Genomic DNA, 45553 nt, shown 5'->3' on the forward strand with positions numbered 1-45553 from the left:
GCCCCGCGAACGCTTCAGATAGGCCCGTGGCTCCGCTCCGAGGTCGGCTGCCCGCAAGAGCCCTCCTGTTCACGTATGGGTATGCTTTCGCTATCCTCCCAGCCTGCCTCATGCCGCGCAATACACACGGAATGTTCGAAAACCAACATCAGGAAATTCCGGATATAGTGGATGGGGAGCTGCTCACACCCCTCGGAAGGAGGGTGAGCGTTCGGACGGTATGGATCGTGGAAGGGGAAGAGGAAATCCCCCGGTTCGTAACCGCCTATCCTCAAACAGGAGAGTAAGCCATGATTCGAGAATTGGACAGCATGGTGCTGGCGCGAGATATACCGGAGCACGGTCTTAAAGCCGGAGACGTAGGAGTTGTGGTTCACATCTCTGGCCTCTCCACAAACGCTTTCCCCGCATAACGCCACGCTGGACCGGGAAAACTTGACGAACCCCCCGGCTCCCTCTATGCTGAGTGAGCGCTCACTTCATGGGAGGCTCCGATGGCATCCCGGATGGCCGGGGAAGCGCGGCGAGCGCAGATCCTGGAAGCAGCGGCGCAGGTCTTCGCCCAGCATGGGTTCCGGGGGGCCACCACCCGGGCCATCGCCCGGGCTGCCGGAGTGGCCGAGGGGACGATTTTCCGATACTTTCCGACCAAACGACATCTGCTCCTGGCCCTGTTCGAGGCCTTTGTCATCCGGCCGATCCAGCAGCAGCTCCAGACGCTGGAGACCATGGAACCCCGGGAGTGGCTGGAGGCGTTCCTCGTGGAACGCCTGACGGCGATGCGCGCCCGCCTTCCCCTGATGCAGGCCCTGTATCAGGAAATCCGAACGGACGAGGCCGTGCGTCAGATGTTTGTGGAACAGATCGCCCGGCCTTTCCTGGAACAGGTGCAGGCGCTGCTGGCCGCCGCGCTGCAGCGACGGCAGCGCCCATTCCATCCCGCTCTGATCCTGTGGGCGATCTGGGGAGCCCTTCATGGGGTGACCGTCTTTGGCATGGAAATGGACCCTGGCCTGGCGGCCCTTCCCCCCGAGCAGATCGCCCGGGAGCTGACGGCGCTGTTCCTGTGGGGGCTGGAGGGCCATCCCGATGAACCCGCCAGGAGGTGAACGACCGATGCGAAGCCGCCGATGGTTGTGGTTCATCCTGCTCATCCCGCTGTTCCTGATCGGCGCCTGGGCGCTCTTCCAGCGCGCCCAGGCGCAACCGCCCGCCTTCCCGGAGACGGCGACGATCCGGCGAGGAACGCTCCGGATCACCCTGAGCGCAGCGGGCAAGATCCGCCCCCGCGCCCAGGCCGCCCTGAACTTCGCAACGGCTGGCACGGTGGCGGAGATCTTCGTCCGGGAAGGAGAGGCCGTTCGCAAAGGGCAGCCCCTGGCCCGTCTGGATACGACAGATCTGGAGCTGGCGGTGCGCCAGGCGGAGATCGCCTACCTCACCCAGCAGGTGATCTACAGTCAGACCGTTCAGGGTCCCAAAGCGGAGGAACTGGCCGCCGCGCGAGCGGCCGTGCGCAGCGCCCAGGCGGCTTTGCAGGCCCTGGAGAAAGGGCCCGATCCCATCGATCTGGAGATCGCCCGGTTGAACGTGGAGATCGCCAAGAACGCCATCTGGCAGGCGCAGCTGACCCGGGATAAAACCGCAGGCACGCCGCTCGCCGCGCCGGTCGATCTGGATCTGGCCAAAGCCCGGGTGGGGCAGGCGGAGCTCCAGGCGGAGGTCGCCCGGCTCCAGTACGAGAAGCTGAAGGCGGGGGCCCGACCCGAACAGCTGGAAGCCGCCCGGGCCCAGCTGGCCCAGGCCCAGGCCAACCTGACCCGGATGCAGCCCGATGCGCTGACCATCGAGCGCGCGCGCCTGCAGCTGGAACAGGCCCGTTTGCAGCTGGAGCAGGCCCGGCGCCGCCTGGAACAGGCCACCCTGGTGGCGCCCTTCGACGGCACGGTCGTCGCCCTGAACATCGAGGTCGGCCAGGTCGTCGGCGCAGGCATCCCCGGAGGGGCCGTCCTCCTCGCGGATCTGAGCGATCTCTACCTGGATCTGACCGTGGATGAGGTGGACGTTGTCCGCCTGAAGGAGAAAATGCCCGTGGAGATCACCCTGGATGCCCTGCCCGGGCGCACGTTCCGGGGCCATATCGAATCCATCGCCCCGGTGGCCATGGAAGCCGGGAGCGCAGCCACTTACCGGGTCCGGGTGGTGCTGGATGAGCGGGATCCCGCCCTGCGGTCAGGCATGAGCGCCACCGTGGAGATCGAAGTGGATCGCCGGGAAAACGTGCTGCTGGTGCCCAACGCCGCGGTCCGCCGCGATCGGAGCACCGGGCGAGCATTCGTCAACCGTGTGGTGGGCGATCGGGTGGAGGAAGTGGAGATCCGTCTGGGCGCTCAGGGTGAAACCGAAAGCGAGGTGCTGGAAGGATTGCGCGAAGGCGATATCGTGGCCCTCGGCGACCTCCGGCCGCCTACCGTTTTCCGCCTCTTCGGACCCAGGCGGTAGCTCTGCCACTGCCGGTTCGCATCAACCCTCTGGTTGGTATCAACGTTCCACTTTCGCAGGGCGATCCTCCAGGCCAATAGGCCGCGAGAAAGGCGTTCTTGACAAGCAGGGAAATCCAGGGTATATTTAGGGCCAAACTTGGAAGATCAAGCGTCATGATGCCCCATCAGCCATTCTGGATGACGTGGATCAAAAAAGCCGCTGCGCCTCCAGGCCCGGACGGTAGTCCGGTCCTGACGTAGCGGCTTTTTGTATCCGTCAGGATCCCAACCCCCAGGCTACCGTCCGGCGGCCTGGGGGTTTCTTTTTTCACAGGACCCAGGATGTTCGGATCGAAGGGAAGTCGGGAATCGGATGGGCGGGGAAATCGCCTGCCCGGTTCCTCTTAACTTCATCCTTTGCGATGGAGGTGGATCATGCCCAGCGGGATCTGTCCGGAGTGCGCGGCCCATGTGCCGCTGCGAGAGGATGTGGTGCTCCATGAATTCCTGACCTGCCCCGAATGTGGCACGGCTCTGGAGGTGGTTTCTCTTTCCCCTCTGACCCTGGATCGCGCGCCCCAGGTGGAAGAGGACTGGGGGGAGTAGGAGGCGATGCCGATGCGGATCGCCCTGTTCTGCACGCTGGTGCGTACAGAGGAGAAGTGGCTGCTGGAGGCGTTCCGGCGTCGGGGCGTGGAGGCAGAAGTCATCCGCGATCGCTCAACGATCCTGGAGGTCGGCGCCCCGGACGGCTGGAACCGCTTCGATGCGGTGCTGATGCGCTCCCTCAGCCACTGGCAGGCGCTCCACGCCGCGCAACTGCTGGAGGATATGGGCCTGCCGGTCATCAACCCGGCGGCGGTGATCCATACCTGCGCCGATAAGCTCCTCACCACCGCGGCCCTGGTTCGAGCCGGCGTCCCAACCCCGCGCGTCCGGGTCGCCTTCTCTCCAGAGGGGGCGCTGCAGGCCATCGAGGAATGGGGCTATCCGGTCGTCCTCAAGCCGGTGCTCGGCTCGTGGGGACGGCTGCTGGCCCGGGTGAACGATCGGGATGCCGCGGAAGCCCTGCTGGAGCACAAGGAGACGCTCGGGGGCTTCGCCCACGGTGTCTATTACATCCAGGAATACATCCCCAAGCCCGGGCGGGACATCCGGGCCTTCGTTGTGGGCGGCGAGACCATCGCGGCCATCTACCGGTCTTCGGAACACTGGATCACCAACACGGCCCGGGGCGGCCGCGCCTCCAAGTGCCCAATCACTTCCGAGCTGGCCGACCTCTGCGCGCGGGCGGCCGCCGCCGTGGGCGGCGGGGTCCTCGCCATCGACCTTTTCGAGGATCCCCAGCGAGGACTTCTGGTCAACGAAATCAACCATTCCATGGAGTTTCGTAATTCGGTGGAGCCTACCGGCGTGGACATCCCCGGAGCGATCGTGGAGTTTGTGATCCGGGTGGCCCGCGATGGGTGGGCCGCCGCTCACTCCCACCCTCATCCTCGGGAGGTCCAGCGATGGAACGGGTCCGCGTGAGCATCGTGGGGGCCTCCGGCTACGTGGGCGGGGAGCTTCTCCGCCTGCTCCTGCGCCATCCGCGGGTGGAGATCGCCCAGATCACCTCCGAATCCCACGCCGGGGAGCCGGTCCACCGCGTGCATCCTCACCTGCGCCGGGCTGCCGTGCTCACCTTCTGCCGGATGGGAGATCTTCGCCCATGCGATGTGCTCTTCGTCGCCCTGCCTCACGGCGAGGTCGCCCCCCGCATCGAATCCTTCGCCGCCCTGGCGCCTGTGGTGGTCGATCTCTCAGCGGACTTTCGGCTCCGCGATCCGGAAGCCTACCGCCGCTGGTATGATCGCCCACATCCCCATCCGGAGTGGCTCTCCCGCTTCGTTTACGGCCTGCCCGAGTGCTACCGGGAGGATCTGCGCGGAGCTCGTTATATCAGCGGGGTCGGCTGCAACGCCGCCGCCGCCATCCTGGCCCTTTGGCCACTGGTTCGGGCCGACATCCTGGATCCAGACCGCCCCATCCTGGTGGATGTCAAGGCCAGCTCCTCGGAGGCGGGCCGTGAACCGAACCCCGGATCCCACCATCCAGAGCGCCACGGCGCCATCCGACCGTATGCCCCCGTCAGCCACCGTCACACCGCCGAGGTCCGCCAGGCCCTGGGCCGTGACACCATCGCCCTCTCTGTGACCGCCGTGGACGCGGTGCGAGGGGTGCTGGCCACGGCGCACGCATGGCCTCGCGCGCCTCTGGCTGAATCCGATCTCTGGCGGATCTACCGCACAGCCTATGGGGAGGAGCCCTTTATCCGGATGGTGAAGGACCGGCAGGGCCTCCACCGGCTGCCGGACCCCAAGGCCGTAATCGGAAGCAACTTCGCGGATGTGGGCTTCGCTGTGGAGGAGGAAACGGGGCGGATCGTCGCTCTGTGCGCCCTGGACAACCTGATGAAAGGCGCAGCAGGATCGGCGGTTCAGTCCCTGAACATCGCCATGGGCTGGCCGGAGACCGCCGGGCTCGACCTGATCCCAGTATATCCGGCATAGCGCGTATTCATGAAGAACCGCGCTGTAGGTCTTCCGGTGTGGAGCGAACCATTTCCTGCAACCTGCATATCCCCACCGCTCGGGAGGCACACCATGTGGGTGATCAAGATCGGCGGGAACGCCGCCGTGAACGCGGAGGCCGTCCTGGAGGAGCTGGCCGCATGGGCCCGGGAAGGCCGGCGCTGGGTGCTGGTCCACGGGATCTCCGCGGAAGCAGATGCGCTGGGGGAGGCCCTGGGGCATCCGCCCCGCTACGTGACGTCGGCCTCCGGGTTCACCAGCCGCTACACCGATGAGCGCACGCGGGACATCCTGCTGATGGCCTATGGCCGGGTCAACGCCCACCTGGTGGCCGGCCTGCGCCGCCGTGGAGTCCACGCCATCGGCCTGAGAGGGATCGACGGGGGGCTGCTGCTGGCTCGCCGGAAGGAAGCGCTGCGGATCCGCGAGGGGGATCGCTTCCTGATCCTGCGGGGGGATTATTCGGGGACGCCCATGGGGGTGAACGCGGCGCTGCTCCGCGCGCTTCTGGAACAGGGGCTCTACCCGGTGATCGCCCCGATGGGGATCACGCCGGAAGGGGAGGTCGTGAACGTCGACGGGGATCGAGCGGCCGCGGCCATCGCCACGGCCCTTCGAGCGGAGGGGCTGATTTTCCTCACGGGCGCCCCCGGCTTGCTCCGGTCGTTCCCGGATGAGCAAACACGGGTGGCGGAGCTGCGCCTCGAGGAGCTGGAGGAAGCGATGGCCTGGGCGCAGGGGCGCATGCGCCATAAGCTCCTGGCGGCGCGGGAGGCCCTTCAGAACGGCCTTCGCTGCGTCTGGCTGGCCGATGGTCGCCGCCCCACGCCCCTGACCGCTGCCCTCCAGGGGGAAGGAACCCGTATCCTCGCCACGCCTTCCGGGATCCCCCTGCAGGTGGAAGCCATGGGCTCCGAACAGCCCCTGTCCGCTTCCGGGCGAAAAAAAGGATAAGGGTCCGCCTGCGACTTCCGACGAAACACCATCCGAGCTCATTCGGGGGCCAATCCTCCGCTATCTCCATCAGGAGGTTTGTCGGATGGATGTCCGGGCGATCGAAAGCCGCTACACCAGCGGCGTCTACCCCAAGCGAGACCTGGTGCTGATCCGGGGGGAAGGCGTGTATGTGTGGGACGCGGAAGGACATCGCTACCTGGACGCCACCGGCGGCCAGGGGGTTGCCCTCCTGGGCCACAATCCTGCGGCGGTCCGGGCGGCCCTCCGGGAACAGATGGACCGCCTGATGATTTGCCCGGAGATCTTTTACAACGACCGGCGCGCGGAGCTGCTGGAGGCGCTTCAGAGCATCCTCCCCGGTGGCCGGGCATGGCGGATCTTCCTGTGCAATTCCGGAGCGGAAGCGGTGGAGGCGGCCATCAAGTTCGCCCGCTGGCGCACCGGACGCAGGGAAATCATCGCCGCCCGCCGCGCCTTCCACGGGCGCACGATGGGCGCCCTTTCCGCCACCTGGAACCCGGCCTATCGTCAGCCCTTTGAGCCGCTGGTTCCGGGTTTCCGCCATATCCCCTTCAACGACGTCGACGCCCTGGAGGCCGCCATCGGCCCGGAAACCGCCGCCGTGATCCTGGAGCCCGTTCAGGGGGAGGGAGGCGTATGGCCGGCGGATCCGGCGTTCCTGCAGGCGGCGCGGAAGCTGTGTGACGATCGCGGCGCCCTGTTGATCTTCGATGAAGTGCAAACCGGCTTCGGGCGCACCGGGCGCTGGTTTGCGGCGGAGCATTACGAGGTGCTTCCCGACCTGTTCGCCATGGGCAAGGGAATGGGAGGGGGATTCCCCATCGGCGCCGTCGCCTTCCCCGCTGATTGGGGCCCCCTGCCCCCGGGCGCCCACGGCTCCACCTTTGGGGGGAACCCGATGGCCTGCGCCGCGGCTCTTGCGGTGATCGAAACCCTCCGGCGAGAACAGCTGGTCGAACGGGCAGCCCGTCTGGGCGCACAGTTCCAGGAACGCCTGCGTCAGATCCGCTCCTCCCTCGTGCGGGAGATCCGGGGCCTCGGCCTGATGATCGGCGTGGCCCTGCGGGCGCGCGCCACGCCGATCCTCCGCCGCATGATGGAAGAAGGCGTGCTGGCCCTTCCCGCCGGCCCCGATGTGGTGCGGTTTCTCCCCCCTCTGATCGTGGAAACCCATCACCTGGAGCAAATCGCCAGCGCCCTGGAACGCGCCCTTCACGAATCCGCCACGCCCGTTCCTTCCGCCGTCGAAGGAGGGGAAGGATGATCCGGGTGGATGATCCGGAAGCCCTCGCTCTTCTGGAAGCCCTGGTTCGCTTTCCCAGTCCCTCGGGGGCCGAAGGGGAGGCGGCCGCGTTCCTCACCCGCTGGATGATGGCGCACGGATTCGAGGCCTGGGTGGATGAGGCCGGCAACGCCGTGGGAAGCATGGGGGAAGGCCCCCGGACCCTCCTGCTTCTGGGGCACCTGGACACGGCCCCGGGGGAGATCCCGGTGCGGGTGGAGAACGGTCGCCTGTATGGCCGGGGAGCGGTCGATGCGAAGGGTCCGCTGGCGGCGGCGGCCGTCGCGGTCGCCCGGGTGGGCGCTCGACCGGGGTGGCGATGGGTGGTGGTCGGCGCGGTGGAAGAGGAAGCCGCCACCTCTCGCGGCGCGCGCCATCTCTTGCAAACATGGTCCCCTCCCGATATGGTCCTGATCCTCGAGCCCAGCGGGGCCGACGCCATCACCCTGGGCTACAAAGGTCGGATGCTCCTTCATCTCCGCCTCGAAGCGCCCAACCGCCACACGGCTATCCCGGAGCCGAACCCGGCGGAACGGCTGGTGGATCTGTGGATCACCCTTCGGGAGCGCGCCCGGGCCGCTTCCTCCGGGAACCGCATCTTTGAGCAGATCACCCCTTCTCTTCGCCGGATCCAGGCGGATGGGGACGGCCTCCGGGAATGGGCGGAGATGACCGTGGGGTTCCGACTGCCGGAGGCCTGGCCGCCGGAGCGATGGCGGGAGGCGATCCGACCGATCCTGGATACGGCAGGGGCAACCTGGCGGACCGAGGGGGAAGAGCCCGCGTGGCGGGCTTCCGCCGACACCCCACTGGTGCGGGCGTTGCTCGCCGGGATCCGGGGGGAAGGGCTCCACCCCCGCTTTCTCTTAAAATCCGGGACCTCGGACATGAACGTCGTGGGGCCAGCCTGGCGCTGCCCGATCGCCGCCTATGGGCCGGGCGATGCCCGACTGGATCACACCCCGGAGGAGCACATGGAGCTGACCGAATACGTAACCGGAATTCGCGTGCTGACGCGGGCGCTGGAATGGATCGCTGCGCAAGCGTAGAGGCGCAAAGGGGATCCGCCCCATCGGGGAGGGCGTGAAGCGATCTCCCCAACCTCCAAACCCCAGGAAGGGAGGCAACCACCATGCCGCTGGATCACTTTTATATCATCGAATCCACCCTTCGCGAAGGGGAGCAATTCGTAGGAGCCCATTTTTCTACCGAGGACAAGATCCGCATCGCCCACGCCCTGGACGAGTTCGGGGTGGAATATATTGAGCTGACCAACCCCTCGGCCTCACCGAAGAGCTTTGAAGATTGCCGCGTCATCGCCCGTCTGGGGTTGCGTTGCAAAGTGCTGACGCATATCCGCTGCCACCTGGAGGACGCCAGGCGGGCGCTGGAGACCGGCGTGGACGGGATCGATGTGGTCATTGGGGTCTCCTCGTATCTGCGGGCCTTCAGCCACGGCATGAGCGTGGAGGAGATCATCGACCGGGCTGCGGAGGTGCTGACGTTCATCCGGGAGCAGGCTCCCCATATCGAGCTTCGCTTCTCCACCGAGGATACTTTCCGCAGCGATCCGGCAGATCTCCTGCGCGTATATCTGGCGATCGATCGGCTGGGAGTGGTGAACCGGCTGGGGATCGCCGACACGGTGGGCATCGCGACCCCCAGCCAGGTGGCCTGGCTGGTCGGCACCCTGCGACGGCTGACCCGGGCGGACATCGAATTCCATGGCCACAACGATACGGGGTGCGCCATCGCCAACGCCTTCGCCGCTCTCGAGGCCGGCGCGACCCACATCGATACCACCGTCCTGGGCATTGGGGAGCGCAACGGCATCACCCCGCTGGGAGGCTTCATCGCGCGGATGTATACCATTAACCGGGATCTGGTGCGGCGCAAGTATAACCTGAGGAAGCTGCGCGAGATCGAACAGATGGTGGCCGAGATGGTGGGGGTGGAGATCCCTTTCAACAATTACATCACCGGGATGGCCGCTTTCACCCACAAGGCCGGCATCCACGCCAAGGCCATCCTGAACAACCCGGAGACCTATGAGGCGCTGGACCCCCAGGACTTCGGGATGACCCGTTACATCTCCATTGCGCACCGGCTGACCGGATGGAACGCCGTGAAGGCGCGGGCCGAGCAGCTGGGGCTGAACCTGAGCGATGAACAGATCCGGGAGGTCACCGCTCACATCAAGGCCCTGGCGGATGAGAAGCGGATCACCCTGGAGGATGTGGACGAGATGCTGCGGCGCTGGGCCGGAGGGGAGGCGGCTTCCATGTCGCCCCCGCTGCATGCTCCGGCGCCTTCGCGATCCGACTGATGGACGAAGGCAAAGGGAGGGAGAGGACAATGGGACCGCAGACCTTCGCGCAGAAAGCGATCGCCCGGGCAGCCGGCCGCCCGGAGGTCACCGTCGGCGAGATCGTGGATGTGCGGCCGGACTGGATCCTGAGCCATGATAACACGGCCGCCATCGCCCAGATGTTCTACCGCCTCGGGTTGAGGCGCGTGAAGGATCCCGATCGGCTGGTCATCACCCTGGACCACGCGGTCCCGCCCCCGACTCCGCGCCACGCCCAGAACCACGCCGAGATCCGGCGCTTTGTGGCGGAGCAGGGCATCCGCCATTTCTTCGAGGCCGGGCGAGGGATCTGCCATCAGGTGCTCAGCGAGGAGGCCCTGGTGCTACCCGGCCAGATGATCCTGGGGGCCGACAGCCACACCACCCATTTCGGCTGGATGGGGGCCTTCGGAGCTGGCGTGGGGCGCAGCGAGGTGCTGGCCCTCTGGGCCACCGGCGAGCTCTGGCTTCGAGTGCCCGAAAGCATCCGGATCACCCTGGAGGGCCGTCTGCCCTTCGGCGTGACGGCCAAGGATCTCTGCCTGCGGATCTTCCGGGATCTGGGGGCCGATGGCGGGTTGTATCGTTCCGTGGAATTCGCTGGCAACATCTCCGCCCTCTCCATCGAGAGCCGCATGGTGATCGCCAACTTCATGGCCGAGTTCGGGGCCAAGAACGCATACCTCCCCCCAGATGATTCCGTCTTCGAGTGGCTGGCCCTCCGCCGGGCCCGGCGCACCGGCGAGCCCGTGGAGGCGGTCCGTGAAGGCATCGCGGCGAACGCCCTGTATCCGGATCGGGATGCGGTCTATGAGGCCGAGTATCACTACCGGCTGGACGAGCTGGAGCCTATGGTGGCATGTCCCCATTCGGTGGACCATGTGAAGCCGCTGCGAGAGGTGGCCGGCGTCCGGGTGGATCTGGCCTTCATCGGCACCTGCACCAACGGGCGGCTGGAGGACATCGCCGCCGCGGCGGCGATCCTGCGCGGGCGACGGATCGCCCCGAACGTGCGGCTGCTGGTGATCCCCGCCTCCAGCGAGGTGCTCCAGGAGGCCCTCCGACGGGGCTACCTCGAGGTCCTGATCCAGGCGGGAGCCATGATCGGGGTCCCCGGTTGCGGCCCATGCATGGGCAACCATATGGGCATCCCGGCTCCCGGGGAGGTGGTGATCTCATCGGGAAGCCGGAACTTCCGGGGACGGATGGGGACGCCGGACGCGGAGATCTACCTGGCCAGCCCGGCGGTCGTCGCCGCCAGCGCCCTGCGGGGAAGGATCACCGATCCCCGGGAGGTGCTGGAAGGCGAGGCCGTCGGCCACTGTTCTCCGCTCTGATCGCTCAACCCGACCCGAAATCCCCCGGGGGAGACCCAGACCGATGGGCTTGTTGGGCCAGCCAGTCCCGAATTCGTGTCTGCACCCAGGCGGCATCCGCGGGCGGGAGGGGCGGGGGCGGGATCGGACCCGTGTAATCGATCTGGTCTGCGTATCGGGCCCGATCGTAGACTTCATCCAGCACCTGTTGCAGGTCGAGGGGGGCATCGGGGAATGGCGGCCGCAGGGGCACCGCCACCACCGGCAATCGATCCCGCAGATCGATGAACCAGACCAGCACACCCGGCTGATGGGGCCGATAGAGGATCACCGCATAATCGCTACGCCCTGCCACAGGCTCCGCCCGATCCCCGCCCCGCAACAGATCGATCTCCAGCCAGTTCGCGCCGCCCTGCAACAACAGACGGCGCTTCTCCAGCATCGCCTGTTGCCCCCGGGATCCCTTCACCTTGTTCGCTGGCGACAACACTTCGATCGCCGTTACGACCTGATGGGAGCGCGCGTCCCGGATTTCCAGGTAATAATCCCGGATTTCAGGCTCGATCCATGTTTCCACCACCGCAGGTGTAGCAATCGCCGGTCGACCGGGCCATCCAGCAGGGATCTCCCGCTCCTGTGGAGCTCGCGTCACAATTACATCGGGAATCAGAGCCCGATAGCCCGGATCCTCTATCGGCGAGGTCACATAAACGCGTTGTTCCACACGAACATAGAAATGAGGGGCAAGCAACGGCGCGAGATAAGCCCGTATCCCCTCGATCAAGCCATGATGGACATCCGGCCACAGCGTCGGGTCTTCCAGATATGGATCCATTCCCGGGAAGGGCGAAGGCATGCCTCACCTCCACAAAAAACCGGGGCCGCCGTATGCCATTCCAGGATCCAGGCAGCCTGTATCCCAGATTGTATCACCAGCGTTGAGATCTAGCCGCCGGGTTCAGTTTATGATAGCCAGATCGAAGAGCTGCAAGTCGGAAAACGAACGATCCAGCCTGCGGAGGTCCCCATGCGTTTGCGCGGACGCGTCTGGAAGTATGGAGATCACATCAACACCGATGTCATCTTCCCCGGCAAATACACTTACACGATCACCGATCCGGCGGAGATGGCTCGCCATGCGCTGGAGGATCTGGACCCGGCGTTCGCCCGGGAAGTTCGGCCGGGAGACATCATCGTGGCCGGCCGCAACTGGGGGTGTGGGTCCTCCCGGGAGCAGGCGGTGATCGCCCTGAAAGCCGCCGGGGTGCGAGCGATCATCGCCAAATCCTTCGCCCGCATCTACTTCCGCAACGCCATCAACAACGGCCTGTTGCCGATCGTGTGTCCAGAGGCCGTCGACGCTATCGAGCCGGGCGAGGAGATCGAGATCGACTTGGAGACCGGCACTATCCATTGCCGGACCGGCGTCTTTCCCTTCCCGCCCCTTTCCCCAACCGTCCGGGCGATCCTGGAAGCCGGAGGCCTGATCCCGATGCTCTGCCGCCGCCTGGGCCTGCCCATCCCTTCCGGGCTCTTCCCCTCCCAGGAAGGTTAGCGCGGGGGATCCGGCCAGCTCCCACCCGCGTGGGCGGGGGTCTCATCACAGCCGACACTTGCCAGATCCGGGAGCGGGATCCCGACGGCCGTGGCGGGCGAGGTGGGCCAGCAGGACGCCCCCCAGGGCGGCCATCGCCAGCATCAGGCCCAGCGTTAGAGAGGCCGGCTGAAAGCGAAACACCAGATCGTGCGCTCCCGGGGGGACGAAGACCCCACGGAACGCGAAATTGGTCCGATAGATCGGGATAGGGCGCCCGTCCAGAAAGGCCTGCCATCCCGGATAGAAGACCTCGCTGAGCATGAGCAACGCCGGCGCATCCGTTTCCACATGGAGCTCCAGCCGGTTGGGCTCGATGCGCAACAGCTCGATGCGGCCCTTCCCTTCCCCATGGAGAAGCGGGCCGTTTTCCACCACCGCCACCCGCTCGGGAGCGAAATCCGGGGCCAGCACACGGGGCAGCGCTTCCGCCTGAGCGCCCACGACCTCCGTCCGGTAGACCAGCCAGGCCCGGGGGAGCGCACCGGTATGCAGGTGCACATCCACCTGGGGATCTCCCACAAACACCGGCCAGATCCCCTCCCCGCCCGGCGGATGCCCCTTTGGCACCACGATGTATTTCACCCCCAGCATTCGATAGGCCGGCGCCGTTCGATGCGGGATCATCCAGTATAGGCTGGGGAACGCTCGCAGGTTCATCGGGTTCCCGCTTCCCAAAGGGGTATCGAACCCGGCGACCTGGAGGGCGTTCGGGGGCCACAGGCCCCACGCGGACGGATCGACATCCACCCGGAACCATCCGGGATCGGACCGCAGGAAGGCGAGGGCCTGGGGATGAACGAAGCCTTCCAGCGGGGAGCGCCCCTCGATCTCAGCGGGGGCGCTCACCATCAGATGCTCCCCCAGGAGAAGCGCCAGGGCGATCCAGCGACCCCGTCGGGACGGCATTCGATACACTCCGATCAGGCCCAGCGCCCATGCGGTGGCGAGGGCCAGCCCCATGAGCGCCCGTTCCCGGGGGATCCCGGGCGGGGCGATCCGAGCGAGCAGCGGGATCGCTCCGATCAGCCCTCCGGCGATGAGGAGAACACACGTCAGATTCCAGAACCGCCGGCGATGCTCCAGGCCCCAGGCCGCCAGAACGGCAAGGGCGAAGCTCAGCAGGAACACCGCACGCGCCGTTTTCCATGCCAGACCGAAGACAGGCAGGGAAGACAGCAGCACATAGAGGGGGGAAGCACGACCGAGCGCCAGCCCCAGCCCCAGCAGCCCGATGGATAGAAGCATCCCTACGGCTCGCCCCTTTGGAGGGCGAAAGGCCCCGAAGACCGCCAGGGCCAGCGCCCCAGCTCCGATATATCCCGTCTCAACCCGCCCCCGATGGGCAGACCACCATTCCGACGCGTTCCGGCCATGGATGAGGGGGGAAAGCAGATCCAGGAGATCCTCCCAGGCCATCTCGTAGCCATGTCGCTGTTCCAGCGGCACGACCGCTCGTTCCGTCATGGGCAGGCGCTCGATCGCCGGAACCAGCATCGGGGCGGCGAGGAGGATCCCCAGCGCCATCGCCGCCATTCCCCGCAGCCAACGTCGGAAAAGGGATCCCGGCCCCGGCATCAGCAGCATCCCCACCGCGGCTCCCATCAGCGCGTAGGAAACGGCCTGCCCGTGCCCGCTGAAGACCATCATGGCGATCGCGACGCCGCCCCGAAGCAAGCGCACCGGCGCCCCGGGCCGCATGCTCTGCTCCAGCCCCAGCAGCGCCCACGGGAACCCGGCCATCGCCTCGCTGATCTGGGGATGACCCACATGGACTACAAAGGGGGAGGAGAACATATACGCCAGGCTGCCGGCCAGCGCCGACGGCGGCGAGACCCGAATCCATCGAGATCGGGAAAGCAGGTGAAGCATGCCGAGGCCCGCCCAGAGGGTCGGCAGCATGGCACGCCAGAGCACCGCCTCGATGGGGAGGGGATCCAGAGCGAACAGCGGGCCGTTCCAGGGGTTGAAGAGACCGAACTGCCCTTCCGCAAAGATCGGATCGCCGCCCAGCAAACGGGGGTTCCAGAGGGGAAAACGCCCGCGGCGCACCTCGGCAGCCACGAACGCCCAGATCGGATATAGCTGACCCCAGAGATCGCCCCCTCCCCGCGGCAAATAAATGCCCGCCCCGACCACCGGCCAGAAGAACAGAAGATGGGCCAGCGCTACCAGGGCGCTCATCCGCGCCCGGGATCGGGTTTCCGACCGCCGGGCCCAGCGGGCCTGGATCCAAAAAAGGAGGGCGATGTAAAGATCAAAGGCGAGAAGGGCGACCCGCATGGAATTCAATGAGCAGCCTGAAAAGATCCTGAAGGATCAGCCCCCGGCCTGTCCCGGAGCTTCTTCCAACCCGATAGAGAAAAAACCACACCCTCGGCGTCCTCAGGCTGCCAGGAAGAGGCCCACCGCATGATGACCAGAATCTTCCATCCTCAGGAGCCAGGCTGGGCCCGGAAGCCTCCGCGAGGGGGCCAGCGACGCCCGCTCGCGCAGCTATCCTTTCACCCGGCGGATGAACTCCTCAATGGGGATGGCCGGCAGCGTCATGATCTTCACGCTGCCCCGGGAGGCCAGCTCCACCGAGACCCGGGCCACCGTCTCGTTGTCCGGCGCCTCCACAATGTTGACGAAATCATAGGGTCCCAGCACCGCATACTGAGCCAGGACCTTCACTCCCATCGCCTCGACTTCGCGATTCACCTCCAGGATGCGCTCGGGGCGCTCCTTAATGGTCTCCGCGCCCTCATCGGTCAGGGTGCTGAGCATAATATAGATCGCCATGGCCGCCTCCCCTTTTTTGAGCCTATGCTCGAGTGGGAAATCGGATCGCCTTCCCTCTTCAGCTCAGCGGATCTGAAAGCGCTCCTTTCCGATCCGCAGAACGACCGGGCCCGGGGTGGATAAGGCGAACCGCAATTCGAATCCCAGGTTTCGGCCCGCCGGGATCATCCAGGGAAGCGCCGGGGAAGCCTCCATCAGCGGCACCGGCTGGCCCTCCGGCCCGATCAGTTCCACCTCCGTTGCCTCCAGTGTCACCGGTTGATCGCCTGGATTCCCGATCCCTCCCCGGATGACCAGCGCCTGCTCCTCGGGCATCCACTGGGCGCTCTGGATCTGGATCTGGAGCAGGGCTTCCGGCTCCGGCGTCGGGGTGGGGCGAGGGAGCTCAAACTCCACCTCCACCGGAGCGGTTCGCCCCGGAAATGGATTGAACTGCCAGACCAGAACTCCCTCTGCGCTGTTGCGAGGAACGAGATAGGCGACCTGCCCGCTCACCGTTCCGCCCGGGGCGATCCGGCCGGATGGAACCGGGACGCCCTCCAGCGGGGTGGGCTGATATCGTCGCCCGGCGACATCGACCAGATTCATCTCAAAGCGCTCGAGCGCCAGAGGCTCTCCCCCCGTATGGACGATCTCGAACCGGAGCACCACCCCCACAAAATCCGCAGGGATCCCGGGCCCGTTCCAGCGCGGATCCGCGCTTTCCAGCGTCAAACGGATCGATCCCACCTGCACCGGGAGGCCGATCGGAACCCGCCCAGCGGTTAGGAGCTCAGAGGACCCTTCCGGAAGCGGGGAGGCCGTCACCGCCCATCGCGGCTCCCCACCCACCAGCAACAGCGTAAGCCCTGGGCGGTGCTGGGAGAGGATTGCCGTATCCTCAGGCCGCACCTGTTGCCGGCCGGAGACCTGAAATCGAAGCGCCGGTCCCGCGCTCATCTCCACCTCCACGATATCGCCCTCCCGCAATCCCTCGATCAGACGCCGGGTTTCCAGACGATCGGGCAGGCCGAACACCAGATTCGCGAACGTTCCTTCCATCCAGTAAGCCGTATCGCTCCGCCCGCGTGGAACCGGCCAGCTTCCCCCTCGCACGGCGAGGGGAGCCACCCGGAAGGTTACCTCCTTCACCCGAATCCGAAGCGGAAATGGGAAGGAAGGAGTCCCCATCCCTCCGACCGGCGATGGCAAAGCCGGTTGCGCGGCGCGAACCAGCAGAACAAGGCCGGCGATGAACAGAACCAGCCCTATCCCCCCCATGCTCGCGCTGGCCAGCAGCACCGGGCGAAGGGTCGGAGGGATCTGCTCCCAGCGCCCTCGCGCCTGTTCCCGCCAGCGGGAGAGGAGGATCCGAACCCTCCTCTCGAACTCCGACGGCTTTCCCTCCGGCTCAATCATCCCACCCTCCAGCAAATCCGGGGATCAGGGCAGGCGCGTCGGCATAGAGATCGGGTTCAACCGAACAGTCACCACCCCGCCGTTCTCCACCGAACGAACAATGCCCAGATAAGGGATCACCAGACGCACGCGGCCTTCCGCGAATCCGTGGAGGATCACCCGCCCTGCTTCATCGGTGGTCCCACGAGCGATCACCTGTCCTCCCCGGAGGCTGATCAGCCATGCCGGCAGATCCACGACTCCCTCCCCGGGATCCGGCGCGCCGTTGCCATTGGCATCGTAATAGACCTCCACCGTCACCTCGATTCGTTGCCCGGCCGGCGTGGGAGCAGGCGTTAACGCCTGGACCCGCAGGCGTATGGGCGTGGGAGTGGCGGTCGGGATCGGGGTGAACGTAGGGAACGGCGTGGCGGTGGGCGGCGGGGGAATTTCTATGATCGGCCGCGGGGTGCGGGTCGGCGTGGGGGTGGGGGTCGGCGGCAAGCCGACCGTGCATTGCAAGCTGTAACCGGAGCCATAGACGATCCCCCGCCCCCCCTGCCCGACCAGCACATACATCCAGCCCTCCCATGTCACCGTGACCGTCACCCGGCTCCGGAGCTCCCCGGCCCGCGGATCCACATCGTCGTTGCCCGCGATCCCGTTCCGGTTCGCATCGTAGATGATCATGTTCGTGTCCGTCCCCGGGGTGAGATCCAGGGTCTCGCAGGTCACCACCATCCCCGGCTTCACCCAGAGCTTGAAGAAATCATTGTCCTCCGTCCCGGGAACCAGCGGGACGAAGTTCAGGCCCGTATATTTCACCCCGAGGCCGATCAGCGTGGCGTGATCGAAATCATAGTTCGGCTCGAACGCATCGGGGGTCCCCGCCGGGGTCGCCGTGGGCAGCGGCGTGGGCGTGGCGGTCGGGGGTGGTGTGCCGGTCGGTGTCGGCGTCAACGTGGGGGTAGGAGTCGCTGTCCCCAGCGTTTGCGCTGTCAAAGTATAAGTGTCCGTGACAGAGGATAAGTTCTGAACTTGTAAGTAAACAATCGCATTTGAAGACTGAAACCATCGAAGATGCGCCGTTGGGCCACTGCTCCAGCAAGGCACATTGCGAATCCCTTCTTCCTCACAAACGAAAAGCTGATTCCCATTAAAATCTTGTAAAGAGATTCCTACCCTCAACATGGAAGTCGAAGGGACAGTAACAGTGATCAAATATACATTCCCACCCACATACGCAATTTTGAAATAATCTATATCTCCAGGCGTCAGCGTTTCATTACAATTCGCGGGATTAGCTAAAGTCCCAACGTTGATAGATTGGGTTGTCGTGATATAATTATTGTCCGGTTCACCGACACAGGCGGATTGAGCATACACGGAAGGATTTGGAGAGAGGCTCGGATAAACCCCCAGAAGAAGGATCAGGATACCTGCCCCTGCAGCGCCGATCAGCCATCGAGTTCTCATCCCGGACCTCCACTCCATGGATTCCTGGGAGATGCGGAGCCCCCCGCGAAGCCGCGGCTTTCCAGCGGCCTGTTGGATTCTTGAACCCTCCCGGTTCGCTCAGCCCAGCTTCCGGATGCGCTGGATCAATTCTTCCATGGGAAACGGCTTTAATAAAAACGCATCCGCCCCTGCGGCCCGCGCAGCCGTTTCCTGATCATCCCCGGAAACCACAATCACCCGCACCCCTCTGAGGTCTGGGTCTTCCCGCAACGAACGCAATAGCCCGGGCGCTCTCGTCTTCCCCAGATAGAAGTCCATCACGACCACGTTCGGCCGGGCTTCCCGGATGCAATCCAGGGCCTGTTCGGGGGATGGGCAGATTACCGCCGCATAGCCCTCGAATTCCAGCAGGGTGGCCAACATCCGGGCCATCTGAGGGTCATCCTCGATGATCATGACGGTCGCCATAGGCAGCGCATCCAACCAGGGCGGGAGAGATGTTCCCGGGGGCCGGGGGGTGAGGTCCAAGGACCCCTCCCCCGGCCCCTCCCCGAAACGGGGAGGGGGGATTTTTAGGCTCCCCCTTCCCTCCGTGGGTCCGGATTATCGGGAGGAGCGCCCCGTTTTCGCTTTCGCCGGCGCGCGGGAGCGCCGCGCTCCGTCTTTGGAGACGGCCCGGGCGCTTTCCCGACGGTCTTGCAAGGCCACCTGCAGGGCCTCCTCGATGGTCTCCACCAGCACGAACTGCATCGCCTGGCGGACGTCCTCGGGGACGTCCTCCAGATCCTTCTCGTTCCGCTTCGGAAGGATCACGGTGCGCAAACCCACCCGGTGGGCGGCCAGCACCTTCTCCTTGATCCCTCCCACGGGCAGCACCTTCCCCCGCAGGGTGATCTCCCCGGTCATCCCCACATCCGGCCGCACCGGGCGCTCGGTGAGCAGGGAGACGAGGGCGGTGACGATGGTGATGCCCGCCGAGGGGCCATCCTTGGGCACGGCGCCCGCCGGCACGTGAATGTGGATATCGCTCTGCTCGAAGAACCGTTCCGGGATCCCGTAATCCTTCGCGTGGGCCCGCACGTAGCTCAAGGCCGCCTGGGCGGACTCCCGCATGACCTCCCCCAGGGAGCCGGTGAGGACAAACCCCTTGCTCCCCGGCATCCGCGTCGCTTCAATAAAGAGCACATCGCCCCCCGTCGGCGTCCACGCCAGCCCGATGGCTACCCCCGGGACCTCCACCCGCTGGGTGATCTCCTCCTCGGTGAACAGCGGCTTGCCCAGATAGCGGGGGACATCCTCCGCGTCCACCAGGGCGGCTTCTGTGGCGCCTTCAGCGATGCGGGTGGCCACCTTGCGGCAGACCCGTCCGATGGCCCGCTCCAGGTTCCGGACTCCCGCCTCGCGGGTGTATTCCCGGATGATGCGGCGCACCGCCGCTTCGGTGAAGGTGATCTCCCCGGGCAACAGGCCGTTCTCCCGCAGCTGCCGCGGGATCAGATAGCCCATCGCGATGTGGAACTTCTCTGTCTCCGTGTAGCCCGGGATGAAGATGATCTCCATTCGATCCCGAAGGGGCGCGGGGATGGTGTCCAGCTGGTTGGCGGTGCAGATGAAGAGCACCTGGGAGAGATCAAAAGGCACATCGAGATAATGATCCCGGAACTCTCGGTTCTGCTCGGGATCCAGCACCTCCAGCAACGCCGAAGCGGGATCGCCCCGCCAGTCCGCCCCGATCTTATCCACCTCGTCCAGCATGAAGACCGGGTTGCGGGATTCCACCCGGCGCAGCGCCTGGATGATGCGCCCGGGCATGGCCCCCACGTAGGTCCGGCGGAAGCCGCGGATCTCCGCCTCGTCGCGGATGCCGCCCAGGGCGATGCGGGTGAACTTGCGCCCCATCGCGCGGGCGATCGATTGACCCAGGGAGGTTTTCCCTACCCCCGGCGGTCCCACGAAGCAGAGGATAGCCCCCTCGCGGGCCCGGCGGATGTAGTCCCGGGTTTCCAGCTCCTCCAGCTGCGCTGCCCGTTCCTGTTTCAACTTGCGCACCGCCAGATACTCCAGGATCCGCTCCTTGACATCCTGGAGGCCGTAGTGATCCTCATCCAGGACTTTACGGGCGTGGGCGACATCCAGGTTGTCGGGGGTCGTCTTGTTCCAGGGGAGGCTGACCATCCAGTCCAGATAAGTGCGAATTACGCCGTATTCGGCGGAGGCGGGGGGCAGCTTGGCCATGCGCTCCAGCTCCCGCAGAGCCTCCCGTCGGGCTTCCGGCGGCATCCCGGCTTCCTCGATCTTCCGCCGGAACTCCTCGACCTCCATCTGGTGCTCATCGGCCTCGCCCAGCTCCCGGCGGATCGCCTCCAGCTGCTGGCGGAGGAAGAACTCCCGCTGCATTTTCTCCACCTGGGCCTGGGCCTCCGACTGGATCTTGCGGCCCAGCTCCAGGACCTCGATCTCGCGGGTCAGGAGGGCGATGAGCTTATGCAGCTTCGCGGCCACGTCGTCCAGCTCCAGGATCTCCTGAGCCTCCTGGAGGGACATCCGGAGATATGTGGCCACCGCATAGGCCAGCTGCTTCGGATCCTCCACCGCCATCGCCATCGACCCCAGCTGATCCGGGAGGCCGGGGATCAGCTCCACCATGCGGGCGAAGAGCTCGGCGGTCTTGCGGCGAAGGGCTTCCAGCTCTGGACCCGGGGTCATGGTCTCCGGGTGGCGCTCCACGCGGGCCTTCAGGTAGGGCTGGGTGGCCGTGTATTCCGTGATGCGGATCCGCTCCAGGCCCAGGACCAGGATCCGCATCGTGCCGTCGGGCATCCGGAGCAGACGCTGGATGAGGGCCAGCGTGCCCACCGTGTAACAGTCCTCGGGCATGGGCTCTTCCAGCTCCGGCCGCTTACTGGCCACCAACCCGATCAGCTTCCTGCCCAGGACGGCATCATCGATCAGCCGGATGGACCGGGGCTGCCCGATGGCCAGAGGGACCACGGTCAGCGGGTAAACCACCACGCCCCGCAGGGGAAGGATGGGCAGCTCCTCCGGGATCTCCACCGCGGGCTCCGCCTGGCCCCGCCCGGCCTCCGGCTGGATCCCCATCGGGGGGATTTCTTCGCCTTCCTCGCCCAGGAAATAGCCTTCCCAATCGAGCCCAAACGGTCGCATCCCCATTGCGATCATCCTCATTCCGCTTCGAATGACCGGTTGAGCGCTCACGAGTTTGGCTCCGATCGGATCTGCAGACGCCGCGGCGTCCGCACCGTAATGGTCAGCGGCGGCTTCTTGGGAAGCGTCACAATCAGGAAGCCGTCGCGATAGGTCGCCTGGGCCGCCTCCGCATCCAGAGCCCAGGGGAGATAGACTTCCACATGGAATTCCCCGTAATGGATCTCCAGTTGATGATAGGCGACCTTGGGGGTGGGATCGTGCCGGTAGCCGCTGATCACCAGCCAGCGATCGTGCAGCGCCACCATCACGTCCTCAGGGCGCAACCCGGCGATCTCCACCCGCACCACCACGGCCTCATCGGTTTCATAGACATCCGTGGGGGGACGCCAGGCGTTCCCATGGCGCAACAGCCATCGCTGACGGGTCAGGATATCCTGAAGGAGGCGCTCCATCTGGGATTCGAACCGATCGAAGGCTCGCTCGAACTCATCCATGGAAAGCGCTCCGCTGCCGGCTCTCGGATCTTTTTAGGGGCCTTCCCGATCACTCTGATTGTAACACATTTCCCCGCCGCCTTTCGCATCGATGTCCCCTATCCCCCAGGGCTTTTCGAAGATCTTACCCATCCCGACAGGAGGTGGGGGGACACCCCCCACAGCCCCCCGGCAGGGGGCTTTTGCCCCCTGCACCCACTTATAGAACATTGTAAATCTCAAGTCAGACCAATGAACCCGGAGGCTCCCATGGCCCTCATCACCTTTGAGGACTTCCTGAAAGTCGACATGCGGGTGGGGCGCATCCTCCGCGCCGAGCCGCATCCGCGGGCGCGCAAGCCTTCGATCCGGCTCTGGATTGACTTCGGCCCCGAGATCGGCGTGCGGACCAGCAGCGCCGCGCTGGCGGATCGCTACCGGCCGGAGGAGCTGGTCGGGACGCTGGTGATCGCGGTGGTGAACTTCCCTCCCAAAAACGTGGCCGGCTTCAACTCCGAAGTGCTGGTCCTGGGCGTTCCCGACGAGGCCGGCCGGGTGGTTCTTCTGCGGCCCGATGCCGAGGTTCCCTTAGGCGGCCGCGTGTTCTAACATAGAGACCGGAGAGTGGGGATGGGGCGCCCCCGGTCCCCTACCCCGCCCTCGAGCTCTCCATCCGCCGGAGGTTCCCATGTCGGCCAAAGCCCATCTCTCCCCCGTATGGCTGCGCATCTTCGAGCTCGAAGTCGCCCATGGCGAAGGCGTCTATCTTTACGCGACCGACGGTCGGCGCTATCTGGATTTCACCAGCGGGATCGGGGTGACCAACACCGGCCACTGCCATCCGAAGGTGGTGGCCGCGATCCAGGAACAGGCAGCCCGCCTGCTCCACGGTCAGATCAACATCGTCATCCACCGTCCTGTGCTGGAGCTGGTGGAGGAGCTGCTCACCATTGTCCCCGCCCCGCTGGACACCTTCTTCTTCGCGAACAGCGGCGCGGAGGCGGTCGAGGCGGCGGTGAAGCTGGCCCGCTACGCCACCGGGAGGCCGAACATCATTGTCTTCCAGGGCAGCTTCCATGGGCGGACCCACATGGCCATGGCCCTGACCACCAGTAAGACGATCTATCGGGCCGGGTATCAGCCGTTGCCCGCCGGCGTCTACGTCGCGCCCTATCCATACGCCTATCGCTATGGCTGGGATGAGGAGACCACGCTTCGCTTCTGCCTTCGGGAGCTGGATCTCCTCCTCAAATCCCAGACGGCCCCGGAGGAGACAGCGGCCATCCTGGTGGAGCCCATCCTGGGCGAGGGCGGCTACGTGGTCCCCCCGCGGGGCTTTCTAACCGCCCTGCGGGAGCGGTGCGATCATTATGGGATCCTGCTGATCGCCGATGAGGTCCAGACCGGCTTCGGGCGGACCGGGCGCTTCTTCGCGGTGGAGCATGAGGGAGTGGCGCCGGACATCCTGATCATGGCCAAGGGGATCGCCTCCGGGCTTCCGCTGTCGGGGATCGCGGCGCGGGCGGATCTGATGGCCCGCTGGAAACCCGGCGCCCACGGCGGGACCTTCGGGGCCAACGCCGTCGCATGCGCGGCGGCCGTGGCGACGATCCGGGTGATGAAAGAGGAGAAGCTCCCGGAGAACGCGGCGGCCCGGGGAACGGAGCTGCTGGAAGGCCTGCGCCGGCTGGCCCCCCGCTTCCCCGCCATCGGGGATGTGCGCGGGCGCGGCCTGATGGTGGGCGTAGAGTTCACCCGCAATGGCGAGCCGGATACCGCACTGGCGAAGGCGGTCCAGGCCGCATGTTTCCGCCGCGGCCTGCTCCTGCTCACCTGCGGAACCTACGACAACGTCATCCGCTGGATCCCGCCCCTCATCGTGACCGCCGGGCAGATCCAGGAAGGGCTCCATATCTTTGAAGAGGCCCTGGGGGAAGCTATGGAAGCCGCTGTGTAACGGCAGGACAAGCTGCCGGGCTGGAAGGCTGTCTATATGAACCTGGATGTTCCCCCGGGAAGCTTCAGGGGGTCGGGCCGGTCGTTTTCAGCGACCCGCCCGACCCCCTGATAAAGCGCCACAGACCCTCACCTCCGGGGCTCCGGCGCCCCGGCTTCATCGATCAGGCGTCGAGCGAGGGCGAGGGCTTCCTCCCGCGTGGTGATCTCGCCCGCCGCCTGGGCCTCGCGGATCGCCTCCAGAATACGGCCGATCTGCGGGCCCTCCGGCACCCCCATGGCCAGAAGATCCTCCCCTCGAACCAGGGGAACCGGCCGGACGAACCGCTCCGGCGCCTCGAAAAAGGCCCGCCACAGAGCCCGCGCGGTCTCCAGTCGGGGGGTCCAGACCGCATCGGTCAGGGTCGGACCCCAGACCGCCAGGGTATCCGCCAGGGCCAGCAGGGCCAGATCCACACCTCGCTCCCCCACCTCCCGGAAAAACCGATAGATCGCCCGCGGCGTGAGCCGTCCCCGCGCCAGCCCGTGCGGCCACATGTGATGGCGGACCATCACCTCGACCTCCTCGATCTCATCATTGCTGAAGCGGAGGGCCTCCAGGCGATGGGCGGCCCATTCCGCCCCCACCCGTTCATGGCTGATGAACCGCACCCGCCCATCCGGCTCCACCGTCCGGGTCGCCGGTTTCCCGATATCGTGCAGCAACGCGGCCAGCAACAACAAGGCCCGGCGGGGGTGATCGATCGCCACTTCTTCCTCCCAGCGAGCGACAAAGCGCTCCCACCATGGAGCCATCGCGGCCTCGATCTCCGCCCATCGCGGCGGGAGATCATACCATTCGGGCGACGCCATCCGGCTTCCCAGCAACCGTTCCATCGCGGCAACCGTCCGCAGCGTGTGCTCATAGACGTCCCACACGTGGGGTGGGCTCTGACCCACACCGCGCAGATTCGCCACCTCGGGCAGCACCTCGGGGAGGATCCCCAGGGTTTCCATCCGCCGCAGGCTGCGGACGACGGGGGGGATCATCAGGATTTTGACCAGCTCCTCCCGCACCCGCTCCGGGGCGACCCGGGCCAGCCCGGGGAGCGCTTCCTGGAGCGCCTGCTCCGTCTCCGTCGTCATCCGCAGCCCGAACTCCGCTTCGAAGCGGACCGCCCGGAGGATCCGGACGGGGTCCTGATGGAAGGCATCCGGGGCGCAGAGGCGCAACCGCCCAGCCTGCAGGTCCTCCATCCCCCTCAAGGGATCGAAAGGAACAAACGGCCCCGCGCCGAGGAATGCATCGAGGTCGACCATCATGGCATTGATGGTGAAATCGCGGCGCCGGAGATCCTCCTCCCAGGAGGCACCCTCCCGTCGGGTGAGGTCGACATAGAACCGGCGGCCCTCGGGGCTTCGCCAGACCACCCGTCCGAACTCCCGCCGGGCGTCGAGGATGTAGAAGAACCCGCCGATCCGATCGGCCAGGGCGCGGGCCAGGCGCAAGGCCGGGCCGACCACCACCACATCGAAATCGTTCGGCTCCCGGCCGATCAGACGATCCCGCACCGCCCCACCGACCACCCGGGCCTCATAGAGGCTTTCGTCCAGCAGGCGCTTCAGCGGCTCCAGCAGCGCTCGGGGCATGCGCAACTCCGGCCATGGGAAGAGCTACGCTGTCGATTTTACCCCAGGGGGATAGGAAGACCGGGTGAAGCGCCTTCGATGCTCCGTCCACTCCCACGCCTCATGGGAAAACCGGCCGCTATCATCCTCATGGACACCCTTCAGCCCCAGCATCCGGAGGAGCCATGCCTCGAATCTCACGCCTGATCCTGACGGCGCTTCTGGGCCTCAGCGGGATGATCCTGCTCGCTCTGCTCCCCCCGGTCATCCAGCGCTCCCAGGCGGAAACCCCGGGGGTATGGATCACAGCGGTCCATCCCGATGGCGTATTTTCCGGCGAGCCGGATGAAGCCGTCCAGCTGACCGCCTTCGGACCCGGGCCTGTGGATCTGAGCGGATGGAGCCTGCGCGACCGCCTGACGGGGACCGGAGGGTTGCGGTTCCCCTCGGGGTTCACCATCGCCCCGGGGGCGTCGATCTGGGTGGCTCACCACGCGCTTTCCTTCACACTGGCCTTCGGGCATCCACCGGACGCCGCCGTCTTCACCGACGGCCTGGAGACCGTGCGCCCGGTGAGCGGGGTGTGGCCCGGCTTCGCCAATTCCGGCGATGAGGTGGCGCTTCGGGATTCCACCGGGGCGCTGGTCGACGCGGTGCTTTACGGCGAAGGATACACGGAAACCATCGGATGGCACGGTCCTCTGGTTCGAGCTTACAGCATCCCGGGAACCCGGAGTGAAGGCCGGATCCTGTTCCGTCGCTTCGATCCTTCTACAGGGCTTCCCATCGACACGGATACCGCGGACGACTGGGCCAGCGATGCCCGGGATCCATGGCAGGGGCGCCGGGTCCGCTTCCCGGGATGGGCGCCGGAACGCTATGAACGGCCGCTGCGGATCACCGGGACGATCCCGATGACGCTCATCGTGGCTCCCGATCACGCCTTCGAGGCCGTCGCCGCCTGGATCGACGGCGCCCGGGTTTCCATCCGCGGGGAGATGTTCACCTTTGAGCATCCTCGGCTGGCCGAGCGGCTGGCCGCGGCCGCGCGGCGGGGCGTCTCCGTCACCATGCTCCTGGAAGGGACGCCCCCTGGTGGGATCACGGACGATGAGCGCTACGCCTGCCGGCTTCTGCGCGAGGCGGGCGGCCAGTGCCTGATCATGCGGAACGCGCCGGCGGCGATCCCGCCCGCGATGCGCCGCTACGCTTACGCCCACGCCAAGTTCCTGGTCCGGGATGACCAGGGAGTGCTGATCGGGACAGAGAACCTGAGCCCCCGGGCCATGCCGGATGATCCGAAGGGGGATGGAACGGAGGGTCAGCGGGGCGTGCTGGTGGCGTTCGAATCCCCTGAGGCCGCCGCCTTTCTGAACGAACTGTTCCGCCGGGACACGGATCCGATCTTCCGGGATGTGGCGCCGCTGACGGAAAATCCCCCGCCGACCTACACTCCGCCCATCACCCTGGGCGGAAGCGCTTACCCGGTCCGTTTCCCGGAACCGATCCCGATCATCGCAACGGATCTCGCCCTCATCATCGGTCCGGAGGGGATGCTGAATCTGAATGTCGGCCTGTGGCCGCTGCTCCGGGAAGCGGGCGCGGGAGATCGAATCGAAGCCCAGCAGCTGACCATGCCGGCGTGGTGGGGGCCGGGCGCCGCCGATCCGGCCAGCGCGCCCATCATCTCCCCCAATCTCTACCTCACCGCGCTGATCGAGGCGGCGGATCGCGGCGCATCGGTGCGCCTGCTGCTGGATCGCTTTTACGATGATCCCACAGCGTCCCGCAACAACGCGGCGACGATCGCGTGGATCGAAACCCTGCGAACGCTTCGGCCGACCCTTTCCGATACCCTCCAGGCGCGCCTGGGGAACCCGGGCGGGCGAGGCCTGCATAACAAGATGACCCTCATCCGCCTTCGAGGGGAGCCCTATATCCTCCTGAGCTCGGCCAACGGCACCGAGACCTCTCACAAGCTGAACCGGGAGCTAACGCTTCTCTTCCGATCGGAGGAAGGGTTCGCCGCCCTGAGCGAGCTGTTCCGCTTCGACTGGGAGCTCGCCCGGCCCAAGGTGTATCTCCCCCTGGTCTTTCAGGGCTACCGGCCGCCCCACCTGCTGATCAGCGAGGTGCTGGTCAATGCCTTGGGGGTCGATCCGAACGAAGAGTGGGTGGAACTGTATCATCCGGGCGGCGCCCCGCTGGATCTCTCAGGCTACGGGATCGGCGACGCGGCGGCCCCGGGGGACTACGAAGGGATGTATCGCTTTCCCGCCGGCACCGTCCTCGGGCCCGGGCAGGTCATCGTGGTGGCCGTGTCCGCCCAGGCGTTCTCCGCCCGCTATGGGGTTCTCCCGAACTTCGAGCTGGCGGGGACGGATCCGCGGGTCCCGGATCTCATCCCGGATCCCGGCTGGGGGCGGGGCTCGTGGAACCTGAACAACACCCAGGATGAGGTCGTTCTGATCGGCCCGGAGGGGGAAATCGATCGGGTGGAATGGGGAAGCGCGCCGCGTTGCCCCGCCCCACCCCGGGGCCAGAGCCTGGAGCGCTTCCCGGCGAACCGGGATATGGACACATGCGCCGACTGGCGGATCCAGGCGTTCCCATCGCCCGGCATGGTCCCTCGCTGAAGGAAGAAAACCCCTGGACCCAGGCCGAGCGGTGTAGATTTCCAGCAATAGAAAGCGCGAGCTTTCTCTGGATGATCCACCCGCGAGGAGCCGCGCAGGCTATACAGGCTATAGTGGAAGGAGAAAGCGGCTTCCCACCGGAAACATTTGGGGCAGAGGGGGATGTCTTCGGCGCGCCAACCCTTCGGGATGAGCTCAGGAGGCTCGAGATGCGAGGGGTTACGGTTGCGTCAGGCCAGGACCCAGCTCTCCCGCCTGCTGGAGGACGTGCAACGAGGGGAGGTGATGATCATCGCCCGGGGCCGCACCCCGATCGCCCGGCTGGTGCCTTATGAAGAAGCGAACCGACGCCCGCTGGGATTCGTGCCCGGCCGGCTGGACGAGGCTTTCTTCGAACCACTACCCGAAGAGGAGCTTGCAAAATGGGAAGCCAAGCGGGAATCGAAGTCACCTTGTCCGGCCCCCGAGGGAGAGCCGCCCTCATTTCGCCATCATCCTCTCCGCCTCCTCCAGGCGGAGGCTGAGGACCTGCGAGGTGCCATCCGGCCGCAAGGTCACGCCATACAGGACGTCGGCGGCCTCCACGGTGCCCCGGTTGTGGGTGATGAGGATGAACTGGGTCCGCCCGGAGAGCCGGCGGATCATCTCCCGGAACCGCCCGATGTTCGCCTCGTCCAGCGCCGCGTCCGCCTCGTCCAGGACCACAAAGGGCGAAGGGCGGACTTTCAGGAGGGCGAAGATGAGAGCAGTAGCGGTCAGGGCCTTTTCTCCCCCGGAGAGCATCGTCAGGCTCTGGGTTCGCTTCCCGGGAACCCGCACGAAGATCTCCACCCCTGCCTGATCCCAGCTCTCCGCCTCGGTGAGCGTCAGGCGGGCGTTGCCGCCTCCGAACAGCTCAACGAACGTCTCCTTGAAGGCGCGCCCCACGGCCCGGAAGGTTTCCATAAACGCCTGCTGCATCTGCTGGTCCAGCGCCGTGACGGTCTGCTGAAAGGAGGCCGCCGCCGCCTCCAGATCCGCGACCTGGGCTGTGAGGAACGCATGGCGTTCCTGCAACGCAGCGTATTCAGACGCCGCCTCCGGGTTGATCGGCCCCAGGCGTCGCAACGCCTGACGGAGGGAGTCCACCTGCGCTTCCAGCGCCTCCAGCGGCTCCGCCGCGTCGGCCTCCCGGATCCATGCCTCCAGATCCATCTCCGAGTCATCGAGGTGACGCCACTCCTCCCGGAGGGCCTGTTCAAAGGCGTGGACCTCCCCCTCCCAGCGCACGACTTCCAGTCGGGCGGCGTGGACTTGCTCCTCCAGCGACCGGCCGGCTTCCCGGAGCTGCTCTACCTCTTTCCACGCCGCTTCGAACTCTGATTCGGCTTTCAGGAGCGCCGCCATCGCCTGGGCCCGCTGCGCTTCCGTATCCTGCAGGCGGGCGGCAAGCTCCTGGCGCAGACGCTGCAACGGCTCCCGCTCCGCCTCCAGCGCCGCGCGCATGGCATCGTCCGCTTCCATCGAGCGCATCGCCTCCTCCGCCTCCACCGCCCGCAGGGCCTCTTCATGCTGGGCGATCCGCTCCTCCACCCGACGGCGCTGCTCCTCCAGCCACCGTTCCTCCGCCTGCAGACGGGACAGGTCCGCCTCGATCCGCTCAAGGCCCAGCGCGGCGATCGCCCCGTCGATCTCCTCCCGCGCCGCCTCCAGCGCCCGCTGTTCTTCCTGGAGCGATCCCATGCGGCGTCCCAGCTCCTCATATTCCGCCTCCATCTGCGCCCGTTGCGGATCCCCTGCCGCGATCTCGTGTTCCAGCGACGACAGCGATCGGGCGATGTCCTGAAGCTCCTCCTCCAGCGCATAGATCCGACGCTGCAGCTCCTCCTGACGGGCCCGGGCGGCCCGATACGCTTCCTCCAGAGCCGCCCACTCCTCATGGACCTGTTTCCAGCGGGCCAGGCTCGCCTGGAGGGCCTCTTCGGCCTGACGGGATGCCTGTCGGGCGGCTTCGAGCTGTTCTGGAAGCGACCGCCACGCCCGCTCCTGGGCCAGCCACACCACCTCAGGAGCCGTGTATCGGCCGATCCACAGGATCCCCTTCCCCCCGATCCGCTCGCCATCCCGGGTGAGGATCTGCGCCACGCGGGGCAGCCGGGGCCAGAGGGCGACCGCCTGCTCCCAGGTATCCGTCAGCCAGATCCCTTCCAGATGGCGCTCCAGCCAGGCCTGCAGACGGGGCTCCCGCGCTCGCAGGATCGCCATCGCCGGGCGGGCCGGAAGGGCCGGCCTGCCCGCAGGGAAAGCGATCCCCTCCCCAATGCGCCCGCGAATCCGGGGCCTCCGCTCGAAGCGCAGCGCCTCCAGGACCACCACCGGGAGGCTGCGGCGAACCCGGGGGCGGATGCACTCCAGGGCCGCTGCGTCCCGGACCACCAGGGCCTGGAGGAGCGGCCCCAGGATCGCGGCCGCGGCCGTCTCCCAGCCGGGCTCGATCTCCAGGAAGTCGATCAAGCGCCCCATCACCCCGGGGAGGCCCGCGGAAAGCAGGGCCTGCAGATCCGCGTTCCCCCCTTCCGGTTCCTCTCGATGGCGAAGAACGTTCTCCAGGTAAGCCTGCCAGTAATCCTGCTGAGCCCGGGCCTGAGCGGCCGCCTCCCGGGCCCGTTCCACTTCCGCCTCGACTTCGTCCAGCTGAAGGCGGATCCGGGCGCGCTGGCGCTCCATCTCCTCCAGGGCGGACGATACGGCGCGCAGCTCCTCACGGATCCGCTCCCGCTCCCGAAGCCGATCCATCTGCTCCTGGATCTTGCGGGCGTGCAGCGCCCTTTGCTGGGCGGCCCGCTTTTCCCGCTCCGCGAGGGATTCCTCCAGCGCGGCCCGGCGACGAGCGATCCGGGCGGCCTCTGCCTCCCGCTGGCGCAGGGCCTCCTGAAGCTCCGCGCGTTGCCGGCGGAGGTCTTCCGCGCGCCCGCGCCGCTCCTCGTAGAGGGCCTCCAGGGCGTGCCGCCGCTCCTGGAGAGCCCGGAGCTGGCTTTCGAGCGCTTCCCGTTCCGTCTCCAGCGTCTCGCGCATAGAGGCCAGGGCGCGGCGACGGGCCTGGAGGGCTTCGTATTGCTCCCGACGGGCTTTCTCCTGTTCCACGATCGCCTGAAGTCCCTCCTCCACGGCCTGCAGCTGCTCCTGGATCGCGGCGGCTTCCTGCTGGAGCTTTTCCCGCATGGCTTCCAGCTCGGCCATGGTCGCCTGCAGACGGCGGATCCGCTCCCGGATCGCCAGGGCATGCTGTTCCGCGAGGGCCTGGCGGTCCTGATGCTGGGCCCGTTCGGCCTCCACCTCCGCCAGCGCCCGGCGGGCGGCCTCCAGGCTTTCCCGGAGCCGGGCCATCCGGCGGGCGGCCCAGCGACGCCACTGTTCTTTGAGCTGAGAGCGGAGCGCCTCATACTGGCGGGCCCGTTCCGCCTGGCGGCGGAGGCTGTTCATCCGCGGGGTGATCTCCGCGAGCAGATCGCGGATCCGGGCCAGGTTCTGCCGGGTGGCCTCCAGGCGCCGCAACGCCTCCTCCCGCTTCATCCGGTAGAGGGCGATCCCCGCCGCCTCCTCGAACAACGCCCGGCGCTCCTCCGGCCGCATCCGGAGCACCTCATCCACCACCCCCTGCCCGATCACCGTGTAAGTCCGCCGGGCCAGGGGAGTGGACCCCAGGAGCTCCTGGATGTCCCGCAGGCGCACCCGGTTCCCGTTCAGAAAGTATTCGCCTTCTCCATCCCGGTAGACCCGGCGGGTGAGGGCGATCTCTGCGAATTCCAGCGGGAGCTCGCCGTCGGTGTTATCGAAGATCAGGGTGACCTCCGCCATCCCGGCGCGGGGTCGCTGATCGCTGCCCGCGAAAATCAGATCCTCCCCCCGCCGGACCCGGAGGGTGGAGAGGCTCTGCTCCCCGAGGACCCAGCGGATGGCCTCCGCGATGTTGCTTTTGCCGCTCCCGTTGGGGCCCACGATCGCCGTCACCTGCCCCGGGAACTCGAGGCGGGTGGGATCGGCGAAGCTCTTGAAGCCGTGCAGCTCGATCGCCTGGAGTCGCACCGAATCCCTCCCTCCATGGACTTGCAGATCCTGAAACGAGTTTTAATTATAGTGAAAAAGGACGCCGCTGACCCTTTCATCAGGACGTTCAGGCCGGACAGGCCCAACGCCATAGAGCATGCGCCTGGAGCCGGAGGATGTGCGCTATCTGGGCAGCCCGATGGGCTGGATCGTGTTCCGTGACCTGCGGGATACGGAAGAAGAGGCGGTGGAAATCCTGCTGGTGGAGGCCAAAACCGGAAAATCCGGTCTGAACGAGCGGCAGCGGCGCCTGCGCCAGGCGGTGCAGGAAGGCCGGGTGCGGGTGGCGTGGTGGACCGCCAGGCTGGAGCGGGAGATCGATCAGGAGGAAAACCGCCAGGGGATCACATTCCGCGTGCATGTGCGGGAATATGGGGAACGGATCGGCGAGGGAGGAACCTTGCGGCTCAACCCTTGAGGGAGATCCTTCCCTCCGGCGGGAGCCGCGCGGGGAGCGACCCGAATCCCTCAGGTCTTGTCCCCGGATGGATCCGAATTTACTATGATAACCGATGAAGAGACCGGGATCGCCGGGACATGGCTTCCGGCTTCCGGGCCGCGCGCTGCGGAGGGCGGATGTCGGTCGCCTGCCGCTCTCCGGGCGGGATCTGGAGACAGCCGTCGGGCGATGGGGATGATCAAAACGATGCCGATCCACGATCTGGATCTGGAACGCTGGGAGGAATACGAGGACATCCTCACCGACAGCCTGTGGCTGCTGGGCCCCCGGGCCAACCATGGGATGCACACCCCGGAATACTGGGGCAACTTCGTCCCCCAGATCCCCTACCAGGCCATGCGGCGTTTCACCCGTCGCGGAGAGCTGATCCTCGATCCCTTCGCCGGGCTGGGCACCACCCTCATCGAGGCGAAACGGCTGGGCCGCTTCGCCATCGGCATCGAGCTGGTCCCCAGCGTGGCCGAACGGGCCCGCTGGCTCATCGGCCTGGAGGAGAACCCGCATGGAGTTCAGACGGAGCTCCAGATCGGAGACAGCACCGATCCCGCCACCGTCGAGCGCGTCCGGGAGACGATGGCCCGCTGGGGGTTCTCCGGCGCCCAGCTGCTGATCCTGCATCCGCCCTATCATGACATCATCCGGTTCAGCGCCGACCCGCGCGATCTCTCCAACGCGCCCACGGAGGAGGCCTTCTATGAGGCCTTCGAGCGGGTGGTGGAAAATTTCGCCCCGCTCCTGGATCGAGGGCGGTTTCTGGTGCTGGTGATCGGGGACAAATACACGCGGGGGGAATGGATGCCCCTGGGCTTCCGGACCATGGAACGGGTGCTGCGGCACGGGTTCCGCTTAAAGAGCATCTGCGTCAAAGACATCCAGGAGAACCGGGGCAAGCGCGGCCAGTATCACCTCTGGCGCTATCGCGCCCTCAAGGGGAATTTTTACATCTTCAAGCACGAATATGTGATGTTCTTCGAGCGGAAATGAAACAGGGAAATCCCATACCCACCCCGTGACCCTCAGGGGTCAGACATTCCAGACCCTCCCCTTTCGCTATTCTCAGGGGAGGTCATTCCACTCCCGATGCCGGATCCTTTCCAGATCTTCGCTTCGCCATCCCATCACCTCATGCAGGAACGTTCCCACCACCATGACAGTGACCCCATGCTGCGCCAGAAAAGCCTTTGTCCTCTCATCATGAAAGTCCTTGTCGTTTGTCACCAGGTAATCGACCCCAGCTCGAATTGCCGCCAACAGGATGGGGATATCCGTTTCGTCCCGTATCGTGTCCCGGTGCGCCTCGCTGTCCTCCCGCGTCACATCCGGCGCCATCTCGAAGTCCACGTCGACGAGAAAGGTTTCGATGACCTGACGCCGGGCGCCTCCTTTTCGTTCGGCCCACCGTAACACTTCACGCACCGTCTGAGGGGCCAGAACAAGGCGAAAATCCCCTGCCAGCGCGGCGGAGAAAGGCATGGAACCAGCGAGGTTTGAGCACACCGGCGATGAGCACGTTGGAGTCGGCCATCACCCGCAGGTCACGGCCGGCCATACTGTTCCTCGAAGACCTCTCGTTGGATGGCCTCGATCTCCCGTTCCAGCCCCAGCTCGTTCACACCCTCCGCCTCGGCTTCTAACCCGGCACGGCGGCTCAGGGCCTCAAAGCGGGCCAGCGCCGCCTCGCGGCGCAGCCGCTCGTAGTCCGCTACAGAGAGAATCACCACCACGGGAATGTTATCCTTCTCCACGACAAAGCGCTCGCCCTGGGTGATGGCCCGTCGGATGATTTCGCCCAGGTGGGTGCGCGCCCACGTCGCGGGCACGACATGGACGCTCTTTTCCTTCACCGCTGCCATTGCGTTTCCCCCTCGCCGGATTTCAGATGAACCTTGATCAATGATACTCAACTTTGAGGTTCTGAGCCAATCCCATGGGCACCTCCACAAACAAATTCAAGAGCGAGGGGAACAGTTGCTGGAAGCCGCTGAAGGTGGGCTGGGGAGCGGCCTTTCCCATCGCTGCCCTGGCGACGGCCACCCTGACCCTTCATCGGATGTCGCCGGATCGATCCCGGAGCGCCGGCGTGCCTATCGGACGCACGGGTTGAAGTCGGCCCCCAGCCAGATCCGATAGGGGGCTTCCGCGCCCGGCTCGGGGGAAACTTCGAGACGGGACCTCGGCAGCCGGAAGGCCCGCAGGAGCGCCGAAGCGGCCGTGGAGGATCCGGCGGAGCCCATGGCGATCACCCGCGTGGGCTGTCCGTCCGGCGCCGCCTCCACCATCCGGACGGCCTGAAACCCGGCCTCCCGCAGGATCTCCACCGCCATCTCCCCATAAAAGGGATTCCCACTGGCGTTGATGACCTCCACCCGGGCAATGGGCGAAGCTTCCGCGGGTAATGGACCCAGCAGGAACCGCTCCAGGTAGGAATACGCCTGCTCCGTCGGCAGGTAAACAAACAGCTCGCTCCCCGCGGTGGTGGAGATGGTGCTGGGAGCCAGAACCGGATGCAGCCACCCCCGGGCGATGCGGCTCCGATCCAGGCGCACCCCGATGGAAGCCAGCCAGAGCACTTCCTCCAGCCCCAGGTCCGTCTGCACCGTCTGGCGGATCCCGGACCAGAGGGATGGGACGCGCAGGAGCCACCCGCCTTCCTTCAACCGATCCAGCAATCCTTCCAGCACCTGCTGCTGCCGGCGCGAGCGGTCGAAATCGCTGGTCGAATGCCGGGACCGCATATACCACAGGGCCTGCTGGCCATCCAGATGGTAGCGGCCCGGCGCGGGCAGGGCGAGCGTGTCGGTGATCGCCGGGTTGTCGGGATCCGGGAACACATCATACAGCGGACATCGGACGTTCACGTCCACCCCGCCCAGAGCATCGATGATGGTCCGCATTCCCTCGAAATCCACCAGGGCGTAGCCGTGAGCGGTCAGCCCCAGATTGTAGCGAAGCGTATCCTGAAGCAGGCCATAGCCCCCGCCCGGGTAACGGGCCAGCTCCCCATAGACATAGGCGGTGTTGGTCTTGTTGAAACCCCAGCCCGGGATATAGGTCCATAGATCCCGCGGGATGCTGAGCAACCGCACCGAGGGCTCATCCGGATCGATCGAGGCGAAGATGATCGTGTCCGTTCGCCCAATCCGCTCCCCCGGGCGTCGATCGCTTCCCAGCAACAGCAGGTTCACCCGTCTGGGCGGAAAGGCCAGAGGCGGACGGGGCTCGGGGATCCCATCCAGGCTTCCCCCAGAAACCCCGGGACGAGGAGTGGGGGTGACGGCCCAGCGGGCCGGGAAGGCCGGAGTGGGCATCGATGGGGGCGGGATAGGCGTGAACGTAGGCGCAGGCGTGGGCGTGGAAGTCGGCGTCCCAGTGGGTGGAAGGGTGGGCGTGGGCCCCGAAGATGGGGTGGACGCAGACCGCTCGAGCCCATTAAGCCCATGCTCAGAATTCCCAGGCGGTCGATTCGTCCACATCGCATGGCTCATCCAGATCAAGCTCTGGATGATCATCATGAACCCGATGAGGGCGAGCGCTCTTCCCAACCAGCGGATGGACATCGTGAGTGCCTCGACAAAAGAGCGTTGGCGACGGTGGACAGAGCCCTACATAGACGTGGAAGAGATGGAGGTCCCCTGGATCTGCCCCCGCAGGAACATCGCCAGCGCCTCCTTCTGCGCCTCCTCCGCCTCTACCCCTGCCAGCTGCTCCAGCAGCCACCCGATGATCGCCGGGTTCAACCGCGCCACCTGAGCCACCCACTCCCGAACCCGCCCGGCCCGGTGGGGATCTGGATCATGGAAAAGCTCCAGCAGGCGTCGAGCGAAAGGACCGGAGGTCACGGGAACCTGATTATCGAAGAAAGCGGACAGCGCGTAATGGAGCATGAAATCCACCAGTCCGCGGAGCTTCTCCCAGACCGGATCCCCCGGGATCATCAGGGCGATAAAAGCGTGATAATAAGGCAGGGAACCGGCGAAGTCCCGACGGTAGTTGAAAAGCTCTCCCGCCCGCACGGAGCAGTAGCTGGCTGCCCGCCAGCGGATCTCATAGGGTCCAATCCCCGGAGTGCGCATCTCCCACAGATCCAGGGTCATCCGCAGAGACTGCAAAAAGCGCTCCCGGGCCATCGGGAAGTTTCGATCTCGCCGGTAGCTCATCCCTTCCTCGAACAGCGCCCGGGCATCCCCCAGGGAAGGGGCAAGCCCCGACGGATAGGTGACCCCGGCCAGATCCGCCCGCAGGGCCTCAAACACTGGACCCTGCAATGGATCCTCATGCGGGATCCAGCGGAAGGTCCCATTCTCCGCCCCCAGCAAGCCCTCCCGCGCCATCCCCCGGAGCATGGCTTCGACTTCCACCACGGGAAGCCCGAGGAGGAAAGCCAGCGCTTCCGGCTCCAGCAACCAGTTCGCCATGCCCAGGAATCGGATCAGACCACCCTCTGCCGCTTCAATAAACCGCTTCAGGCCAGCGACCCGCACCCCCTGAATCGGGGTGAAGAGCGAAGGCGGAAGGGACCCGAAGGAGAGCCCGGAACTTAGGAGCAGCAACCATCCGAGCTCCTGGCGGCCGCCCGCCTCGATCTCCAGCCCCTCCCAGTTCGTTCGGTCCAGCCACCGGGCCAGGGTGAGCTCGGCTATCCCTGCTCGCAGAGTCTCGAAGAGGCGGGTCAACCCCATCCGACGGATGGTGGGCTCCAGCAACACGAAGCCCCAATCCTGAAGATACCGGCGGTAACGTTCCGCGGCTCCCACGATCTCGGAGGCTGGAGCGAGGGCGGATGGCTCGGGGACAGACGCAGAAGGAGCGGGGGCCTCTCCCGCTTCCGGCGCGATCAGCGTGTCATAATAGATGAACTCATCGCACAGCGCGGGGATTAAATCGCTGGTCGCCCCCTGCACGCCCACGCCGATCACAAACCGGCCATGCTCCCGGAGACGAGTGATCAGGCTGGAGAAATCGCTGTCCCCGGAGATGATCACAAATGCCTGGATCTCCGGACGGGTGAACAGGGTCTCGATGGCGTCGATGGCCATTCGGACATCCGCCCGATTGCGGGCGAGCTTGTGGCCGTAGGAGTAAATCTGAACCAGATCCACCCCATGCCGGAGCAGCTCATCCCGATACTTGGTGAAACGGGACCAGTCGGCGTAAGCGCGCTTCAGGACCAGCCGCCCCCGTCGCCCCAGCTCTGCGAACAGGCGCTGGAGGTCCAGGGTGTAATACCGGCTTTCCGCCGCGGTGGCGATGTTCTCAAAGTCGATGAAGACCGCCATTTCAGGCCGCTCGCGACGCGCCATGGGTGGTCCCGAAAGCATGGGTTTAATGGGTTCTCATCTAATTGACCCACGAGAAACATATCGCGCTATCCATCATAACCTCGATTCCGGCGGATTGCCTGGAGGGTGCGCGAAAAGGGGCAATTCGCCATCCCTCCATGCGGAGGCCTGGCCATGCCACGAGCCGCAGCTCCGGATTATGTGATCATCTTTGACGGAGGAAGCCGGGGCAACCCGGGCCCCGGTTACGGATCCTACATCATTCGAACCCGCAAGGGACAGGAAGCGCGACGCCGCCTGGATTTCGAGGAAACCATGACCAACAATGAGGCGGAATACCGGACGCTGATCGCCGCCCTGGAGGACCTGATCGGCCGGATCGAGAGGACCGGGAAGGATCCTTCCGCCTTCACCCTGGAGATCCGGGGGGATAGCCAGCTGGTCCTGGCCCAGCTCCAGGGGACCTTCCGGGTGCGTGCCCCCCACCTGCGCCCTCTCCAGCAGGCGGCCCGTGAGCGCCTGAGCCGCTTTCGAGAGGTCCGGCTGGTCTGGCAACCTCGCGAAGCCTCTGCCTCCGAACTGGGGCATTGAGGCATGCCCGCTCCTCCCTCCCCGTGAGGAGCGAGGGCTGATGCCGCCAGGCTCAAAGCGGAAAGACGGGACGGCGCCTGTCCGGTGGCCAGGCGGGCGGCCTGCGGGGACCCGCCCGGCCACCAGAGCTCCCGGCGGATTTCATCCGCGTCGCCGCAGGAAGGCCGGGATATCCAGATCGCCCTCGTTGAAGCTGCGCTCGGAGGGAACGGGGCGCCGGACATTCTCCGGGCGCTGGGCGCCCGGCTCGGGGCGGGCGGGGGTCGCCGCCTGGGCCGGGCGGCGGCCTGGAATCGGAGGACGCTCGAATCCGGTGGCGATCACGGTGATCCGCACCCGATCCTGCATCGCCTCATCGATGACCGCGCCGAAGATGATGTTGGCCTCCGGATGGGCCGCCTGGCGGATGATCTCCGCCGCCTGATGGACCTCGTGAAGGGTGAGATCGGGACCCCCGGTGACGTTGAACAGGATGCCCCGGGCGCCATCGATGGTGACCTCCAGGAGCCGGCTGGAGATGGCCTGCTGGGCGGCCTCCACCGCCCGGTTCTCCCCGGAAGCCTCGCCGATGGCCATCAGCGCCGCGCCGCCCTCGGCCATGATGGTGCGCACATCGGCGAAATCCAAATTGATCAGGCCGGGGACCGTGATCAGTTCGCTGATCCCCTGGATGCCCTGGCGGAGCACCTCATCGGCCATCCGGAAGGCCTGCATCAGGGTCACCTTCTTATCCGTGATCTCCAGCAAACGATCGTTGGGGATCACAATGAGGGTGTCCACGTTCTCCTTGAGGCGGGCGATCCCCTCTTCGGCGGCCTTGGCTCGCCGGGGCCCCTCGAAGGAAAAGGGCCGGGTGACCACCCCGATGGTGAGCGCGCCCACCTCCCGGGCGATCCGGGCGATCACCGGGCTGGCGCCCGTCCCGGTGCCGCCCCCCATCCCCGCCGTGATGAACACCATATCCGAGCCGCGGAGCGCCTCGTAGATGAGATCCGCCGACTCCTCCGCGGCCTTGTAGCCGATCTCCGGGTTCCCCCCTGCGCCCAAGCCACGGGTGACTTTCTCCCCGATATGGATCCGGCGATCGGCTTTGGCCAGGGAGAGGGCCTGCACATCGGTGTTGACGGCGATGAACTCCACCCCCCGGAGCCCCTCCTCGATCATGCGGTTCACGGCATTGCTGCCCCCGCCGCCCACGCCCACCACGCGGATTTTGGCCGGCGTCTGACCCGTCGCCATCGCATCCATCGTCCACCTCCTCGCTGCATGGTTCCCGATCAGCCCGGGCCGGAGAAAGAAGGCCTCGGGCGGAATTCCCGATCCATCAAAACCCGATCCGGGGGCGCGGGCATGCCTTACCCAGGCAACATCTCCCGGAAGATCCCCCGCAGGGTCCGCCAGAGACGCCCCAGCCATGAGTCCCCGGACGGAGAATAGCCGGCGCCGGCATCCATCCGAAGGCCCCAGCGGAGCAGGCCCACCGCCGCCGCGAACATCGGTGAACGGAGGGTCTCCGCCAGCCCTCCCAGATCCCACGGCATGCCCACACGGACGGGCATCCCGGTGACCTCGCGGGCCACCTCCCGGATCCCCGGCAGCAGAGCGGTCCCTCCGCAGAGGACCAGCCCTGCCGGGAGCAACCGCTCGTAACCCGAAGCGCGCAGATCTTTCAGGATCAGCTGGAAGATCTCCTGGACCCGCGCCTCAATGATCTCGGCCATCTCCCGGCGCGAAAAGGTCAGCGTGCTGTTCTCCCCGAAGCCCTGGACCGTGATCTGCTCTTCCGGCGCGATGGCCTGGACCGCCGCATGGCCGTATTGGATCTTGATCTCCTCCGCCACCGTGGCCGGGACGTGCAGGCCATAGGCCAGATCGTTGGTGATGTGCTGCCCTCCCACCGGGATCACCGCAGTGTGCGCGACGCTCCCTTCCACAAAGACCGCCAGATCCGTCGTCCCTGCTCCGATATCCACCAGGGCCACCCCCATTTCCCGCTCGCCCTCCGTGAGCACCGCTTCGGCTGAAGCCAGCGGCGAGAGGACGAACTCTTCCACCGCGATCTGGGTGGCCTCGATGCACCGCCGCAGGTTGGTCAGCGGGCCCACCTGGGCGGTCACGATGTGGACCTCCGCTTCCAGCCGGAATCCATACATCCCCAGGGGATCCCGGATCCCCTCCTGGCCATCGACGATGAAAGCGCGCGGGAGCACGTGGAGGATTTCATGGGAATGGGGGATCGCGATGGTCCGGGCGTTCTCGATCGCCCGCTCTACATCCGCCGGGCTGATCCCCCGATCCCCCCGCACCACCGAGGCGGTGCCCTTGCTGTTCACCGAGGCCACATAAGGCCCGGCGATGCCCACGATGGCCCGTCGGATCTGATAGCCGCTGGTCCGCTCGGCCTTCTCGACCGAGGCAGCGATCGCCTCCGTGGCCTCCGCGATGTTCACCACCACTCCCCTCCGGATCCCCCGGGCCGGGACAACCCCCACGCCCAGGATGCGGAGCATCCCGGCCTCATCCGCCTCGCCCACCAGCGTGCAGATCTTGCTGGTTCCGATATCCATCGCGACCAGCGTCATGGGGTATACCCTCGCGCGCACGGGAAGAGACCTGCCGGATTCATTCCGGTGGGAATCCAACCGCTGGGGCCTCCGGGACGCGCAGATCCAGATAGGCGGGACGCTGGCCCTGAGCGGCGAGAAGATCGCGCAGCACCCGCCACACCGCCGCGCGCGTCACCATGGATCCGTATTCCCCCAGCAGCACCGGCCAGCCATATGGATCCACGAAGGAGAACCCCCGACCTGCCTCATATCGGAAAGCCCTGATCTCCGGGAAGGCCTGGCCCAGATCCTGCATGCGCACCCATAACCACGGATCCACGCGCTGGCCCGGGGCAGGGGGCGGCAGGCCATAAACCTCCAGCCGGCGCCGGGCCTCCACGGCCTCCCCTTCCACGACCTGTCCGCTGTCATCCAGAAGCAGCCGTAGATCTCCGCTCACCCATTCCCATGGGGCCTGCCCTTCCACGACGAAAAGGGTGCAGAACGCCGGCCATCGACAGCGCACGGTTGCGGCCTTCAGGGTGGGAAACTGACGGCGGACGGCAGCGGCGGCCTCCGCCGGGTTCACCCAGAAGATATGCAGCCCGTCGATCCCGCTGGCGGCCGCCAGCGCCTCCGGGGAGAGCCGGTGGGCGCCCGCCACATCCAGCCGGGTGTAGAAGGCATCGTGAAGCAGCAAGACCCCGCCTGTCATGGCCCAGAGCAACAACAACCCCCCAGCCACCAGCCGGGAGCCCGCCGGACGGAGGGTCCAGATGGCCACCGCCATCCCGGCCGGGCTCACCGAGCGGAAGGTCCGCCATCGTCTTCTTGTGGCGCGCCGTCGGCGCGAATGGAGGAAAGCCATGTCAACCCCTCGTAAGCGATCGCATCCCGCTGACGATCCCGATAGCGCTCCAGCGCCAGTTCGATGAGCCGATCCAGCAGCGCCGGATACGGCAGGCCGCTGGCCTCCCACAGGCGCGGATACATGCTGACCGCCGTGAAGCCCGGGATGGTATTGATCTCATTGACCACCAGCTCCCCGGTCTCCCGGGAGAGCAGGAAATCCACCCGTGCCATCCCGCACGCGTCGATCGCCCGGAACGCCTCCAGGGCCAGGGAGCGGATCCGCTCCGCCAGCGCCTCATCCAGGGGGGCTGGGATCACCAGCTGGGTTCGATCATCGAGATACTTGGCCGCGTAGTCGTAAAACTCCCCTGCCGGGATCACCTCCCCAGGAACGGAGGCGATGGGATCCTCGTTCCCCAGCACGCTGACCTCGATCTCCCGGGCGGCCGGGATCGCCCGCTCCGCCAGCATCTTGCGCCCGTAACGGGCGGCCTCCGCCAGGGCGGCCGGGAGCTCCTCCCGCCGCTTCACCCTGGAGACGCCCACGCTGGACCCCAGATTGGCCGGTTTGACAAAGCACGGGAACCCGATCTCCCGCTCGATCCGATCCATCACGCCTTCCGGATCCCGCTCCCATTCTCGCCGGAAGATCACGATATACCGGGCGACCGGGAGGCCATGGGCCCGGAACACATCCTTCATCACCGCCTTATCCATCCCCACCGCCGAGGCCAGCACCCCCGCCCCCACGTAGGGGATGCCCGCCAGCTCCAGCAATCCCTGGATCGTCCCATCCTCCCCGAAAGGGCCATGGAGCACCGGGAAGATCACATCCACCTCGGGGATCCCATCCGCCTGGACCCCGGGGATCAGTTCCCGTCGTCGGGGAACCGGCAGGGAGATGCTCGATTCCGGCTCCACAATGGAGGGCGTCCCCAGCAAATCGGCTATCGTCACCGCCCCGCCGGTCAGGGCCTTCATCGGATCCCCCCGGGTGAGCCAGCGGCCCTCTTTGGTGATCCCGATGGGGATCACCTCGTATTTCGTCTTGTCCAGCGCCCGGATCACCGATTGAGCCGACAGAAGGCTCACCTCATGCTCCCCGGATTTCCCCCCGAACAGCACACCCACCCGAATCCGCCGTTTCATCCTCCCACTCCCCGACGAACTCGATCTCCGGCTCCAGGAGCACCCCGAACCGTTCCTGGACGCAGCGCTGAGCTTCCGCCATCAAGGCCCGCACATCCGCGGCCGTGCCGCTTCCTTCATTGATGAAGAAATTCGCGTGCAGCGTGGAGATCACGATCCCTCCCCGCCGGGCCCCTTTGAGGCCCGCCGCCTCAATCAAACGGCCGGCGTAGTCCCCGGGCGGATTTCGGAACATCGAGCCGATGCTGGCTCCGCCCGGCTGGGTGCGCCGGCGGTAAGCGTTGAAGGCCGCCATCCGCTCCAGAATCGCCTCCGGATCCTCCGGTCGAAGGAGGAAACGGGCAGCGAGGACCACCGGCCGCGGCACGGTCGGCCACGTCTTCAGCCGGCTGGTTCGATAACCCAGCCTGAGCTGCTCCGCCTTCCAGATCACGATGCCCTCCTCCGGCACCAGCAAATCCACCGATTCCAGACAGCTCGCGATGTCCCCCCCGTGGGCTCCGGCGTTGCCCACCACCGCTCCGCCCACCGTGCCCGGAATCCCGATCGCCCATTCCAGGCCGGACCACCCCCGTTCGGCGCACAGCCGGGCCAGGGTGGGCAGAAGGGCGCCGGAAGCTGCCCACACCCGCCCATTGGCTTCAAAGCGCAATGCCCGCGCCCGGTTCAGCACCACCAGCCCCCGCACCCCGCGGTCGGCGATGAGCACATTGGAGCCCCCACCCAGCAGGGTGACAGGGATCTCATCGGCCCATGCGCTCTGCACAACATCAGCCAGGGCCTGGACTTCCTCCACGATCACCAGGGCATCCGCCGGCCCGCCGATCCGGGATGTGGTGAACCGGGCCAGCGGGACATCCCGATACAGGGCCAGCCCCCATCGTTGAAGGGCCGCTGCCAGAGCCCGGCCGGGGATGACCCTGGAATCCGACATCACCCTCCCTCCGCGGGATGGCTCAGGAGCTCCAGCAGCCGCTCCCCAATCCGGTATCCATCCCCTGCTCCCATGGTCACCACCACATCCCCCGATCGGACGTGTTCCCGCAGATAAGCGACCACAGCGTCGAAATCGGGGAGACAGCGAGCATCCGGATGGCTCATCCGCCTCACGATATCCTCGCTGCTCACCCCCAGGGTGTCCGTCTCGCGAGCCGCATAGATCGGAGTGAGAATGACATGGTCGGCGTCTTCGAACGCCTGCGCGAATTCCTTCAGCAACGCCCGCGTCCGGCTGTAGGTGTGCGGCTGGAACACCGCCCAGATGGAACGGCCCGGATAGCGGTCGCGGGCCGCCCGGAGCGTGGCCCGGATCTCCCCCGGGTGATGGGCATAATCGTCGATAACCAGCACCCCGCGCGCTTCCCCCTTGATCTCAAACCGCCGCGCCGTGCCCGGAAACCGGCTCAGCGCTTCCAGGGCGATCGCCGGGGGGATCCCCACGGCCTCCGCCGCGGCCAGCGCCGCCAGGGCGTTCAGGCCATGGTGGCGCCCGGGGACCCGAAGGGATAGCTCGCCGATCCGGCGATCCTCCCGGTGGATTTCAAAGCGGTCCACCGTTAGGGGGCGGGCCCACCATCGGGCGGGAGGCCCCCATCCATAGCGCACCACCGATCGCCCCCGCGCCTCCAGGAGATCCGCCAGGCGACGCGCCCCCGGATCCGCATCGCACACCACAAGGATCCCATGGGGCGGCACCCGCTCCGCAAACGCCACAAATGCATCGAAGAACGCCTCGGGCGTCGGGTAACAATCGGGATGATCGTGCTCGATCGTCGTCACCACCGCGATCTCCGGCTGCAGCCCCAGGAACATCCGGTCATATTCGTCGGCCTCCACAATAAAGAGATCCCCCCTGCCCGCCCGCGCGTTTCGATTCAGACCACGGATCAGGCCGCCGATGATAAAGGTTGGGTCGCGGTCGGTGGACATGGCGATCCAGGCGAGCATGGCCGTGGTGGTGGTTTTCCCATGCGTCCCGGCCACCGCAATCCCCCTCCGCCCGGCCATCAGCGCCCCGATCACCGCCTCCCGCTTGACCACCGGTCGACCCTGCGCCTCCGCTGCGTGGACCTCAGGGTGATCCGGTGGAATGGCGGAGGACCGCACCACCACCCCGGTGTTCTGGACATGGGCGGGATCGTGACCGGGATACACCGGAACGCCCAGGGCGCGAAGGGCCTCCACAAATGGCGAGGGAGAGCGATCGCACCCGCTCACGGCATACCCGAGCTCATGCAGCACCGTCGCCAGGGCCGAGAGCCCCGCGCCGCCGATGCCGATCAAATGAAAGGCCATGCCAGGCCGCAGCTGGATCATCCCGATCCCCCCGACGGCATCCCGGATCCCGAGAACCACCTCCTCGATCATCTTGGGGAAAAGACCTTATGAATCCCCGCGCTCTCCATCCTGAGCCCATCGCCTGCGAGCCCATTAGAGATGAAAGACCAACAATGCGAACAGCGCGATCACCACCATAAAGTAAAGCAGCGGCGGCTTCATCACCGCAGGGGGCATCCAGGGCAACAGGTCCATAATCGGGTTGTTCGGACCCGGGGGC

General features: G+C 66.3%; 40 protein-coding genes. 19 read left to right on the top strand and 21 right to left on the bottom strand.

Translation table 11 applies throughout. From position 1 onward, the window contains the following. Nucleotides 1–131: 131 nt before the first annotated feature. From VAE54_RS14480 to VAE54_RS01340, 12 genes are all read left to right on the top strand, one after another. Entirely contained in the window at nucleotides 132–287 is a 156-nt protein-coding gene (locus tag VAE54_RS14480; protein WP_416223751.1) for a DUF6883 domain-containing protein, read from the top strand. Between the two features lie 24 nt (nucleotides 288–311). Further along, nucleotides 312–413, top strand: a complete 102-nt coding sequence (locus tag VAE54_RS14485; RefSeq protein ID WP_416223752.1) for a hypothetical protein — start codon at nucleotides 312–314, stop codon at nucleotides 411–413. Between the two features lie 81 nt (nucleotides 414–494). Beyond that, on the top strand, nucleotides 495–1109 hold the full coding sequence (locus VAE54_RS01295) for a TetR/AcrR family transcriptional regulator (RefSeq protein WP_322800118.1): 615 nt from the start codon (nucleotides 495–497) through the stop codon (nucleotides 1107–1109). A gap of 7 nt (nucleotides 1110–1116) precedes the next feature. Then, entirely contained in the window at nucleotides 1117–2502 is a 1386-nt protein-coding gene (locus tag VAE54_RS01300) for an efflux RND transporter periplasmic adaptor subunit (RefSeq protein ID WP_322800119.1), read from the top strand. A 416-nt stretch (nucleotides 2503–2918) separates the two neighbouring features. Further along, on the top strand, nucleotides 2919–3089 hold the full coding sequence (lysW, locus tag VAE54_RS01305) for a lysine biosynthesis protein LysW (RefSeq protein ID WP_322800120.1): 171 nt from the start codon (nucleotides 2919–2921) through the stop codon (nucleotides 3087–3089). Between the two features lie 12 nt (nucleotides 3090–3101). Then, the gene (gene lysX, locus VAE54_RS01310; protein ID WP_322800121.1) at nucleotides 3102–4013 is read left to right on the top strand and encodes a lysine biosynthesis protein LysX; all 912 of its coding nucleotides are present in this window, start codon (nucleotides 3102–3104) and stop codon (nucleotides 4011–4013) included. Further along, a complete protein-coding gene (argC, locus tag VAE54_RS01315) occupies nucleotides 3995–5035 on the top strand; it encodes an N-acetyl-gamma-glutamyl-phosphate reductase (RefSeq protein WP_322800122.1) in 1041 nt (346 codons plus the stop codon). The genes lysX and argC overlap by 19 nt, the downstream gene beginning before the upstream one ends. Nucleotides 5036–5128: 93 nt before the next feature. Further along, nucleotides 5129–6010: a [LysW]-aminoadipate kinase gene (locus VAE54_RS01320; protein WP_322800123.1), complete on the top strand. Its 882-nt coding sequence runs from the start codon at nucleotides 5129–5131 to the stop codon at nucleotides 6008–6010. Between the two features lie 85 nt (nucleotides 6011–6095). Further along, on the top strand, nucleotides 6096–7298 hold the full coding sequence (locus VAE54_RS01325; protein WP_322800124.1) for an aspartate aminotransferase family protein: 1203 nt from the start codon (nucleotides 6096–6098) through the stop codon (nucleotides 7296–7298). Next, nucleotides 7295–8365, top strand: coding sequence for a [LysW]-lysine hydrolase (locus VAE54_RS01330; protein WP_322800125.1), 1071 nt, complete (start codon nucleotides 7295–7297; stop codon nucleotides 8363–8365). The genes VAE54_RS01325 and VAE54_RS01330 overlap by 4 nt, the downstream gene beginning before the upstream one ends. An 83-nt stretch (nucleotides 8366–8448) precedes the next feature. After that, the gene (gene lysS, locus VAE54_RS01335) at nucleotides 8449–9642 is read left to right on the top strand and encodes a homocitrate synthase (protein ID WP_322800126.1); all 1194 of its coding nucleotides are present in this window, start codon (nucleotides 8449–8451) and stop codon (nucleotides 9640–9642) included. 29 nt (nucleotides 9643–9671) lie between these two features. Next, the gene (locus VAE54_RS01340; protein ID WP_322800127.1) at nucleotides 9672–11000 is read left to right on the top strand and encodes a 3-isopropylmalate dehydratase large subunit; all 1329 of its coding nucleotides are present in this window, start codon (nucleotides 9672–9674) and stop codon (nucleotides 10998–11000) included. Nucleotides 11001–11004: 4 nt separating this feature from the next. Here VAE54_RS01340 and VAE54_RS01345 read toward each other — a convergent pair whose 3' ends face one another. Continuing rightward, nucleotides 11005–11835, bottom strand: coding sequence for a DUF4058 family protein (locus VAE54_RS01345; protein ID WP_322800128.1), 831 nt, complete (start codon nucleotides 11833–11835; stop codon nucleotides 11005–11007). A gap of 171 nt (nucleotides 11836–12006) precedes the next feature. Here VAE54_RS01345 and VAE54_RS01350 point away from each other — a divergent pair, with 171 nt between their 5' ends. Next, nucleotides 12007–12534, top strand: a complete 528-nt coding sequence (locus VAE54_RS01350) for a 3-isopropylmalate dehydratase small subunit (protein WP_322800129.1) — start codon at nucleotides 12007–12009, stop codon at nucleotides 12532–12534. A gap of 45 nt (nucleotides 12535–12579) precedes the next feature. Here VAE54_RS01350 and VAE54_RS01355 read toward each other — a convergent pair whose 3' ends face one another. The 7 genes from VAE54_RS01355 to VAE54_RS01385 form a co-directional block, all read right to left on the bottom strand. Continuing rightward, nucleotides 12580–14856 (bottom strand): YfhO family protein, encoded by a 2277-nt coding sequence (locus tag VAE54_RS01355; RefSeq protein ID WP_322800130.1) that lies wholly within the window; start codon nucleotides 14854–14856, stop codon nucleotides 12580–12582. Between the two features lie 213 nt (nucleotides 14857–15069). Next, nucleotides 15070–15357: a GYD domain-containing protein gene (locus VAE54_RS01360; protein ID WP_322800131.1), complete on the bottom strand. Its 288-nt coding sequence runs from the start codon at nucleotides 15355–15357 to the stop codon at nucleotides 15070–15072. Nucleotides 15358–15420: 63 nt separating this feature from the next. Then, nucleotides 15421–16755, bottom strand: a complete 1335-nt coding sequence (locus tag VAE54_RS01365) for a hypothetical protein (protein WP_322800132.1) — start codon at nucleotides 16753–16755, stop codon at nucleotides 15421–15423. 24 nt (nucleotides 16756–16779) lie between these two features. Then, the gene (locus tag VAE54_RS01370) at nucleotides 16780–17736 is read right to left on the bottom strand and encodes a hypothetical protein (RefSeq protein ID WP_322800133.1); all 957 of its coding nucleotides are present in this window, start codon (nucleotides 17734–17736) and stop codon (nucleotides 16780–16782) included. A gap of 573 nt (nucleotides 17737–18309) precedes the next feature. Then, on the bottom strand, nucleotides 18310–18660 hold the full coding sequence (locus tag VAE54_RS01375) for a response regulator (RefSeq protein ID WP_322800134.1): 351 nt from the start codon (nucleotides 18658–18660) through the stop codon (nucleotides 18310–18312). A gap of 135 nt (nucleotides 18661–18795) precedes the next feature. After that, nucleotides 18796–21291, bottom strand: coding sequence for an endopeptidase La (lon, locus tag VAE54_RS01380; RefSeq protein WP_416223753.1), 2496 nt, complete (start codon nucleotides 21289–21291; stop codon nucleotides 18796–18798). Between the two features lie 113 nt (nucleotides 21292–21404). Then, nucleotides 21405–21854 (bottom strand): Hsp20/alpha crystallin family protein, encoded by a 450-nt coding sequence (locus VAE54_RS01385; protein WP_322800136.1) that lies wholly within the window; start codon nucleotides 21852–21854, stop codon nucleotides 21405–21407. Between the two features lie 249 nt (nucleotides 21855–22103). Between VAE54_RS01385 and VAE54_RS01390 the strand changes: the two genes are divergently transcribed. Together VAE54_RS01390 and VAE54_RS01395 are read left to right on the top strand one after the other, a co-directional pair. Then, on the top strand, nucleotides 22104–22442 hold the full coding sequence (locus tag VAE54_RS01390) for a tRNA-binding protein (protein WP_322800137.1): 339 nt from the start codon (nucleotides 22104–22106) through the stop codon (nucleotides 22440–22442). 79 nt (nucleotides 22443–22521) lie between these two features. Then, nucleotides 22522–23790 (top strand): aspartate aminotransferase family protein, encoded by a 1269-nt coding sequence (locus VAE54_RS01395; protein ID WP_322800138.1) that lies wholly within the window; start codon nucleotides 22522–22524, stop codon nucleotides 23788–23790. Nucleotides 23791–23918: 128 nt separating this feature from the next. Here the strand turns inward: VAE54_RS01395 and VAE54_RS01400 are convergent, their stop codons facing one another. Next, complete coding sequence (locus tag VAE54_RS01400) at nucleotides 23919–25418, bottom strand: CCA tRNA nucleotidyltransferase (protein WP_322800139.1); 1500 nt, start codon at nucleotides 25416–25418, stop codon at nucleotides 23919–23921. 164 nt (nucleotides 25419–25582) lie between these two features. Here VAE54_RS01400 and VAE54_RS01405 point away from each other — a divergent pair, with 164 nt between their 5' ends. Next, nucleotides 25583–28033 carry a lamin tail domain-containing protein gene (locus VAE54_RS01405; RefSeq protein WP_322800140.1) on the top strand — a complete coding sequence of 817 codons (2451 nt, stop codon included), beginning with the start codon at nucleotides 25583–25585 and terminating at the stop codon, nucleotides 28031–28033. A gap of 480 nt (nucleotides 28034–28513) precedes the next feature. Here VAE54_RS01405 and smc read toward each other — a convergent pair whose 3' ends face one another. Beyond that, complete coding sequence (gene smc / locus VAE54_RS01410) at nucleotides 28514–32098, bottom strand: chromosome segregation protein SMC (protein WP_322800141.1); 3585 nt, start codon at nucleotides 32096–32098, stop codon at nucleotides 28514–28516. A gap of 118 nt (nucleotides 32099–32216) precedes the next feature. Between smc and VAE54_RS01415 the strand changes: the two genes are divergently transcribed. Together VAE54_RS01415 and VAE54_RS01420 are read left to right on the top strand one after the other, a co-directional pair. Continuing rightward, complete coding sequence (locus VAE54_RS01415; protein WP_322800142.1) at nucleotides 32217–32537, top strand: Holliday junction resolvase-like protein; 321 nt, start codon at nucleotides 32217–32219, stop codon at nucleotides 32535–32537. A gap of 84 nt (nucleotides 32538–32621) precedes the next feature. Beyond that, nucleotides 32622–33563, top strand: coding sequence for a DNA methyltransferase (locus VAE54_RS01420; protein WP_322800143.1), 942 nt, complete (start codon nucleotides 32622–32624; stop codon nucleotides 33561–33563). A gap of 72 nt (nucleotides 33564–33635) precedes the next feature. On the opposite strand, the gene VAE54_RS01425 is transcribed toward VAE54_RS01420, so the two are convergent. The 5 genes from VAE54_RS01425 to VAE54_RS01445 form a co-directional block, all read right to left on the bottom strand. After that, complete coding sequence (locus VAE54_RS01425; protein ID WP_416223750.1) at nucleotides 33636–34052, bottom strand: PIN domain-containing protein; 417 nt, start codon at nucleotides 34050–34052, stop codon at nucleotides 33636–33638. Nucleotides 34053–34114: 62 nt separating this feature from the next. Continuing rightward, complete coding sequence (locus tag VAE54_RS01430) at nucleotides 34115–34432, bottom strand: type II toxin-antitoxin system Phd/YefM family antitoxin (protein WP_322800145.1); 318 nt, start codon at nucleotides 34430–34432, stop codon at nucleotides 34115–34117. Nucleotides 34433–34469: 37 nt separating this feature from the next. After that, entirely contained in the window at nucleotides 34470–34613 is a 144-nt protein-coding gene (locus tag VAE54_RS01435) for a hypothetical protein (protein WP_322800146.1), read from the bottom strand. Nucleotides 34614–34663: 50 nt separating this feature from the next. Next, nucleotides 34664–36136, bottom strand: coding sequence for an LCP family protein (locus VAE54_RS01440; RefSeq protein ID WP_322800147.1), 1473 nt, complete (start codon nucleotides 36134–36136; stop codon nucleotides 34664–34666). Between the two features lie 45 nt (nucleotides 36137–36181). Then, the gene (locus VAE54_RS01445; RefSeq protein ID WP_322800148.1) at nucleotides 36182–37855 is read right to left on the bottom strand and encodes an NYN domain-containing protein; all 1674 of its coding nucleotides are present in this window, start codon (nucleotides 37853–37855) and stop codon (nucleotides 36182–36184) included. Between the two features lie 177 nt (nucleotides 37856–38032). Here VAE54_RS01445 and VAE54_RS01450 point away from each other — a divergent pair, with 177 nt between their 5' ends. Continuing rightward, a complete protein-coding gene (locus tag VAE54_RS01450; RefSeq protein WP_322800149.1) occupies nucleotides 38033–38449 on the top strand; it encodes a ribonuclease HI family protein in 417 nt (138 codons plus the stop codon). 141 nt (nucleotides 38450–38590) lie between these two features. Here VAE54_RS01450 and ftsZ read toward each other — a convergent pair whose 3' ends face one another. The 6 genes from ftsZ to murC all read right to left on the bottom strand — a co-directional run bounded on the left by ftsZ (nucleotide 38591) and on the right by murC (nucleotide 45363). Then, on the bottom strand, nucleotides 38591–39697 hold the full coding sequence (gene ftsZ / locus VAE54_RS01455) for a cell division protein FtsZ (protein WP_322800150.1): 1107 nt from the start codon (nucleotides 39695–39697) through the stop codon (nucleotides 38591–38593). Nucleotides 39698–39804: 107 nt separating this feature from the next. Continuing rightward, nucleotides 39805–41031, bottom strand: coding sequence for a cell division protein FtsA (gene ftsA, locus VAE54_RS01460; RefSeq protein WP_322800151.1), 1227 nt, complete (start codon nucleotides 41029–41031; stop codon nucleotides 39805–39807). Between the two features lie 40 nt (nucleotides 41032–41071). Beyond that, on the bottom strand, nucleotides 41072–41785 hold the full coding sequence (locus VAE54_RS01465; RefSeq protein WP_322800152.1) for a cell division protein FtsQ/DivIB: 714 nt from the start codon (nucleotides 41783–41785) through the stop codon (nucleotides 41072–41074). Nucleotides 41786–41796: 11 nt separating this feature from the next. Beyond that, complete coding sequence (locus VAE54_RS01470; protein WP_322800153.1) at nucleotides 41797–42996, bottom strand: D-alanine--D-alanine ligase family protein; 1200 nt, start codon at nucleotides 42994–42996, stop codon at nucleotides 41797–41799. Continuing rightward, on the bottom strand, nucleotides 42941–43930 hold the full coding sequence (murB, locus tag VAE54_RS01475) for a UDP-N-acetylmuramate dehydrogenase (protein WP_322800154.1): 990 nt from the start codon (nucleotides 43928–43930) through the stop codon (nucleotides 42941–42943). Before murB ends, VAE54_RS01470 begins: the two co-directional genes overlap by 56 nt. Continuing rightward, nucleotides 43930–45363 carry a UDP-N-acetylmuramate--L-alanine ligase gene (murC, locus tag VAE54_RS01480; protein WP_322800155.1) on the bottom strand — a complete coding sequence of 478 codons (1434 nt, stop codon included), beginning with the start codon at nucleotides 45361–45363 and terminating at the stop codon, nucleotides 43930–43932. Before murC ends, murB begins: the two co-directional genes overlap by 1 nt. Nucleotides 45364–45553: the final 190 nt, after the last annotated feature.

This window comes from Thermoflexus sp. (assembly GCF_034432235.1).
GTDB lineage: Bacteria > Chloroflexota > Anaerolineae > Thermoflexales > Thermoflexaceae > Thermoflexus.

Excerpts from the sequence above, each read along its gene's own strand:
- VAE54_RS01375 (WP_322800134.1), bottom strand. The coding sequence starts at position 18,660 with ATGGCGACCGTCATGATCATCGAGGATGACCCTCAGATGGCCCGGATG.
- VAE54_RS01385 (WP_322800136.1), bottom strand. The coding sequence starts at position 21,854 with ATGGATGAGTTCGAGCGAGCCTTCGATCGGTTCGAATCCCAGATGGAG.
- VAE54_RS01300 (WP_322800119.1), top strand. The coding sequence starts at position 1,117 with ATGCGAAGCCGCCGATGGTTGTGGTTCATCCTGCTCATCCCGCTGTTC.
- VAE54_RS01360 (WP_322800131.1), bottom strand. The coding sequence starts at position 15,357 with ATGGCGATCTATATTATGCTCAGCACCCTGACCGATGAGGGCGCGGAG.
- VAE54_RS01405 (WP_322800140.1), top strand. The coding sequence starts at position 25,583 with ATGCCTCGAATCTCACGCCTGATCCTGACGGCGCTTCTGGGCCTCAGC.
- VAE54_RS01395 (WP_322800138.1), top strand. The coding sequence starts at position 22,522 with ATGTCGGCCAAAGCCCATCTCTCCCCCGTATGGCTGCGCATCTTCGAG.
- murC (WP_322800155.1), bottom strand. The coding sequence starts at position 45,363 with ATGATCGAGGAGGTGGTTCTCGGGATCCGGGATGCCGTCGGGGGGATC.
- argC (WP_322800122.1), top strand. The coding sequence starts at position 3,995 with ATGGAACGGGTCCGCGTGAGCATCGTGGGGGCCTCCGGCTACGTGGGC.
- VAE54_RS01320 (WP_322800123.1), top strand. The coding sequence starts at position 5,129 with ATGTGGGTGATCAAGATCGGCGGGAACGCCGCCGTGAACGCGGAGGCC.
- lysX (WP_322800121.1), top strand. The coding sequence starts at position 3,102 with ATGCGGATCGCCCTGTTCTGCACGCTGGTGCGTACAGAGGAGAAGTGG.
- VAE54_RS01450 (WP_322800149.1), top strand. The coding sequence starts at position 38,033 with ATGCCACGAGCCGCAGCTCCGGATTATGTGATCATCTTTGACGGAGGA.
- murB (WP_322800154.1), bottom strand. The coding sequence starts at position 43,930 with ATGTCGGATTCCAGGGTCATCCCCGGCCGGGCTCTGGCAGCGGCCCTT.
- VAE54_RS01445 (WP_322800148.1), bottom strand. The coding sequence starts at position 37,855 with ATGGCGGTCTTCATCGACTTTGAGAACATCGCCACCGCGGCGGAAAGC.
- VAE54_RS01345 (WP_322800128.1), bottom strand. The coding sequence starts at position 11,835 with ATGCCTTCGCCCTTCCCGGGAATGGATCCATATCTGGAAGACCCGACG.
- VAE54_RS01470 (WP_322800153.1), bottom strand. The coding sequence starts at position 42,996 with ATGAAACGGCGGATTCGGGTGGGTGTGCTGTTCGGGGGGAAATCCGGG.
- VAE54_RS01355 (WP_322800130.1), bottom strand. The coding sequence starts at position 14,856 with ATGCGGGTCGCCCTTCTCGCCTTTGATCTTTACATCGCCCTCCTTTTT.
- VAE54_RS01425 (WP_416223750.1), bottom strand. The coding sequence starts at position 34,052 with ATGCCTTTCTCCGCCGCGCTGGCAGGGGATTTTCGCCTTGTTCTGGCC.
- VAE54_RS01295 (WP_322800118.1), top strand. The coding sequence starts at position 495 with ATGGCATCCCGGATGGCCGGGGAAGCGCGGCGAGCGCAGATCCTGGAA.
- VAE54_RS01400 (WP_322800139.1), bottom strand. The coding sequence starts at position 25,418 with ATGCCCCGAGCGCTGCTGGAGCCGCTGAAGCGCCTGCTGGACGAAAGC.
- VAE54_RS01340 (WP_322800127.1), top strand. The coding sequence starts at position 9,672 with ATGGGACCGCAGACCTTCGCGCAGAAAGCGATCGCCCGGGCAGCCGGC.
- VAE54_RS01430 (WP_322800145.1), bottom strand. The coding sequence starts at position 34,432 with ATGGCAGCGGTGAAGGAAAAGAGCGTCCATGTCGTGCCCGCGACGTGG.
- VAE54_RS01465 (WP_322800152.1), bottom strand. The coding sequence starts at position 41,785 with ATGGCGGTGGCCATCTGGACCCTCCGTCCGGCGGGCTCCCGGCTGGTG.
- VAE54_RS01420 (WP_322800143.1), top strand. The coding sequence starts at position 32,622 with ATGATAACCGATGAAGAGACCGGGATCGCCGGGACATGGCTTCCGGCT.
- lysW (WP_322800120.1), top strand. The coding sequence starts at position 2,919 with ATGCCCAGCGGGATCTGTCCGGAGTGCGCGGCCCATGTGCCGCTGCGA.
- VAE54_RS14480 (WP_416223751.1), top strand. The coding sequence starts at position 132 with ATGTTCGAAAACCAACATCAGGAAATTCCGGATATAGTGGATGGGGAG.
- VAE54_RS01350 (WP_322800129.1), top strand. The coding sequence starts at position 12,007 with ATGCGTTTGCGCGGACGCGTCTGGAAGTATGGAGATCACATCAACACC.
- VAE54_RS14485 (WP_416223752.1), top strand. The coding sequence starts at position 312 with ATGGTGCTGGCGCGAGATATACCGGAGCACGGTCTTAAAGCCGGAGAC.
- VAE54_RS01365 (WP_322800132.1), bottom strand. The coding sequence starts at position 16,755 with ATGATTGAGCCGGAGGGAAAGCCGTCGGAGTTCGAGAGGAGGGTTCGG.
- VAE54_RS01390 (WP_322800137.1), top strand. The coding sequence starts at position 22,104 with ATGGCCCTCATCACCTTTGAGGACTTCCTGAAAGTCGACATGCGGGTG.
- VAE54_RS01440 (WP_322800147.1), bottom strand. The coding sequence starts at position 36,136 with ATGTCCATCCGCTGGTTGGGAAGAGCGCTCGCCCTCATCGGGTTCATG.
- lon (WP_416223753.1), bottom strand. The coding sequence starts at position 21,291 with ATGGGGATCCAGCCGGAGGCCGGGCGGGGCCAGGCGGAGCCCGCGGTG.
- ftsA (WP_322800151.1), bottom strand. The coding sequence starts at position 41,031 with ATGACGCTGGTCGCGATGGATATCGGAACCAGCAAGATCTGCACGCTG.
- VAE54_RS01330 (WP_322800125.1), top strand. The coding sequence starts at position 7,295 with ATGATCCGGGTGGATGATCCGGAAGCCCTCGCTCTTCTGGAAGCCCTG.
- VAE54_RS01415 (WP_322800142.1), top strand. The coding sequence starts at position 32,217 with ATGCGCCTGGAGCCGGAGGATGTGCGCTATCTGGGCAGCCCGATGGGC.
- lysS (WP_322800126.1), top strand. The coding sequence starts at position 8,449 with ATGCCGCTGGATCACTTTTATATCATCGAATCCACCCTTCGCGAAGGG.
- VAE54_RS01325 (WP_322800124.1), top strand. The coding sequence starts at position 6,096 with ATGGATGTCCGGGCGATCGAAAGCCGCTACACCAGCGGCGTCTACCCC.
- ftsZ (WP_322800150.1), bottom strand. The coding sequence starts at position 39,697 with ATGGATGCGATGGCGACGGGTCAGACGCCGGCCAAAATCCGCGTGGTG.